The organism is Stenotrophomonas sp., assembly GCF_032099025.1.
In the GTDB taxonomy this organism is placed as follows: Bacteria; Pseudomonadota; Gammaproteobacteria; order Xanthomonadales; family Xanthomonadaceae; genus Stenotrophomonas.
The window spans coordinates 71675-129014 of sequence record NZ_DAMCID010000002.1 but is presented as its reverse complement, the minus strand read 5'-3'; the positions used below and the strand labels follow the sequence as shown (position 1 = coordinate 129014).

Here is a 57340-nt window from a genome sequence, read left to right as displayed (position 1 = left end):
CGGCGAACAGGTAGTAATCGCCGTAGCTGCTGCCGGTGTCACGCCAGTAGAAACGGTCGAACACGTTGTCCACCGACAGGGTCCAGGTGACCGGATGCGTGCGCAGCGCGTGCTGGAAACGCACGCCGGCATCGAACACCGAGTAGGACGGTGCCTTTACGCTGCCATCCACGGTGGCGGCATTGGAGGAGGCGTAACGCCAGCCGCCGCTCACGTCCAGGCCCGGCGCGAAGGGCAGGGCGTAGTCCACATGCGCGGCGGCCCGCACCTTGGGCACGTTGACCAGCTGCTGGCCGTCGTAGAACGCGGTGCCGGCATCGCGGGCGCGCGCCTGCAGCACGCTGGTGCTGGCGGTGAGCGCCAGGCGTTCGGTGAGCTGGCCGTTGGCGGTGAGTTCCAGCCCGGTGTGGGTCTGCTTGCCCTCCTGCACGAAGGTGTAGCCCGCGTCGCTGTCATCCGGCTTGGCGTACTGGAACGGCTGGGTGGTGCGGAACAGCGCCGCGCCCAGCGTGAGCGCATCGGCGGCGGCGTACTTCACGCCCACTTCGAGCTGGCGCGAGCGCATCGCCGGCAGGAAGGTGCTGCCGTTGCTGGTCCAGAACGGCGCTTCCTGGCCCAGCGACAGGCCCTCCACGTAGCTGGCGTAGACGTTGAGCTGGCCGGTGGCCGACCACACCAGCGCGGTCTGCGGCAGGAACCGGGACATGCGGCTGTGCCGTTCGGGCGTGCCGCGCTTGTCGTAGGCGCGTTCGTCCAGGCGCACGTAGCGGCCGCCGGCCAGCCACTGCCAGTCATCGCCAAACTGCATGCGGTCCAGCGCGAACAGCGCGCGCTGCCAGCTGTCCAGGCGGCGCGCGGACGGGCCCGGCTGCAGCGGCGAGGGGTCGAACACCGGTACCTGCGCATCGCCGATGTTGGCCGTGCCCACGTATTCGTTGACGTTCTGGCGCTTGTCTACGGTGCGGTGGAACGCGCTCAGCCCGACAGAGAGTTGGTGCGTGACCGCGCCGGTGGCGAAGCGTCCGCGCAGCTCCGCGCGCAGCTCGTCGTTGCGGCGGGTGTCGTCGGGGCTGCGGTAGTCGTAGATGTCGTAATCGCCATTGGGCGCGAAGTAGTTGCCCGGCACGCTGCCATCGGCGCATTCGGCGGCGTAGTAGCAGCCGTAGGCGAACGCGACGTTGTCGTCGATCACCGAACGGCTGTGGCCGAGCGACACGCGCGACTGCCAGTCCGGGCTGAAATCGTAGGTGTGCAGTGCCGTGGCGTTGGTGCTGTCGATGCCCACCGGCTGCTGCCATGGCTGGTGGCCGAGCATGCGGCTGCGGTCCACCCCGCGCGGCAGTGCGCTGCCGCCCAGCAGCTGGTAGCCGGACGCCGAGCGCTGCGCGCTGGTCTGGTAGTTGGCGTCCACTTCCAGCTTGCCGTGTTCGCCGATCAGCCAGTCAGCCGCCAGCGAATAGAAGTTGCGGCGGCCGTCGGCGTGGTCGATGTAGGACGCGCTGTCATCCCAGGCGGCATTGAAGCGCACGCCGAACCGCGGCGTCAGCCAGCGGCCCACGTCCACCGCCGCATAGCGAGACCCTTCCGAGTCGGTGCCCAGGGTGACGGTGGTGACCTCCGCCGGGCGCTTGCCGACATAGTTGATGATCCCGCCGGGCGCCATTACGCCGGCGGCCAGGCCGGCTTCGCCCTTGAGGATTTCCACCTGCTGCACGTTCTCCAGCGCCAGCCGCTGTTCACCGGCGATGGACAGCCCGTTGAAACGGTAGCCGGTGGCCGGGTCCAGCGCGAAGCCGCGGATGGCGATGTTCTGGTAGTAGCCGACCGGCGCGTAGCTGTCGCCCAGCGACGCATCGTAGCGCGCCAGCTCCGACAGCGTGCGCACCTGCAGGCGGTCCAGGAAGGCGCTGTCCAGTACGTTCACCGAGGCCGGCGTGCTCTTCCAGTCACCGCTGCCGAAGCTGCTCGACGGCGGGATCGCGGCGGCGGGCTTGCGCGCCTGCACACGGACACCGGCCAGGTCGGTGGGCGAACGGTCGCCCGTGCCGGGGTCGGCTTCACTGGCATGCAGCGGCAGCGCGGCGCAGAGGGCGGCGGTCAACAGCGAGAGGCGGTAGCAGCGGTTCATTCGATTCGTCATCAGCCAAAGGAGACGAAGCGAAGGCGCACGCGCGCACCAGGCCGGACGGGCGGTGCGTGCGCTGCTCAAAGCTCCCTACGCCGGTGCAAACCGGATCAGGTTCCAAGGGACTCTCTCAGCCTGGTCATCCAGGCACCCCCGCTTCAGCGCTCATGTTCCCACCAAACGGCCGCCGTTGCGAGCCTGGACCTCAAGCGGCGGCGTGCAGGGTGTCCAGCAGGGCCCGGCCAGGAGCGGTGCCGAACCAGTCGGCATGGCCGAGCAGGAAGGTGTGGTAGGCCACGTCGGCGTTGGCACTTGAGCCGGTAACGCCCTGGAAATACTCCACTTCGGACAGGGCGAAATCCAGGTGGACCACCGGCAGCAGGTCCGCCAGCAGGTGCACCTGGGCCGCCGACAATGCCCGCTCCTGCCGGTAACCGGCGAGCAGGGCCAGGGCGATGTCCGGGTGCGCGGCCGGGCCACCCGGGTCTGTTGCCAGCCAGGCGATGGCGTTGCGCTCGATGGCGGTGGCCAGGTCGAACAGTGCGCTGGCCGGCGAGGCCAGGCCGAAGTCGAAGATGGTGCCGATCGTGGCGTGCGGGTCCTGGCCGGTCCAGAGCAGGTTCGAGGCATGCCAGTCGTTGTGGCCCCACAGCACCGGTTCGGCCTGCAGGCGTCCCGCCAGTGCGTCATGCCACGGCAGGACCGCGCGCTGCAGGTCCTGTTCCCAGTGCTGGCGCGACAGGTAGGCGGCCAGCCCGGGGCGGGTGGCCAGATCGCGGCGCAGCGCGTCCACGGGATCGGCGGCGCGGATCAGATCGTCGCGTGCCACCAGCAGGTGGGTGCCGCGCTGCGGTGCGTGATAGCTGGCGGACGCGTGGTGCAGGCGACCGAGCATCGCGCCGGCCGCGTGCGCCTGCGCGAGGTTGGCAAGCGGTGTCCACGACGGCAGGTCGCGGTACAGATCCTGGCCGTCGCCCTCGGCATGCAGCTCGTAGGTCCAGCCGTCGTGTTCAAGCGCCGTGGCGCCGTCATGCGCGTGCAGTACCTGCACCACCGGCAGGCCGGCACCGGCCAGGTGCGCGATGAAGCGATGCTCCTCCTCCAGCACGCCCGGCGTGCGCACGCGAACGCCATGACGCTTGACGAAGCAGCGTTGCGACCCACATTCCACCAGCGCCGCGGCGGAGAAGGGCCGCGGGCTGTGCCACAGCACCCGGCAGTCGCCGTCCAGCGCCGCGTAGCGTCCGCGCAGCCAGGCCAGCGCAGCGTCGCCGATGGCGGGCCAGTCGGCAGCCACCTCGTCGTTGTCGAGGCCCTGTACGCGGTGATCGTTCAAAGATGATCGTCGCGCAGGTAGTCGAACAGCTCGGCATCGCCCTTGAGGCCGAGCTTGAGCATGGCATCGCCCTTCTGCCGGCTGATGGTGCTGACGCTTTTGTGCAGCTGCTGGGCAATCTGCTTGACGGTCAGCCCACGGCCGAGCAGGCGCAGCACTTCCACTTCCTTCGGCGACAGTTGCCGGGTGCGGTCGTCGTCCACCCCTTGTGTGCCGATTGCGTCAATGCGGTCCTTCAACGTGCGGCTCACATACGGCTGCCCGCGATGCACAGCCTGGATCGCCTGGGGCAGCTCATCCATCGACGATGCCTTGTCGACCAGCCCCAGCACGCCGGTGGACACCACCATGCGCAGGATGGCCAGATTGTTGGAGACGCTGAGCATCACCACCGGAAGGTCGGGGAAACGGCGCCGGATCATCCCGACCATGGCGAAACCGTCAGCCTGCTGGCTGCCCGGCATCGAGTAATCCGTCACCAGCACATCACACTCGTGCGCGGCCAATGCCTGGAAAAGCGCATCGGCGCTGCTGGCTTGGGCCACCACCTCGCCCACGCCACTGGCTTCGATCACGGCCTTGGTGCCGATCAGGACCACCGGGTGGTCGTCGGCGATGATTATGCGCAGTTTCATGGACTAGTATTGCCTGTGAGGCAGCGGCCCTTGCAGGCACGTTGCGGTGGGCGGTTCATTCCAGGGAGATCAGACAGCATGCGTACCTCCGTTGTCCGCTGGCTGGTCGTGCTGGGGCTGGCGATCATGCTGGTCACCTCGGCCAACGCGTCTCCTGCACCTGCGCCGTCGTTGTCACCGCGCCAGTCCGAGTGGATCGAGCGGAACCCTACCATCTTACTGGGCCTGTACGACAGCGGCTGGCCACCCTTCGAATTCATGCAGAACGGTCGGCCGGATGGGCTCGGATACGACTATCTGACGCTGCTTACGCGGCAACTGGGCGTGCAGGTCAAGGTTCGCATCTATCGCGATTGGGCCGACGTGCTCGATGCGGCCTGCCGTGGCGAGGTCGATGTGGTGATGAACATCACGCTCACTCCCGACCGCACGCGCTGCATGGTGTACACCGGCGCTTATGCCGATGCGCCGCTGGCCCTGGTCGGACGCGTCGGCGACAGCCGCACCTCGGCCGACCCCGAGCTTGTCGGATTGCGCGTGGTCACCGAGCGGGAATTCCTCACCAGCGGCCAGGTGCGCGCGCGGTACCCGGCCGCGCGCCAGGTGATGGCGGCCGACACCCGTGCGGCGCTGGCGATGGTGGCCGAGGACAAGGCCGACGTTTACATCGGCAACGCGCATGTGGCGAGTACGCTGATCCGCCAGCAGGACATGGACGGCCTTGCCCTGCTGCGTCCCAGCGACCTGCCGCCGGAGCGGCTGCACTTCGGCGTGCCCAATGCCCGCCAGCCGCTGGCCGAGGCGCTGGACAGCGCGCTGTCCACGCTGACTACGGCGCAGCGCGAGGCCGTGTCCAAACGCTGGCTGCCGCCGCTGAAGTGGTCGGCGCAGTCGCGCCTGATCCTGGGGGAAGCCGAACGCCGCATCCTGGCCACGCCACTGCGCATGGGCTATGCGCCCAATGGGGCGCCGCTGTCGTTCATCGATGCGGCCGGCGAGCCCAGCGGCGTGGCCGGCGACTACCTGCGCCAGCTGCGCATGGTCGGCGCGCAGCTCACGCGCGTGCCGGCGCATGACTGGTTCGAGGTGCGCGAGCAGATGCGCCGCGGTGACGTGGACGTGGTGATGGGCATACCCAACGACGCCCACTATCTTGGCGACGAATGGGTCTTCAGCCAGCCCTTCATCAGCGTGCCCAATGTCATCGTCACCCCCAACAACAGTCGTTCGGTACTGGGCCTGGGCGACCTGGACGGGCGCAGCATCCTGCTCTCCGATCCCGAGCGCCTGCGCGGCTATGTGCTGCAGTACGCGCCGCGTGCGCGCATCGTGCCCGCGCGTGGCGTGGAACAGGCGTTGGCACGCTTGGCCAACGGCGACGCCGACGCCTATGTCGGCAACCTCGCGATGGTCGACCGGGTCGTGCGCGAGCTGTACCCGGCCAAGCTGCATGTGGCGGCACCGGCCGGGTTCAACGACCAGCTGTCGCTTGCCGTGAAGCGCCAGTACGCACCGCTGGCGACCACCTTCGACCGGGTGCTGGCCAACCTCACCCCGCGCGAACATACGGCGATCCGCGGCGACTGGCTGCTGGCCGAATACCGCAGCGGGCTGGACTGGCGGTCGGTTGCGCGCTGGGCCGTGCCGCTGTCGCTGGTGCTGCTCACCGGCATCGTGGTGCACGGCTGGGGGTATTGGCGCCTGCGCCGCGAGGTGGGCATGCGCCGGCGCCTGGAGCAGCGCCTGGTGGAAGTCACCGACAACCTGCCGGCGATCGTCTACCAGGCCCGGCGTGACAGCGATGGGCGGGTGACCTTCCCGTACATCACCGGCGACCTGCAGGCCATGTTCGGGGTGAGTGCGGTCGAAGTGATGGCCGACCAGACCCGGCTGGCCGCACAGCTCGACCCGCGCGACCGCGACGCGGTGAGCCGCGCGATGGCCCAGGCGGCACGCGACTTCTCCGCGCTGGACATGGAATTCCGTACCAGCCCGCATGGCGTGGTGCGCTGGGTGCGGTCGCGCGCGCTGCCGTATGCCGCCGCCGATGGTGCCGTGATGTGGAGCGGGTACTGGGTCGATGTGACCGAGGCGCGCGCGCAGGCTGATGCGCTGGCCGCCGCCAAATCCGATGCCGAACGCGCCACCGCCGCGAAGTCCAATTTCCTGGCCACCATGAGCCACGAGATCCGCACGCCGATGAGCGGCGTATTGGGCATGGTGGAGGCGTTGTCGCATACGGGCCTCGACGGCGAGCAGCGGCGCATCATCGGGGTCATCGAGGACTCGGCACAGATGCTGCGCCAGATCCTCGATGACATCCTGGACTACTCACGCATCGAAGCGGGCGCGCTGCCGCTGGAACCGCAGCCGGTCGCGCTGCGCAGCCTGCTCGACAACGTGCAGCAGCTGCTCTCGCCACAGGCGTCAAGCAAGGGCCTGGCACTCAGCCTGGACGTGGATGCGGCGGTGGCACCGCAGCACCTGGTGGACGGCATGCGCCTGCGCCAGATCGTGTTCAACCTGCTCAGCAACGCCATCAAGTTCACCAACAGCGGCGCGGTCGGCATCACCCTGGCGGTGGACCGCGACGACGAGGCGGCACAGACCCTGCGCCTGACCGTCACCGATACCGGCATCGGCATTTCGCCCGAGCAGCGCGAACGCCTGTTCAAGCCGTTCGCGCAGGCCGATGTGGCCATCACCCGCCACTACGGTGGCACCGGGCTGGGCCTGAGCATCTGCCAGCGTCTGGTGGGGCTGATGCGCGGTCGGCTGGACATGCACAGCGTGCCGGGCGAAGGCACGCGCGTGGCGGTGGTGCTGACGCTGCCCCTGGTGCCGGGCGAAGAGGCCATCAGCGACGAACAGCGCCCTGGCACGGAGGTGGCACCGCTGCCACCCGGGCAGGCGCGGCGCCGCGTGCTCGTGGTCGAGGACCACCCCACCAACCAGGCGCTGATGCGCTGGCGGTTGCAGCAGCTGGGCCTGCAGCACGAGCTGGCGGTGGATGGCGAGGCGGCACTGGAACTGCTGAAGGCCCAGGCGTTCGACCTGGTCATCACCGATTGCCGCATGCCGGTGATGGATGGCTACACCTTGACGCGGCACATCCGCGAGGGCGAACGCGGCAGTGGAAAGCGACTCCCGGTGCTTGCATTGACCGCCAGCGCGCTGGCCGAAGACCGGCAACGCTGCCGCGAGGCCGGCATGGACGATCTGCTGGCCAAGCCGGTGGCGCTGGCCACCCTGCGCCAGGCGCTGCGGCGCTGGCTGCCGTCGGACGACGCGGACGACGAGCCGTTCGTCGCCGCCGCGGCACCGACGGATGCCAACGTGCCGGTGGCCGCGCCGACGCGCGCGGCAATCGTGCGTCGCTTCGGTTCCGAACACGTGGCCGCGGTGCTCATCGACAGCATGCGCCAGACCACCGCGGATGACCTGCAACGCGGCCTGGAAGCACGCGAGCAGGGCGACAGCAACACGGCGGTGGAGGTCCTGCACCGCATCGTGGGCGGGCTGGGCACGCTGGGTGCCGAAGCCCTGGCCGCGCAGGCGCGCGAGGTGATGCAGCAGATCCAGACCCAGGGCACCGCGGCCAGCGCGGCCGACATCACCGCGTTCGAGCATGCATTGCAGACCTACCTGGATACGCTGGACGCGTGACCGTCGTAGAGCGACGCCATGCGTCGCTGCACGTCGATCGGCGCCACGGCTTACATCGCCGGGTAGTTGGGACCGCCGCCGCCCTGCGGGGTGACCCACACGATGTTCTGGGTGGGATCCTTGATGTCGCAGGTCTTGCAGTGCACGCAGTTCTGCGCGTTGATCTGCAGCTGCTCGTGCCCTTCGGTGCCGACGAACTCGTACACGCCGGCCGGGCAGTAGCGCGCCTCCGGCCCGGCGTATTCGGCCAGGTTGACCCGCACCGGGATGCTGGCGTCCTTGAGCGTCAGGTGGCTGGGCTGGTCTTCTTCATGGTTGGTGCTGCTCAGGAACACCGAGCTGAGGCGGTCGAAGGTGAGCACGTTGTCCGGCTTGGGGTACACGATCTTCGTGTGCTGCGACGCCGGTTCCAGGCACTCGTGGTCGGCCTTGCTGTGGCGCAGCGTCCACGGCGGGTTGCGGATGCCCAGCTTGGGCAGCAGCCACTGCTCGATGCCGGTCATCAGCGTGGCGATGCTGCGGCCCTTCTTGAACCACTGCTTGAAATTCTTGGACTGCTTCAGCTCGTCGTGCAGCCAGCTGCTGTCGAAGGCGGCCGGATAGGCACTGAGCTCGTCGCGCTGGCGGTCCGCAGCCAGCGCATCGAACGCGGCGTCGGCGGCCAGCATGCCGGTCTTGATCGCCGCGTGGCTGCCCTTGATGCGGCTTGCGTTGAGGTAGCCGGCTTCGCAGCCGACCAGCGCGCCGCCCGGGAACACGGTCTTGGGCAGCGACAGCAGGCCGCCGGCGGTGATCGCGCGGGCGCCATAGGCGATGCGCTTGCCGCCTTCGATATGCTTGCGGATCGACGGATGCGTCTTGAAGCGCTGGAACTCCTCGAACGGGCTCATCCACGGGTTGCGGTAATCGAGCCCGACCACGAAGCCCACCGCGACCTTGCCGCCGTCGGCGTGGTACAGGAACGAACCGCCGTAGGTGTCGCTGTCCAGCGGCCAGCCGGCGGTGTGTACCACCAGCCCCGGCTCATGCTTGGCCGGATCGATCTGCCACAGCTCCTTGATGCCGATGCCGTAGGCCTGCGGGTCCTTGCCCGCGTCCAGCTGGTAACGCGCGATCAACTGGCGGCCGAGGTGGCCGCGCGAGCCTTCGGCGAAGATCGTGTACTTGGCATGCAGTTCCATGCCGCGTTCGAAGTTGGGGCCGTGCGAGCCATCCTTGCGGATGCCCATGTCGCCGGTGGCCACGCCCATCACCGCGCCGTTCTCGTCGTAGAGCACTTCGGCGGCGGCAAAGCCGGGGAAGATCGACACTTCCAGCGCCTCGGCCTGCTGCGCCAGCCAGCGGGTGACCTCGCCCAGGCTGATGATGTAGTTGCCTTCGTTGTGGAAGCACTCCGGCAGCAGCGCATGCGGCGTGCTGCGCGCGCCATCGGGGCTGAGGAACAGGAATTCGTCGCGGGTGACCTTCTGCTTCAGCGGCGCGCCACGCTCGGCCCAGTCCGGGAACAGTTCGGTCAGCGCGCGGGTGTCCATGATCGCGCCGGAGAGGATATGGGCGCCGGGCTCGGAACCCTTCTCCAGCACGCACACCGACAGTTCGCGGCCCGCCTCGATGGCGCGCTGGCGCAGGCGGATCGCGGTGGCCAGGCCGGCGGGGCCGGCGCCGACGATCACCACGTCGAACTCCATGGCTTCACGCGGGGGCAGGGCAGTGGTCTCTTCGCTCATGGGGATGCGTAACTCGTGGGTAGTGCCGTCCCGGTCGAAGGGGGCGGCGGTTGCCTGGGAATCGCGCGCGACGGGGCACTGCGCAACGGCTGGATCAGTGCATCAGGGTACCGGCACCCGGCGTTTACGCCTAGTTCGCCGACGTTGGGCACCGGATGGTGCGGTGCATCAATCCAGCGCGGGCGGCCATGGTACGGGCATCCCCGAGAACACGGGGGCGCGCCGGCGCCGGCCATGCGGAACCTCAAACGGTAGTGCCGGCCGCTGGCCGGCTCCCCATGTTGCCGGCAGCATGCGCAGCCGGCCAGCGGCCGGCATTACCCGGATGCATCACAATGGGGGCTCCTGTTCCCGCCCGCGATGTCGCCGCCCATGGCCCTCAATCCCTACGATCTGTTCGATGTCCGCTCCCTGCTCAGCGAGGAGGAGCGTGCGGTGCAGGCCACCGTGGCGCGCTTCACCGACGAACGGGTGCTGCCGATCATCGGCGATGCATTCGACCAGGGCCGCTTCCCGGATGAACTGATCCCGGAAATCGCCTCGCTCGGCCTGCTCGGCTCCAGCCTGCCCGAGCAGTACGGCGGCGGCGGCCTCAACGCGGTCAGCTATGGGTTGATCTGCCAGGAGCTGGAACGCGGCGACTCCGGCCTGCGCAGCTTCGTTTCGGTGCAGAGTTCGCTGTGCATGTACCCGATCTTTGCCTACGGCAGCGAAGAGCAGCGCCAGCGCTGGCTGCCCGACATGGCGGCCGGGCGCGTGATCGGCTGTTTCGGCCTGACCGAAGCGCACGGCGGCTCGGACCCGGCGGCAATGAAGACACGTGCGGTACGCGACGGAACCGACTGGGTCATCAACGGCAGCAAGATGTGGATCACCAGCGGACCAGTCGCCGACATCGCGATCATCTGGGCGCACACCGACGATGGCATCCAGGGCTTCGTGCTCGAGAAGGGCATGGCCGGCTACACCACCCAGGAAATCAAGCACAAGATGAGCCTGCGCGCCTCGCTGACCGGCGCGCTGTTCTTCGACAACGTGCGCGTGCCCGACCGCAACCGCCTGCCCAACGTGCAGGGCCTGAAGGGTCCGCTGGGCTGCCTCAACCAGGCGCGCTACGGGATCAGCTGGGGCCCGATCGGCGCGGCGGTGGCCTGCCTGGACGAGGCACTGGGCTACACCAAGGAACGCGTGCTGTTCGGGCGGCCGGTGGCGGCCACGCAGAGCGCGCAGATCAAGCTGGCCGACATGGCCCGGCGCATCACCACCGCGCAGCTGCTGTCGCTGCAGCTGGGGCGCCTGAAGGATGCCGGCCAGCTGCAGCCCCAGCAGGTGAGCCTGGCCAAGTGGAACAACTGCCGCATGGCCATCGACATCGCGCGCGAATGCCGCGACCTGCTCGGCGGCGCCGGCATCACCACCGAACACGTGGCGATCCGGCATGCGCTGAACCTGGAATCAGTGATTACCTACGAGGGAACCGAAACCGTGCACCAGCTGGTGATCGGTCGTGAGCTGACGGGCATCAACGCGTTCTAACGTCAGGCGCCGCCGGCAAAACCGGATTGGCGCCAGGCCTCGTACATCACCACGGCCACCGTGTTGGACAGGTTGAGGCTGCGGTTGTCGGGCTGCATCGGCAGGCGCAGGCGGCGGCCGTGCGGCAGTGAATCGAGCACGTCCTGGGGCAGGCCGCGGGTTTCCGGGCCGAACAGGAACGCATCGCCGTCTTCGAACTGCTGGGTGTCGTAGCGCACGCTGCCGCGGGTACTCAAGGCGAACAGGCGGTTGGGTGCAATGGCCTGCAGGGCGGTGTCCAGGTCTGGATGCACCTGCAGTCGAGCGTATTCGTGGTAATCCAGGCCGGCGCGCTTGAGCTGCTTGTCGCTCAGGTCAAAACCGAGCGGCTCGATCAGGTGCAGTCGCGCGCCGGTATTGGCGCAGAGCCGGATCACATTGCCGGTATTCGGGGGAATCTCCGGCTGGAACAACACAACATGGAACGTGGGCGTGGCGGTCATTCACGCAGTGTAACTGCGCCGGATGACGGTAGGTAACGCCCGCTGGTCGTTACGCCTCGATCAACGCGCTTACGGACGAACCAACACCGACGCGGTTTCCAGCGCCAGCGCCTGCAGGTCGTTCGGCGACGGGCGCACCTGCAGGGTCGGCAGGTTGATGATCACGTCGCGCGCCACGGCGGTAGCGGCCGCAGCCAGCGCACCAACGTAGTCGCGGTGATCGGCCTGCTCGGCGGCCAGCGCTTCACGCTGTTCGGCGGTCGGGCGGACTTCGACGGCGGCCAGCGTGGTCACGCGGCGGCTGTCGGACAGTTCGTTGCGGTACTCGGCGATCTGGCCGGCACCCGGACGGACTTCAACCAGGGCCAGGGTGGGGATGGCGCTGCTGCGCTCGACGTCGGCCTGGGCGATCTGGTCGGCTGACGGGCGGACCTGCACGGTGTCCAGGGTGGTGATGGCGGAAGCGGCATGCACGTTCGAAACAAACGCGGAGCCGGCGACGAGGGCGATGGCGATGGCGAGGGTCTTGGTGTTCATGACGTGGCCTGTTTAGTGTGGGTGAGCAGTGGTGTGGTAGTAAGGTAGTACACCAAATCTGGGGATGCAAGAAAAATGTGCAGATTTCGGTTGTTGTTCAGCGATCAGTCATATTTGGTTTGATCGCCTTCCTTTCGCACCCAATACCAAGCAGGTCCCGTGCCAACTTTTTGTTGTTGATTTACAAGGCTTTTATGGTCGACCCACCGTGTCCGCTGTCCGGACACCTGTCCGATTCGCCGGCGTAACACTGTCCGCAAGGCGATTCAGCCCGCGGCCATGCCGTTCGCGACAGGTGGCGTCATGCCCGGAAAGTTCCCCTACCTGCGCAGTGACTGTTGGCGGATGCCTTTTGCCGAGGTCCCGGGCTAGCATCTGTCTTCACTTTCATGACCAAGGAACCGGAATGACCGTCCAACTTCGACCGCGTGCCGCGCTGCTGGCTGTAGCGCTCTCCGCCGCGCTGGGCACTCTTGCCCCGGCACCGGTCATGGCCAAGCCGGCCCAGGTGGCCAAGGTCGACATTCCCTTCGAAGAGTTCACCCTGCCCAACGGCCTGCGCGTGGTGGTGCACACCGACCGCAAGGCGCCGATCGTGGCGGTGAACGTCTGGTACCACGTGGGCAGCAAGGACGAGCCGGCCGGCCGCACGGGCTTCGCCCACCTGTTTGAACACCTGATGTTCCAGGGCAGCGAGAACCACGCCGGCGAGTACTTCGAACCCTTCAAGCAGGTGGGTGTCACCGGCCAGAACGGCACCACCAACACCGACCGCACCAATTACTTCGAGAACGTACCCACCACCGCGCTGGACATGGCGCTGTGGATGGAATCGGACCGCATGGGCCACCTGCTCGGCGCGATCGACCAGGCCGCGCTCGATGAGCAGCGCGGCGTGGTGCAGAACGAGAAGCGCCAGGGCGAGAACCAGCCCTATGGCCAGGTGTGGGACAAGCTCACCCGCTCCATGTATCCGGAAGGGCACCCGTACCACCACGGCGTCATCGGCTCGATGAATGACCTCAACGCCGCCTCGCTGGACGACGTCAAGAACTGGTTCCGCACCTGGTACGGTCCCAACAACGCGGTGCTGGTGCTGGCTGGCGACATCGACGTGGCCACCGCCAAGGAAAAGGTCGCCCGTTACTTCGGCGACATCCCGGCGGGCCCGAGCATGGCCCAGCCCAAGGTCAACGTGGCCAAGCGCGACAAATCCACCCGCGAGACCATGACCGACAAGGTGCCGCAGGCGCGCATCTACCGGGTCTGGAACGTTGCCCAGACCGGCACCACCGATATCGACCAGCTGCAGTTGTTCGCCCAGGTCCTGGGCGGCGCCAAGTCGTCGCGCCTGGACCAGCGCCTGCTGCACCAGGACAAGCTGGTGGACAACATCAGCGCCGGTGCCTACACCTCGCAGCTGGGCTCGAACTTCGTGATCATGGCCACCGTGAAGCAGGGCGTGGACCCGTCCAGGGTGGAAGCGATCATCGACGAGGAAGTGCGCCGCCTGGTCAAGGATGGCCCCACCGCCGATGAGCTGAGCCGTGGCAAGACCGCCTTCCGTGCCGGCTTCATCCGTGGCATCGAGCGCATCGGCGGGTTTGGCGGCAAGGCCGACGCACTGGCCGAATGCACCGTGTTCGAAGGCGACCCGGGCTGCTTCCGCCGTTCGCTGGCCACCATCGATGCGGCCAGCGCTGCCGATGTGCGCGCCGCCGGCGCCAAGTGGCTTGGCCCGGGCGACCACACCCTGGTGGTGGAGCCGGGCGCCCGCGTGGCGCTGCCGGAACTGCCGTCGGCCACGCCCAAGCCGTTCACCGTGCCCGCCGTGGACCCCACCTTCACCGCAACGGCGACCCAGGTGGACCGCAGCAGCGGTGTGCCGCAGACCAAGACCTTCCCCGAGCTGAAATTCCCGCAGCTGCACCGGGCCACGCTGAAGAACGGCACCCAGGTGATCCTCGCCGAGCGCCACGACATTCCGGTGGTGCAGTTCAGCTATGAATTCCCGGGCGGCTTCACCGCCGACCAGGGCCGCAAGTCGGGCACCGCCAACTTCACCATGGACCTGATGGGCGAGGGCGCCGGCAAGCTCGGCGCGCTGCCCTTCGCCGACGCGGCCGACGCGCTCGGTGCCAACCTCGGGGCCTCGGCATCGCTGGACAGCGCCAGCGTGTACCTGTCCGCCCTGAAGGAAAACCTCGCCCCGTCGCTGGCCTTGTATGCGGACATGCTGCGCCAGCCGCGTTTCGACCAGGCCGAGATCGACCGGGTCAAGGCGAGCTGGATCGCCGGCATCCAGCAGGAGAAGGTCAACCCGAACGCCTCGGCGATGCGCGTGCTGCCCACCCTGCTGTACGGCGCGGGCCACCCCTATGCCATTCCTTTCACCGGCAGTGGCAATGAAGCCGACATCCAGTCGCTCACCCGCCAGGATCTGGTGGACTTCCACCGCGACTGGCTGCGTCCGGAGCAGGGCACCCTGATCGTGGTGGGTGACACCACCCTGAAGGAGATCGTGCCGCTGCTGGAGCGCCAGCTCGGCGACTGGAAGAGCAGCACCGCCGCACCGCAGGCCAAGGCCCCGGTCGACGTGGCCCGCCCGGCCAAGGCCCGCGTGTACCTCATCGACCAGCCGGGTGCCGTGCAGGCCAACCTGTTTGCCGGTCAGGTAGTGCCCTCCACCATGGATACGGGCGCCACCCGCTTCGACATCGCCAACGGCGTGCTGGGCGGCGACTTCACCTCGCGCCTCAACATGAACCTGCGCGAGGAAAAGCACTGGTCCTACGGTGCCCGCACCATGGCCAGCAGCACCCTGGGCCAGCGTCCCTGGATGGCCGTCGCACCGGTGCAGATCGACAAGACCGCCGAGGCGATGAAGGAGATGCAGAAGGAAATCGCCGACTTCGCTTCCGGCGCCGAAACGATCACCCCGGCCGAAGTCACGCGTATCCGCAACATCCAGAACCTGAGCCTGCCCGGCGCCTATGAGACCGCCAGCGCGGTCCTCGGCACCATCAGCGGCATCGTCCGCTACCAGCGTCCCGACGACTATGTGTTCAAGCGCAAGGACGAAATCGAGGCGATGACGCCGGCCCAGGTCCAGCAGGCGGCGGCCACCCTCGATCCCAATACCCTCACCTGGGTCGTGGTGGGCGACCTCAAGCAGACCGAGGCCCCGGTGCGCGCGCTGAACCTGGGCGAGGTGATCGTGATCGACGCCGATGGGAAGCCGGTCAAATGATCGGGCGGGTCGCCGGCCCATGGCCGGCGACCCATCCCTGTGCACCCGCGATTCAGCCTGTTCAGGCAGAATCGGATCCATGACCTTCACGAGCGTCCCCGCCATGCGCCTTCTGCTGCTTTCCGTTCTGACCCTCAGCGCCACCGCCTGCACCTGGGTGCCGATCGAGCCGGTGGGCAAGACCGTGCGGGTATTGCCGGGCGGGGCCGTGCCAGCCGCCTGCCAGAACAAGGGCGAGGTGGTGGTCACGGTCAAGAGCAAGGTGGCCTTCTACAACCGCAACCCCCTGCGCGTGCAGGAAGAACTGGAGACCCTGGCGCGCAACGAGGCCCCCAGCGCCGGTGCCAATGCGGTGCAGGCCGTGGGCCAGCCGGCCGACGGCAGCCAGCGTTTCCTGGCCTTCCAGTGCCCGCCGCGCTGAACCCTTCACGCCCCGGGGCGACCATACGCCCGAAGCTGAATCCGTAAAGGTGCGGTGAACGGCCGTGGGGCTTACAATAGCGCCCCCTTTGCCTGAGCCTTGGCGCTAACTGATGCTCTTCAAGAATGTATCGATCGCCGGCCTGGCGCATATCGACGCGCCGCATACGCTGACGTCCAAGGAAATCAACGAACGTCTGCAGCCGACGCTGGATCGCCTGGGCATTCGCACCGACGTGCTCGGCGACATCGCGGGCATTCACGCCCGCCGCCTGTGGGACGCGGACATGCTCGCCTCCGACGCCGCTACCCTCGCCGCCCGCAAGGCGCTCGAAGATGCCGGCATCGGGGCCGACAAGATCGGCCTGCTCGTCAACACCTCGGTCAGCCGCGACTACCTGGAGCCATCCACGGCCAGCATCGTCTCGGGCAACCTGGGCGTCGGCGACCAGTGCATGACCTTCGACGTCGCCAACGCGTGCCTGGCCTTCATCAATGGCATGGACATCGCCGCACGCATGCTTGAGCGTGGCGAGATCGACTACGCGTTGATCGTCGACGGTGAAACCGCCAACCTGGTGTACGAGAAGACCCTGGAGCGCATGGCCCTGCCGGGCGTGACCGCCGATGACTTCCGCAACGAGATGGCGGCCCTGACCCTGGGCTGCGGCGCTGCGGCGATGGTCATGGCGCGCACCGAACTGGTGCCCGACGCGCCGCGTTACCGCGGTGGCGTCACCCGCTCGGCAACCGAGTGGAACCAGCTGTGCCGCGGCAACCTGGACCGCATGGTCACCGACACCCGCATGCTGCTGATCGAAGGCATCAAGCTGGCCCAGAAGACCTTCGTGGCCGCCCGCGAAGCGCTGGGCTGGGCGGTGGAGGAGCTGGACCAGTTCGTGATCCACCAGGTCAGCCAACCGCACACCGCCGCCTTCATCAAGAACTTCGGCATCGACCCGAAGAAGGTGATGACCATCTTCGGCGAGCACGGCAACATCGGTCCGGCCTCGGTGCCGATCGTGCTGAGCAAGCTCAAGGAACTGGGCAGGCTGAAGAAGGGCGACCGCATCGCACTGCTCGGCATCGGCTCGGGCCTGAACTGCTCGATGGCCGAAGTGGTCTGGTAAGCAGACCTTCTGCGTTGATTCCAGGGGCCGGTTCTGCCGGCCCTTTTCACAGGTGCGATTCGATGCCCCAGCTTCCCGGTTACCCCGCCCATCCCCAGCGTTTCGAGGTCCGCCCCGGCCTGTCGATGAGCTACCTCGACGAAGGCCCGCGCGATGGCGAGGTGGTGGTGATGGTCCACGGCAATCCGTCGTGGAGCTATTACTGGCGCACCCTGGTGGCCGGTTTGTCTGACCGTTACCGCTGCATCGTGCCGGACCATGTCGGCATGGGGCTGTCGGACAAGCCCGACGATGCGCACTACGAATACACCCTGCAATCGCGCGTGGACGACCTGGATGCGCTGCTGGCGCACCTGGGCATCACCGGCCCGGTGACCCTGGCCGTGCACGACTGGGGCGGCATGATCGGTTTTGGCTGGGCGCTGTCGCACCACGCGCAGGTCAAGCGGCTGGTGGTGCTCAACACCGCCGCCTTCCCGATGCCGGCCGCCAAGCAGATGCCGTGGCAGATCGCGCTGGGCCGCCATTGGAAGATCGGCGAGTGGATCATCCGCACCTTCAACGCGTTCTCCGCCGGTGCCTCGTGGCTGGGCGTCGAGCGGAAGATGCCGGCCGACGTGCGCCGCGCGTACGTGTCGCCGTACAACAGCTACGCCAACCGGATCAGCACCATCCGTTTCATGCAGGACATCCCGCTGAGCCCGGCCGACAAGGCCTGGTCGCTGCTGGAACGCGCCGGCCAGGCGCTGCCGTCGTTCGCCGACCGCCCGGCCTTCATCGGCTGGGGCCTGCGCGACTTCGTGTTCGACCACCACTTCCTGAAGGGCTTCCAGGCGGCGCTGCCGCAGGCGCAGGTGCATGCCTTCGAGGACGCCGGGCACTACGTGCTGGAAGACAAGCACGAGGTGCTGGTACCGGAAATCCGCGCGTTCCTGGACGCCAATCCGCTGTAACGGGTGTGACGACCAACGGTCGTCACGCGCCCGCTCACGCGGCGCGATTGCCGCCGTCACCCTCACCATCCCGCCAGGTCCAGCTTTCCAGGCTCAACGCCGGCAGCCCGTGGATCGCCCGCGCCTTGTCGCACTGCGGGCTGGCCTTGCCGTACTCCCACGACGCATCCACCTCGCGGCACACGCTGGGGCGGTTGGGGTGGATGCTGCAGCGCGAATACACGCCGATCTCCGCATCCAGCGCCACGCAGCGCACCGGCGCCGAATGGGTGCCGCGCATGCACAGGCGGTGCGGGTCGAGCGGTTCGGTCAGCGGGTGCGGGACCCCGCCGGGGGTGACCTCGTCCGATTCCATCCAGTGGAAGGCCACACGGTACTGGGTGCAGCAGGCGCCACACGTCATGCAGGGATGGGACATGGGTACCGGCCGGAGGGGGGTGATCCACGCCAGGCGCGGATACAGGAAGGGGGCGAATTTTCCACGCCAGCGGCCGCCGCGCAAGATTTTTCTGCAGCGGCGACAATGAACGGATGAACAGCCCGATCAACATCGCCGCGCGCCTGCCCGAACTGGCCCGCGAACGCCCCGACCAGATCGCCATCCGCTGCCCCGGACGGCCCGGTCCGGATGGCATGGCCCGCTATGACGTGACCCTGGATTACCGCACCCTGGACGCCCGCAGCGATGCGATGGCCGCCGGCCTGGCCGCGCACGGCATCGGCCGCGGGGTGCGTGCGGTGGTGATGGTGCGGCCCTCGCCCGAGTTCTTCCTGCTGATGTTCGCGTTGTTCAAGAACGGCGCGGTGCCGGTGCTGGTCGACCCCGGCATCGACAAGCGCGCGCTGAAGCAGTGCCTGGACGAGGCCCAGCCGCAGGCCTTCATCGGCATCGGCCTGGCCCACGTGGCGCGGCTGGCGCTGCGCTGGTGCCCGGGCGCGAAGACCCTGGTCACCGTCGGGCGTCGCTGGGGCTGGGGCGGCACCACCCTGGCCCGGCTGGAAGCCGACGGCGCCCGCCAGCCGCAGCCGATGGCCGCCACCGACGGTGACGACGTGGCCGCCCTGCTGTTCACCAGCGGCTCCACCGGCGTGCCCAAGGGCGTGGTCTACCGCCACCGCCATTTCGTCGGCCAGGTGGACCTGCTGCGCGCGGCCTTCGGCATGGAGGCCGGCGGCATCGACCTGCCCACCTTCCCGCCGTTCGCCCTGTTCGATCCGGCGCTGGGGTTGACCTCGGTGATCCCGGACATGGACCCCACCCGCCCGGCCAAGGCCGACCCGCGCAAGCTGCACGACGCCATCGCGCGCTTCGGGGTCACCCAGTTGTTCGGCTCGCCCGCACTGATGCGGGTGCTGGCCGACCACGGCCAACCGTTGACCGGCGTGCGCCGGGTGACCTCGGCCGGCGCCCCGGTGCCGCCGGACGTGGTGGCACGCATCCGCCGCCTGCTGCCCGATGACGCGCAGTTCTGGACGCCCTACGGCGCCACCGAATGCCTGCCGGTCGCCGTCATCGAAGGCCGCGAACTGGAAAGCACGCGCGATGCGACCGAGGGCGGCGCGGGCACCTGCGTGGGCCGGGTGGTGCCGCCCAACGACGTGCGCATCATCGCCATCGACGACGCACCGCTGCCTGCGTGGTCGCAGGTGCGCGAGGTCGCGCCCGGCGTGGTCGGCGAGATCACCGTGGCCGGCCCGACCGCCACCGACAGCTACTTCAACCGCCCCCAGGCCACCGCCGCGGCCAAGATCCAGGAGACGCTGGCAGACGGCAGCACCCGGGTGGTGCACCGGATGGGCGACGTGGGCTATTTCGATGCGGACGGCCGGCTGTGGTTCTGCGGGCGCAAGACCCAGCGCCTGGAAACCGCGCAGGGCCCGCTGTACACCGAGCAGGTCGAGCCCGTGTTCAATGCGCTGGACGGCATCGCGCGTACCGCACTGGTCGGCGTGGGCCCGATGGGCCTGCAGGTGCCGGTGCTGTGCTACGAACTGCAACCGGGCACGGCCGATTCCCCCGCGCTGCGCGAGCGCCTGCGCCGCGAAGCAGGCGCGCATGCCGGCACCGCCCGCATCGCGCACTTCCTGCCGCACCCGGGCTTCCCCGTCGACATCCGCCACAACGCCAAGATCGGCCGCGAGAAACTCGCACTCTGGGCCGCAACCCGAATGGAACAACACGCATGAAGATCCTCGTCACCGGTGGCGGCGGTTTCCTCGGCCAGGCGCTGTGCCGCGGCCTGGTCGAACGCGGCCATGACGTACTGAGTTTCAACCGCGGCGATTACCCGCCGCTGGCCGCGCTGGGCGTGGGCCAGATCCGCGGTGACCTCGCCGACGCCGACGCGGTGCGCCATGCGGTGGCCGGGGTGGATGCGGTCTTCCACAACGGCGCCAAGGCCGGCGCCTGGGGCAGCTACGACAGCTATCACCAGGCCAACGTGGTGGGCACGGACAACGTCATTGCCGCCTGCCGCCAGCATGGCGTGCGCACGCTGGTGTACACCTCCACCCCCAGCGTCACCCACCGGGCCACGGATCCGGTGGAAGGCCTGGGCGCGGACGAGGTGCCGTACGGCGAGAATTTCCAGGCACCGTATGCGGCCACCAAGACCATCGCCGAGCAGCGCGTGCTGGCCGCCAACGGGCCCGACCTGGCCACCGTGGCGCTGCGCCCGCGCCTGATCTGGGGGCCAGGCGACCAGCAGCTGGTGCCACGCCTGGCCGAACGCGCGCGCGCCGGCCGCCTGCGTTTCGTCGGCGACGGCAACAACCTGGTCGACACCACCTACATCGACAACGCCGCGCTGGCGCATTTCCTGGCGCTTGAACACCTGGCACCGGGCGCGGCCTGCGCCGGCAAGGCGTACTTCATCTCCAACGGCGAACCGCTGCCGATGCGCGAGCTGCTCAACAAACTGATGGCGGCGGTGGGCGCGCCGGCGGTGGAGAAGTCGATCAGCTTCAAGACCGCGTATCGCATCGGTGCGGTGGCCGAACGCGTGTGGCCGCTGCTGCGCCTGCGCGGCGAGCCGCCGATGACCCGCTTCCTGGCCGAGCAGCTGTGCACGCCGCACTGGTACAGCATGGAACCGGCGCGGCGCGACTTCGGCTACGTGCCGCAGGTGAGCATTGACGAAGGGCTCACGAGGCTGAAGGCTTCATCGCGCGTCGAGAAATCCATCACTTCCTGAACACCGGGCGTTGGTGAAGATGGCAGCACGCCAATCCGGCACGCACTACGCGAGGATCGACATGCTGCACTACGCCGTAATCTTTTTCGTTATCGCCATCATTGCGGCGGTGCTCGGCTTCTCCGGCATCGCCGGTGCCGCCAGCAACATTGCCTGGATCCTGTTCGTGGTGTTCCTGATCCTGGCTGTGGTGTCGATGTTCCGTAAGCGAGGGTAGTGCGCGGGGTCATGCGCGCCCCCCTCTCTCCGGGAACGCATGACCCAGCGCAGTCTCCGACGGCCTGACGCTCGAAAGAGCGCCAGGCCGTCGTTGCATCTGGCACCCGCGCAATTCCCCGCGTAGAGCCACGCCCTGCGTGGCTGGAACTGCCGACGGTGCGTCAGCCACGCAGGGCGTGGCTCTACCGGTCAGGACGGGGTCAACTCACGGCGGTGATCGAGCTGCGCAGCGCGCGATCGCTGGCATGCCGCTCCAGCGCCAGTTCCAGCAGCCGGGTGATCAGGGCCGTGTAATCCAGCCCGCTTGCTGCCCACAGCTTGGGGTACATGCTGATCCGGGTGAAGCCGGGCAGCGTGTTGATCTCGTTGATGACCACGCCACCGTCTGCGGCAAGGAACACGTCCACGCGTGCCAGTCCGGCGCAGTCCAGTGCCTGGTAGGCACGTACGGCAATCCCGCGGATACGCTGCTGGTCGGCGTCGCTGATGTCCGCCGGCACCACCACGTCCGCGCCGCTCTCGCTGATGTACTTGGTGTCGTACGAATAGAACTCGTCGTGCACCACCACCTCGCCGCAGACGCTGGCCTCGGGCACGTCGTTGCCCAGCACCGCACACTCGATCTCGCGTCCGTCGATGGCCGACTCCACCAGCGCCTTGTGGTCGTAATCCAGCGCCAGTGCCAGCGCCTCCTGGAACGCCTGTGCGTTGCGCACCTTGCTCACGCCCACCGATGAGCCCTGGTTGGCCGGCTTGACGAACAACGGCGTACCCAGCTGCGCGACCAGCGTGGCGTAGTCGGCCGATCCGGCCGTGGCCCGGCTGAAGCACGCGTACGGCGCAACGGCGAGACCGGCATCGCGCAGCAGGCGCTTGGCCACGTCCTTGTCCATCGCCACCGCCGAACCCAGTACGCCGGAGCCGACGAAGGGCAGGTTGGCCATGCGCAGCAGGCCCTGGAGCGAGCCGTCCTCGCCCAGCGTGCCGTGCACGATCGGGAACACCACGTCGATCTGCGCCAGCGCCGCGTCCGGTGTGGCCGGCACCAGTTGCCGCCGCTCGGCGCCGGGCAACACCGCCACGCCTTGGCCGGAACGGTTCAGCGCGATGCGCGACGGGTCGTCGGCGTGCAGCAGGAACCGCTCCGGGTCGCTCACATGCCACTGGCCCTGCTTGTCGATCCCGATCAGGGTGGCCTCGAATCGCGTCTTGTCCAGCGCATCCAGGATGTTCCTGGCCGACTGGAGTGAGACCTCGTGTTCAGCCGAACGGCCACCGAAGATGATGCCTACCCGGATCTTGCCCATGCCTGCTGCCGCTCCTGCCATGCGTGTGAGGATGCCCATCATGAAAGCATTCTCCCCGTAGAGCCACGCCCTGCGTGGCTGGAACCGCCGACGGTGCGTCAGCCACGCAGGGCGTGGCTCTACGGGGTAGCGCTGTAGAATGTCGCCATGGCCCGCTCCCTGCTCTCCTCCCTCAAGCCCCTGGCCGGCAATGCGTTGCAGCTCGCGCTCAACCGTACGCTGGCGCTGGACCCCGATACCCGCCGCGCGCTGGTCGCGCTGGATGGCCGCCACATTGCGCTGACCCTGGAGTCGCCGGCACTGGCCATGCGCATCGGGGTGGACGGTGAACGCTTGACGGTGGGCCCGGTGGACCCCCAGCAGGAGCCGGACCTGGCCGTGCGCAGCACGCTGGGCGGGGTGCTGGCGCAGCTGCCGTTCCTGGCCAACGCGCACCGTGGTGGCGATGCCCCGGCGGGCCGGGTGAAGGTCTCCGGTGATGCCGAACTTGCGCGCCGCCTGCAGCAGCTGGCCAGCCGCTTCGATCCGGACTGGCAGCAGCCCTTCGTGCGCGTGTTCGGCGACGTGCTTGGCGTGCAGATCGCCAATGCACTGCGCTCGGCCCTGCAGCATGCGCGCCGTGGCGCGTCCGACCTGGCGCACAGCGCCGCTGATTTTGTCACCGAGGAGTCGCGCGACGTGGTAGCCCGAGCCGAACTGGATGCCTTCCATGACGACGTGGATGTGATCCGCGACGACGTCGAGCGCATTGCCGCGCGGGTGCAGCGTCTGGCGCAGGTGCGCGCATGAAGGCGGTGTTCCGCGCCAGTCGCATTGGTCGGGTGATCCTGCGTTACCGTCTGGACGATCTGCTCGAGGGCACCCAGGTCGAGCGCTGGCTGCGCGTGGCCAAGCCGTTCGTGCCGCGCGCCTCGGCCGACATCGCGGCGCAGTCGCGCGGTGCCCGTCTGCGCCTGGCGCTGCAGGACCTGGGCCCCATCTTCGTCAAGTTTGGCCAGATCCTCTCCACCCGCCGCGACCTGATTCCGGCCGACATCGCCAACGAACTCACCCTGCTGCAGGACCGGGTCAAGCCATTCGATGGCGCCGCCGCACAGCGCATCGTGGAAGAAGCGCTGGGCCGCCCGGTGAGCGAGGCATTCGCCACCTTCGACCTGCAGCCGCTGGCGTCGGCCTCGATCGCGCAGGTGCATGCCGCCACGCTCGCCGATGGTCGCCAGGTCGTGGTGAAGGTGCTGCGGCCGGACATCGAGAAGCAGATCGATGCAGACATCGCGCTGCTCAAGTCGGCCGCCGCGCTGGTCGAGCGCACCCATCCGCGCGCCGACAGGATCCGCCCGCGCGAAGTCGTGGCTGAAGTTGAAAACACCCTGGCCGCCGAGCTGGACCTGCAACGCGAAGGCGCCAATGCCAGCGTGCTGCGCCGCAACTGGGTGGATTCGGACGACCTGTATGTGCCCGAGGTGATCTGGAGCCACACCGCCGAACGCGCGCTGACGCTGGAGCGGGTGTGGGGCATTCCGTCGGACGACATCGCCGCGCTGGACAAGGCCGGCATCGACCGCAAGGCGCTGGCAGCCAAGGGCGTGCGCGTGTTCTACACGCAGGTGTTCCGCGACAACTTCTTCCATGCCGATGCGCACGCCGGCAACATCTGGGTCGACACCGATCCGATGCGCCGCGACAACCCGCGCTTCATCGCGCTGGACTTCGGCATCATGGGCCAGCTGTCCGAAGAAGATCAGTACTACCTGGCCGAGAATTTCATGGCCATCTTCAACAAGGACTACCGGCGCATGGCCGAGCTCCATGTCGAAGCCGGCTGGATGCCCAACAACGTGCGCATCGATGAGCTGGAAGCTGCCGCGCGTTCGGTGTGCGAACCGTACTTCACCCGCCCGCTGTCGCAGATCTCGCTGGCCGAGGTGCTGATCAAGCTGTTCCGCGTGGCCCAGCGTTACGAGCTCACGCTGCAGCCGCAGCTGATCCTGCTGCAGAAGACGCTGCTCAACATCGAAGGCGTCGGTCGCCAGCTCGACCCCGAGCTGGACATCTGGGCGGTGGCGCGGCCGGTGCTCGAGCGCATCCTGCGCGAGCGTTACAGCCCGCGCCGGGTGCTGAAGGAACTGCGCAAGCGCCTGCCGGAAATCATGACCCACACGCCCGACATGCCGCGCCTGGTGCACGCCTGGCTGCGCCAGCAGGTGGAAGGCGGGCACGAACTGTCGATGCGCTCGCAGGACCTGGTGGCACTCAACACCAACCTTCAGAAGCTGCAGAAGCGCGCCGTGGCGGCCATCGCCGGCGTGGGCCTGCTGATCGTCGCGGCGGTGCTGTACGGCATGCAGCCGGGCGGCTGGTACGTCGGTGATGCGCCGGTATGGAGCTGGGTGAGCGGCGCGGCGGGCCTGTTCTCGCTGGCCAGTGCGTGGTGGCGCCGGTGAGGTGACGCGTCCCCAAGGCGGCCTGTTACCGCCTTGGAGAGCATCGCGTTACCAGTGGTAGCCCAGACCCAGATGGGAGCTGATGCTGTTGAAACGCGCGAAGCGGGTTTCATGCCAGGTCTTGCCAATGCCGGCATTGAGCATCAGGTGTTCGCCCACCGGATGGTTGCGGCGCAGGAAAATACTGGTGGAGCGGGTGTCGCGCAGCAGCAGCGGGTCCATGTCCGAGGCGTAGGCGGACGTGCCGCGCCCCATCCATAGCTGGCTCGAACCACGCCCCTGGGCGTCCTTCAGGCGCAGCATCAGCGTGTTGCCGTTGCCACTGCCACCGGTGGAGAGATGGTTCCGGCTGTAGCGGTAACTCGCGCTGACACGCGGGAAATAATACTCCGCACCCGCCGACCAGCCCGATACGTAAGTGGCGCCGTAGTACTCCGCATAGCGTCCGCTGACGTTAAGGAGGGTGTTGGGCAGCACCTTCAGCTTCACCTCATGGCTGATGTCGCGGTTGGCGAACACAGGGCTGTCATCGGAGAACGTGGCCGACGTCCGCGTGGACACGCGTCGGCTCCAATCGTGATGCAACGATGCACCCAGGCGGGTGCCGCTGTAGGCGGTATCGCCGAAGTCACGTTGTCCATGCGCTGCATTCAGCTGCCAACGGCTACTGGCGGTCCGGCCTGTGATGGCAACGCCGGCGACATCGCGACTGCCACGTGCCTGGTCGTAGTCGTTGTGGTCGACCTGTGCGGTGACGGATTCCACGCCGGCCTGCGCGCAGGGAACAGCGGCCAGCACAAGGGCGCACGTCAGTGCGCTGTGGGTAGGGAAGTGCATGGTTGCGTTTACTCCAGGGGTTGAATGAGGTGCAGCTGCTGTGCGAGCCGGTAGCGGCCCGCCGGCAGATTCTTCTCGACGGTGATCCGCGGACCCAGCTGCGTGTGCGGTGCCACGATGCGTCCGGGCAGGATGATCACGCCCACGCCGAGCGAGGCGTGGGCGCCGATACAGGCACCGAGCTTTGGCAGGCCGGTGTCCAGCAGCACGCCTTGGTGCAGCACCTTGACGGTGCACGCGTCGAGCCGGTGATTGCTGGTGCGGACCAGTGCGCCCAGATAGGCCGAATCATTGACAATGCTGTCGGCCACGAAGCACTGCGGGCCGATGCTGACGTCATGGCCAAGACGTGCCTGCTTCAGTTCGGACGAGAAACCGATGCTGCAGCGGTCGCCTATGACCGTGCTCCCGCGAATCAGCGTGTTGTTACCGATCATGCAGTCGCGACCGATACGTACCGGGCCGCGAATGAGGGCGCCGGCGCAGACGCGGGTGCCTGCCTCGATCACTACGTTGCCGTGGATACGGGCCTCCGGGGAGATGTCCGCATCCGGGGAGATGCGCCGCGACAGTGAGGCCAAGGCGACCTCCTGGTTGCGCAGGTCAGTCCACCACATGGGCAACCCTGCTGGGCTTGTCGCGAGCCGGCTCGCGTCCGGTCACCAGCCCTTTGACACCGTGCAGCAACCAGATCGCATAGGCGAGCAGCACGTAGATCACCGAGAACGCAGCGGCGGGGATCAGCGACGGGCGGCGGTGATGCACGGCGCTGACCGCACCCATCGTCATCACTACACACAGCCAGGTCAGGGGGAGGGCCACCATCACGACGTCGCGCAGCCCGCCGCGCTGTGAGGCGCCATACCAGACGGCGATGGCCGTCACCGCGCCCACCAGTGCGAGCACCACCATCGGCAGGATGCTGAACAGTCCGAAGCGGGTCGGCAGCAGACGCCAGTGCAGGCGCATGCAGACGGAGTAGCCGACGATCCATCGCCGCCAACGGCGCCATTCCTCGGTGAATGTGTTGCATTCCTGCGGGTACACGAAACAGCGGTTGCATTGGCGCAGCCGGTAGCCGCGCGCGACCAGGGACCACGACATATCCAGGTCTTCCACCTTGGTCCGGTCGGAGAAACCTACTGCGCGCAGCACCTCCGTGCGGAACATGCCGCAGGAGCCTGAGATGATGAACGGTGCGCCGCCCAGCAACTGCTGCAGCGTGCGCTTGAGTACGATCATCGGCAGCTTCAGGCTGGCCCGAACGTGCGGCAGGAAGCCGGCGCCCTCCAGCGATGAGGAAGGCACTCCGCCCACGGCGTCGGCACCCGCGCGGATCTCAGCCAGCAGGTAGCCGAGCCCGTCGTCATCGTGAGGCACGCGCGTGTCGGCGTCAGTCAGGAACACCTGCGCGGCGGTGACATGCTCAAGACCGCGCATGAGCGCGCCGCCCTTGCCGGTGTTGTGCTGGTGTACGGCAACCAGGCGACCGTGCCACTGCTTCTGCATATGATCGAGCACAGCGGCGGTGTCGTCGGTGGAGCCGTCGTTGACGCAGATCACTTGGGCGATGTACGGGTTGTGCAGCAGGTCCGTCAGCGCCCGTTGCAGGCACGGGCCTTCGTTGTAGGCCGGCACGATGGCGTCGATGCTGTGATGTTCCCGGCACGGCTGCGTGCGGAAACGCGCGGCGAGGTAGACCAGGACGATCGCACAGAGAGCGAGAAAAAAAGCGATTTCCATTACAGGACCATCCGGTGTGGCACGAAGCCTTCGCATGGGCCAAGGCCTACCTGCTGTCCCCGGAACTGCGCCAGGCAGCGCACGTGTGCTTCGCCCATGTAGTGGCGGTGCTGCTGGCTGGCATGTGCGCGCAATGCGCGCAGCTTCACCTCCATCTGCGAGGAGATATCCTCGTAGATGTCTGGCATGAAGCGTGGCAGCGAACTGGGTGTTTCATAGCAGAGCACCTGGCGTACGCGTCGGAGGGCAACACGGGACGTCTCGAAAACCGTACGGTGGTCCTGATGGCGGTCGTCAGCGGACATGGTGTAGACACGGTCCGGTTGGAATTCGGCGGCCACCTGCTCCAGCCGTGTGGTCAGCTCGCGGCAGACCTCAGGAAAGCGCGTGTCGGGGAAGTCGAGCTGGGTGATGGTGGTCGTTCCGAGCGCACGCAGTGCAGCGGCGGACTCGTACGCACGGTCTGCACCTGCCTCGGCACCCTGGTGGCCGTGGCTCAGGACCAACGCGTGGACGTGCGCACCTGCGCACGCAAGCTTTGACAGGCTGCCGCCGCAGCCAAGCTCGATGTCGTCCGGATGCGCACCAATAGCCAGGATCCTGGGCAAATTTGACATGGGGGAGGGCCGCCGCTGAACTGCGCGACCGTTCGCCTGTTGGAGGGGAGCGGAATATGACAAGTGCGCGGTGCAGTTGAACTACAACAAATCCGAAGCTGCATTTAGGAGGATGTGTCTGTTCATGCTGCGGAACCCGGGATTCCCGCGCGCTGTGCCGAAGACGCAGCGAGGATGGCGCTCTCGGCAGTTGCCGGGGATAATCAGCCGGTGAACGAACCTGAACTGGAAATTTCCCGCCCTGTCCTGCAGCTGCTGCATGTCGACGACCGCCTGGCGGTGGTGAACAAGCCGGCCGGGCTGATGGTCCACGACAGCAAGCTGGCCCGCGGCGAGGATGACTTCCTCGCCGACCGGCTGCGCGACCAGTTGGGCAAGCCCATTTTCCTTGTGCACCGGTTGGACCGCGCCACCAGCGGCTGCCTCCTGCTAGCGTTCGACCGTGAGAGCGCCAGCGTGCTGGGCAAATCGCTGATGGGCGGCGATGTCACCAAGGACTACCTGGCGATCTGCCGCGGTTGGCCGGCCGAAGAGGCGTTCACGGTGGACCATGACCTGGACGGCGGCCCCGGCAAGCCGGTCAAGAAGCAGGCCATCACCCATTTCCAGCGCGTGGCAGTGGGCGAGATCGCCGTGCCGGTGGGCGAGTTCGAGACCTCGCGCTATGCGCTGCTGCGCTGCCAGCCGCAGACCGGGCGCTTCCGCCAGATCCGCCGTCACCTCAAGCACCTGTCGCATCACCTGATCGGCGACACCAGCCATGGCGATGGCCGCCACAACCGCAGCTTCCGCATGCAGGGCATCCACCGCATGCTGCTGCACGCCGAGCGGCTGCGCTTCCCGCATCCAGACGGCACGCCGATGGATGTCAGCGCCCCGGTGGAAGGCGAGTTCCGCAAGGCGATGGATCTGTTCGGGTGGTGAAGCCGGACCGACTTTGTAGGGCCGACGGGGCACAACCGACGGGGTACAACCGACGGGGCACAACCGACGGGGCACAACCGACTGGGCACAACCGACTGGGTAGAGCTGACTGTTAGTCAGCTGCCTTTGCCGTAGAGCCGTCTGTCAGACGGCTGCGAAGAGCGAAGCCGACTAACAGTCGGCTCTACCCAGTCGGTTGTACCCAGGCGGCTCTACGCAGTCGGCTCTACCCCGTCGGGCTTATTTTTTCGCAGGAGCCGGAGCGCTCGCCGGCGCTGCCTGTTCTTCATTCACGATCGCCTCCAGGTCCTTCTGCAGGTCCACGAACAGCGGCTGCATCTTGTCCTGGATGGCCACCATCACGTTCTGCATCAGCGCCGGGGTCTTGTCGAGCAGGCTCTGCCCGGCCGAGCTCTCGTAGAACTCGGCCATCGCCAGCACGTCTTCCTTGCTGAAGGTCTTCTTGTAGAGGTCCACGTACATCGGCCGCAGCTGCTGCCACGACAGCGCCTGGCGGATGGTCTGGTTGGTGCGCTGCTCGATCCGCTGCAGCTGCGCCTTCTGGGTGTCATCCAGCTTGCGCTGCTGGGCCACCTGCTGGAACTGCTGGCGCTGCATCGCCTCGATCTGCGGCAGCATGGTGTCCAGCATGCTCTGCGCGCGCGAGGCGGCCAGCAGGCGGTTGATGTCCGCGTCCGACGGCGGCGCGGCCAGGGCGGGGGCGATGGCCGCCAGTCCCAGCGCGAGGGTCAGGGCCAGGCGGGTCAGGCCACGGCGGGCCGGCGAAGGGGTCAACATCATCGGGCAGCATCCTGCGTTGCGTGAAAGCCAGAGCATACCTGCGATGCGGTGATGGGTCAGTGCCCGCACCTCCTGCTTTTATGCGCCTTATCGGCGCCATTGGCGTACGTTGTGGTCACCAATGGCGGCGTTACTGCCTTTACAATGCGCCCCATGGCAAACGGTCCTGTCACCATCACGGCACACCTGGCGATTCCGGACACGGAGATCGTCGAGCGTTTCGTGCGCGCCAGCGGCGCCGGCGGGCAGAACGTGAACAAGGTGTCCACCGCCGTTGAACTGCGCTTCGACGTGGCCGGCTCGCCGTCCCTGCCCGAGCCCCTGCGCGAGCGCCTGCTGGCGCGGCGCGACCGGCGCATGACCGGCGAAGGCGTGCTGGTCATCGATGCGCAGCGTTTCCGCACCCAGGACCGCAACCGCGAGGACGCACGCGATCGCCTGGCCGAATTCATCCAGGCCAGCCTCAGCGTGCCCAAGCCGCGTGTGGCCACCAAGCCATCGTACGGGGCCAAGCTGCGCCGGCTGGATGAAAAGAAAGGTCGCGCGCAGATCAAGCGCGGCCGCACCACACGCAATTGGGAGTGATTGCTTGAACAACCGAAGTCCGCTGTTGCCGCCTGTGCCGCCCAACATGCCGCAGGTCAAACCGAACCGCTTCCTCCGCTGGCTGGCCCGGTGCACGTTGCGTCTGGGCGGCTGGAAAGTGACCGGCACCTTCCCGGACGTGCCCAAGCTGGTCTTCATCGTCGCCCCGCACTCGTCCAACTGGGACGGCTTCTGGGGCATGGCGGCCAAGATCGCACTGGGCATGCAGGTGAAGGTGCTGGGCAAGGCCTCGCTGTTCTGGTGGCCGCTGTCGCCACTGCTGCGCGCCCTGGGTGTGATCCCGCTGGACCGCAGCTCGCCGCAGGGCACGGTGGAGCAGGCGGTCAGCCTGCTCCGTGGTTCGGAGCGCATGTGGTATGCCATCACGCCCGAGGGAACCCGCAAGGCGGTGACCCACTGGAAGGCCGGGTTCCTGAAGATCGCGCGCATGGCCGACGTGCCGGTGCTGGCCTGCTACTTCCATTACCCGGAAAAGACCATCGGCATTGGTCCGCTGTTCTATTCCACCGGCGACGACGTGGCCGACATGGCCACCATCCGCGAGTATTACCGGCCGTGGCACGGCAAGAACCGCGGCACGGTCTGAACGCCCGCGGGCGCGGCGCTGCCCCTGGCCGGCAAGGCCAGGCGCCACGTCCGGCACATGCCGGGCGGGGCCAATGGGAGTAGGGTTATCGGCTGCGGTTCTGAGCCGCTTTACCTCATTCCAGGAGCCCGTTTCATGTCGCGTACCGTAATCTTGGCCGCTGCCATCAGCCTGGCGCTGGCGGCCTGTTCCGGCAAGGAGTCCACCCCCGTGTCCGACACCCAGACCCCCGCCGCGCAGCAGCCGGCCGATGCCTCCACCAATCCCCTGTTGAGCGCCAGCACGCTGCCGTTCCAGGCGCCGCCGTTCGACCGCATCAAGGACAGTGACTACCTGCCGGCCTTCAACGAAGGCATGAAGCAGCACCTGGCCGAAGTGCGCAAGATCGCCGACAACGCCGAACCGGCGACGTTCGACAACACCATCGAAGCGCTCGAGCGCAGCGGCGAGACCCTGACCCGCGTCTCGCGCGTGTTCTTCGGCCTGGTCCAGGCCGACACCAACGACGCGCGCCAGAAGATCCAGGAAGAAGTCGCCCCGAAGCTGGCCGAGCACCAGGACGAGATCAACCTCGACCCGAAGCTGTTCGCCCGCGTGAAGAGCGTCTATGACCAGCGCGATGCGCTTGGCCTGGACCCGGTGCAGAAGCGCCTGGTCGAACGTGATTACCAGGAATTCGTGCGCGCCGGCGCGCAGCTGTCCGACGCTGACAAGGCCAGCCTGCGCAAGCTCAACGTGGAAGAAACCACGCTGGCCACGCAGTTCCACACCCGCCTGGTGGCTGCCACCGCCGCCGCCGCCGTGGTGGTGGACGACAAGGCCAACCTGGCCGGTCTGAGCGAGGAGGAGATCAACACGGCCGCGTCCGATGCCAAGGCGCGCAACCTGGAAGGCAAGTTCCTGCTGCCGCTGCAGAACACCACCCAGCAGCCGGTGCTGGCCTCGCTGAGCAACCGTGAGCAGCGTGCCGCCGTGCTCAAGGCCTCGGAAACCCGCGCCGAGCGCGGCGATGCCAACGACACCCGGCAGACCGTGCAGCGCCTGGCCCAGCTGCGTGCGCAGAAGGCCAAGCTGCTCGGCTTCGAGAACTACGCCGCGTACAGCCTGGCCGACCAGATGGCCAAGACCCCGGCCGCCGCGCTCAAGCTGCTCACCGACACCGTGCCGGCGGCCACCGCCAAGGCGCGTGGCGAGATCGGCGAAATGCAGAAGGTCATCGACGCCCAGAAGGGTGGCTTCCCGCTGGCCGCATCGGACTGGGACTTCTACGCCGAACAGGTGCGCAAGGCCCAGTACGACCTGGACGAGTCCCAGATCAAGCCGTACTTCGAGCTGGACAACGTGCTGCAGAACGGCGTCTTCTACGCCGCCACGCAGCTGTACGGCGTGACCTTCAAGCAGCGCACCGACATTCCGACCTACCACGCGGACATGAAGGTGTATGAAGTGTTCGACAAGGACGGCACCTCGCTGGCGCTGTTCTACACCGACTACTTCAAGCGCGACAGCAAGTCCGGCGGCGCGTGGATGGACGTGTTCGTCGAGCAGAACGGCCTCACTGGCGACAAGCCGGTGGTCTACAACGTCTGCAACTTCACCAAGCCCGCCGCCGGCCAGCCGGCGCTGCTGAGCTTCGATGACGTCACCACGATGTTCCATGAGTTCGGCCATGCGCTGCACGGCATGTTCTCGAACGTGAAGTACCCGTCCATCGCCGGCACCAGCACCTCGCGCGACTTCGTCGAGTTCCCGTCGCAGTTCAACGAGCATTGGGCGCTGGACCCGAAGGTCTTCGCCAACTACGCCAAGAACTACAAGACCGGCGAACCGATGCCGCAGGCGCTGGTGGACAAGATCCTCAAGGCGCGCACCTTCAACCAGGGCTACGCGACCACCGAGTATCTGTCGGCCGCACTGCTCGACCTGGCCTGGCACACCCAGCCGGCCGACGCCAAGCTGCAGGACGTGGCGCCGTTTGAAGCGGCCGCGCTGAAGAAGTTCAAGGTCGACCTGCCGCAGGTGCCGCCGCGCTACCGCACCACCTACTTCGACCACATCTGGGGTGGCGGTTATTCGTCCGGTTACTACGCCTACTTCTGGGCGGAGGTGCTCGACCATGACGCCTTCGAGTGGTTCAAGGAGCATGGTGGCCTGACCGCCGCGAACGGCCAGGAATTCCGCGACAAGATCCTCTCGCGCGGCAACAGCGTGGAGCTGGCCGATCTGTACCGCGAGTTCCGCGGCAAGGATCCGTCGGTGGAACCGCTGCTGGTGAATCGTGGGTTGAAGTGATGCCGCAGGCATCACGGTAGGTACCAACTTTTAGTTGGTACGTGACCGGGTTGAAGACGAACGGCAGGGGAAACCCTGCCGTTCGTGCGTCTACGTCCCCACGCGGCACCCCACCTCGCTGCATCCCAGGTGATCCAGCGCGATCTCCAATGCATGCATGTAACTCTGCGCGCAGTACCCATGCGCCACGCCGATGCGCTGGCCGACGTTGGCCGGCAGGCACGCTTCCGGTGCGCTGCTGTCATCGTCATGCACCTCCACGTACGCGTTGTGCAGGTGCGGCAGCAGGCGCTGCAGGCGCGGGCTGTCCACGCAGGCGCCGGGGTCGAGCAGGGTGATCTCGCCACGGCTGTGATCGGCCACGCGCAGCGCATCCAGCAGCTCCTGTTCCGAGCCGCAGGCGCGGATCGCCACCGTGGTGCCCGCGTCGATCGCGCGGTGCACCAGCGCCTTCAGCACCGGCGCCGGCAACGGCTGCGCGGTGCGGATCAACAGGCCGCTCGCTTCGGGGCCACGAATGATGAAGATCGACATGGCTCAGGCGCTCCCGGCAGGCGTCTGCAGGCGGTGTGCGGCAATGGCCAATGACAGCCGGCAGGCGTCATCGCGCCCGCTGCTGCACACCACCCGCGCCGCCGGCGCGTGCAGCGGGTGCAGGTGCGCGTCCAGGCCGTCGTCATCGTTGGCGGCCATCTCGATGTACGGCGCCGGCAAGGCCTCCAGCGCCGCGCACAGGTCGCGGCCATGGGCGGCCCACTGCGCAGGGTCGGCGGCGGCCGTTTCGATCAGCACCCACGCCGGCTGGCTTTCCCGGGCCTGGCGCAGGCACTGCAGCAGCGCCGGCAGGCTGGCGCAGTCCTGGCAGTGCACGGCGTGGCCGGCCAGCTGGGCCGGCACCGGCAGCGGGTCCGGCGATGCCTGCCGGATCAACAGGATGGTCATGGAACACCTCGACAAAACGCCCGGGGGCGCGGTGTCGACACGATGCGCGCGGGGGGCATAAAGCAGCGATGACCCGCATACCGGAGACGCGTAAACAATGCGTAGCTTTTCCGTTGGTCGTCACTATGGGAACTCGGGGCGCACATCACCGGTCCGACCCAACTCATACCCGCAAGGATCGCCCACATGACCGCTGCCGCCGCCGAACCCCGCTCACAAGGCGTGTTCCACTGGCTGAAGAAGGAGGCCCTGCCACTGCTGGTCATGCTCGGCCTGCTGGCCGCCGCGCGCGACAGCCTGGCCAACCACTACCAGGTGCCCAGCGGCTCCATGCAGCACACCCTGGAACCGGGCGACCGCGTGGTGGTGGACATGCGCGCCTATGGTCTGCGCCTGCCGTTCACCTCGGTGGAACTGCTGCACACCGGCGTGCCGCAGCGTGGCGAGGTGGCCGTGTTTGATTCCCCGCAGGACGGCACCCGCCTGATCAAGCGCATCGCCGCCGTGGGCGGGGACCGCGTGGAACTGCATGCGGGCCACCTCAGCATCAACGGCCAGCCGCTGGCGCGGGCCGGCACCGATGAGGTGGAAGACTTCGGGCGCACCCTGGCCCAGCTCGACCTGGGGCAGGGCGGCGGCCCGGACATCACCGGGCTGCGCGTGCCGGCCGGCAAGGTGCTGATGCTCGGCGACCACCGCGGCAACAGCGCCGATGGCCGCTATTTCGGCCTGGTGGAGGCGAGCGCGCTGTATGGCAAAGCGGCGCGCGTGTACTACCGTCGCGGCGAAGGGTTCACCTGGCAGGCGCTGTGACGTTACCGGGAGCCGGCCAGCGGCCGGCACTACGTAGAGCCCGACCGGCAGGACCGGCCGTCCGTAGAGCCCGACCGGCAGGACCGGCCGTTCGTAGAGCGCGGTCGGCAGGACCGGCCGTTCGTAGAGCCCGGCCGGTAGGACCGGTCGTTCGTAGAGTCCGGCCGGCAGGACCGGCCGTTCGTAGAGCGCGGTCGGCAGGACCGGCGTTGGCCGGCCCCCGCAGTCCTTGATTGATATATGAAACATCTCAATCCAGACCGCTCAGGTTATGGATCGACCTGTACCCGCTGCCTATCCTGAGCGCTGACTCCTACGCACCGGCCCACCCCCACGGGCCCTGACGCAATGAACGGCGATACCGCAGCGCTGCCCGAGCGCAGTTCCACCAACAATCCGCCCACGCGTTCGCAGCACATCGAACAGGGCACGCCGGCCTTTCGGCGCACCGCCGTGGCGCTGTTCCTGGCCGGGTTCTCCACCTTCGGCCTGCTCTACACCGTGCAGCCGCTGCTGCCGGAATTCAGCCGTCACTTCGGGGTCTCGGCGGCCAACAGCGCGCTGGCGCTGTCGCTGAGCACGGGCCTGCTTGCCGTGTCCATGCTGGTGGCCGGGCTGATCTCCGACCGGGTCGGCCGCCGCGGCGTCATGATCACCGCGTTGCTGGCGTCCACGGTGTTGTCTGCCGCCAGCGCCATGGTCGATGACTGGACCACGCTGCTGGTGCTGCGCACCCTGCTGGGCATCGCATTGAGCGGCGTGCCGGCGGTGGCGATGACCTACCTGGTGGAAGAGATGGACAGCCGCGCGCTGGGCCTGGCCATGGGCCTGTACATCGGCGGCAACGCGGTCGGTGGCATGAGCGGGCGGCTGATCGCCGGCATCGTGGCCGACCACTGGGGCTGGCGCTGGGGCATCGGCGCCGTGTCGGCCATCGCGGTGCTGAGCACCGCGCTGCTGTGGGTGCAGCTGCCGCCGTCGCGGCACTTCCAGAGCCGCCGTGGCGGCCTGCGCGAACTGCCCGCGCGCTGGCGCCAACTCTTCGCCGACCCGGGCCTGCCGTCGTTGTTCGCCACCGCCTTCGTGCTGATGGGCGTGTTCGTCACGCTCTACAACTACCTCGGCTACCACCTGCTGGCCCCGCCGTACCGGCTCAGCCAGACCGTGGTCGGGTTGATCTTCAGCGTGTACCTGGTGGGCACCTTCAGCTCGGCCTGGATGGGCCAGCAGGCCAGCCGGCATGGACGCAGCCGCGTGCTGGGCATCTGCTACGGGTTGATCGGGCTGGGCATCGTGCTGCTCGCGCTGCCCTGGCTGGGCTGCATGGCGGTGGGTATCGCGCTGGTGACCTTCGGCTTCTTCGGCGGCCACTCGGTGGCCAGCAGCTGGGTCGGCAGCCGCGCCGGGGTGATGCGCGCGGAGGCGTCGGCGCTGTACCTGTTCGCCTACTACCTGGGTTCCAGCCTGGCCGGCGTAGCCGGCGGCATGTTCTACACCCGCTGGGACTGGTGGGGCGTGTGTGCATTCACCGCCGTGCTGACCCTGATCGGCGCCACCATCGCCTGGCGCCTGGGCCGCCGCGCGCAACCGGCGCCGGTCGCACTTGCGCTTACCCGCTGACGCCCCCCTGCAGCAGGCGGGTAAAGTGCGTGATCAGCGGTGACGGGCCGCCACGCCGGTAGGCCACATGCACTTCCGAGCTGGCGGCGCGATCGCTCAACGCAACGAAGCGCGCCCCTTCCACATGGATATGGCTGCACGACGCAGGTAGCACCGTCACACCCAGTCCAGAAGCGGCCAGGCTGATCAGCGTCGAGGCCTCGCCGGCTTCCTGGATGATGCGCGGAGTGAAGCCGGCGCTGCGGCACAGCGCGATGAAATGATCGTGGATGCCCGCGCCCACCTCGCGCAGGAACCCCACGAACGGCTCGTGCGCGAACATGCGCAGTGCCACTGCTGCATCGGCCGGCAGGGAACGGATCAGCGGATGCTGGTCATGCACCACCAGCGCCAGCGGATCGCTGAACAGCTTGCGCGACATCAGCGGTGCCGGCAGCGCACGCTTGCGGATCAGGCCCACGTCCAGTTCGTTGGCCACCAGCGCATCGATCTGCTGCAGGGTGTTCATCTCGCGCAGCTTCAACTGCACCTGCGGGAACTGCTGGCGGTACGCGAAGATCGCGCGCGGAATCTGCGTGGACAGCGGCGTCGCGCGGGTCAGCCCGATGCGCAGCTCGCCGGTTTCGCCGCGCTGCGCACGCTGGGTGAGGTCGATGGCCCGCTCCACCCGCGCCAGCGCCTCGGTGGCCTGCGCCTGCAGCACGCGCCCGGCTTCGGTGAGTTCCACGCGGCGGTTGCTGCGCAGGAACAGCCGCGCGCCCAGCAGTGTTTCCAGTTGGCGGATCTGCTGGCTGAGCGGCGGCTGCGACATGCCCAGGCGTTCGGCGGCGCGCCCGAAGTGCAGGGTGTCGGCCACCGCTAAAAAGTACCGCAGGTGGCGCAGTTCGATCGACATGGCAGCGCGTCAGCGTTCGGAATGACCGCTTTCATCATAGCTGCGCGGACTGAACAGGTCCGGCTGGATCAGCTCGATGAAGGCGCGCGCCTGCGGCGACAGGAACCGCCCGCGGCGCACGATCACCCCGTAGCTGCGCTCGGGGAACCACGCGCTCATCGACCGCGTCACCAGCCGGTCGCGGTCGGCGTCGTTGAGGCACAGCGCCGGCACGATGGAAATACCCATGCCCATCGCCACGTACTGCTTGATCACCTCCCAGCCGCCCACTTCCAGTGCCACCGTGTACGGCACGCGCTGGCGCTGGAACACCTGGTCCACCAGCCGGTAAGTGATCTGGCGCTTGGGGGGCAGCACCAGCGGGTAGGCCGAAATCGCCTGCAGGGTCAGCTCCGGCAGGGTGGCCAGCGGGTGGTCGGGCGGGGCGATCAGCACCTGCTCGAAGCGGTAGGCCGGCGCGTAGCTCAGGTCGGCCGGCACCTCGGTCATCGAGCCCACCGCCAGGTCGGCGGCATCGCTGCGCAGCAGGTCGGTGCCATCGGCGCTGATCGCGTTGTGCAGGGTCAGGCGTACGTCCGGGTGGCGCTGGCGGAAGCGCTCCACGATCCGCGGCAGCAGGTACAGGATGGTGGAGCTGTTGGCCGCGATGTTCAGCTCGCCCGCATCCAGCCCTTTGACCTTGTCGCGGAAGCGCGCCTCCAGCCCATCCAGATTCTCCACCAGCGGCTGCGCCATTTCATACAGGAGCTGGCCCTCCCGGCTGGGCACCAGGCGCCGCCCACTGCGCTCGAACAAGCCCACCCCCAACTCGCGCTCCAGCGCCTGCAGCTGCTGGCTGATCGCCGGCTGGCTGACGAACAGCGCCTCAGCCGCCCGTGAGACTGAGCCCAGACGGACCGTCTGGCAGAACGCCCGCAGCGGCTTGAGCCGGTCGGACTTGTAGGAAAAACGCGGACTTGGCGGTCGCGGTGTGGGCATGGCGTAACGAGTATAAGCACATCTTATGTAATGCATTGCGATAACTGTTTTGCCAAATACCACACCCCGGCGCACGGTGGAGTCCACCCGCACCGCAGGAGTTGGACATGTCCGCTGTCGCCGCTTTCGCCACCGCCCAGCCCACCCCGGCCGATGCCCCGGCCACGCCGGGGATCGCCCTGACCACCCAGCTCGCCGGGCAGTCGGCGCTGCTGCCGGCCGGGGTACTGGCGCTGCTGGTGTCGCTGCACCGCGCGGTGGAGCCCGAGCGCCAGCGTCGCCTGCAGGCCCGCCGTGAGCGCCAGGCGTTCTTCGACGGCGGCGGCCTGCCGGACTTCCGTGCAGACACCGCCACGATCCGCAGCGAGGACTGGCGCGTGGCGCCGATCCCGGAGGCGCTGCAGGACCGCCGTGTGGAGATCACCGGCCCGACCGATCCGAAGATGGTCATCAACGCGCTGAACTCCGGCGCCAAGGTGTTCATGGCCGACTTCGAGGATTCCACCGCGCCGGCCTGGCGCAACCTGCTGGCCGGCCAGCAGGCGCTGATCGGTGCGGTGCGCGGCGACCTGACCCACACCGCCCCGGACGTGGATGGCAAGCCGGGCAAGCAGTACGCGCTGCGCCCGTTGAACGAGCAGGCGGTGCTGATCGTGCGCCCGCGCGGCTGGCACCTGGACGAGAAGCACGTGCGCATCGACGGCCAGCCGCTGGCCGGCGGCCTGTTCGATGCGGCGGTGTTCGCCTTCCATAACGCCCGCACCCTGATGTGCCGCCAGCGCGGCCCGTACTTCTACCTGCCCAAACTGCAGTCGATGGAAGAGGCGGCGCTGTGGGAAACCGCGCTGTCGCACATCGAGGGCATGCTCGGCCTGCCGCACGGCCAGATCAAGGTCACCGTGCTGATCGAGACGCTGCCGGCGGTGTTCGAGATGGATGAGATCCTGCACGCGCTGCGCGACCGCATCGTCGGCCTGAACTGCGGCCGCTGGGACTACATCTTTTCGTACATCAAGACCTTCCGTGCGCATGCGGACAAGGTGCTGCCCGAGCGGGGCCAGGTCACCATGACCCAGCCGTTCCTGAAGGCGTATTCCGAACTGCTGATCCAGACCTGTCACCGCCGCGGTGCGCATGCGATGGGCGGCATGGCCGCGCAGATTCCGATCAACCACGACCCGGCCGCGAACGAGCAGGCCATGGCCCGCGTGCGCGCGGACAAGCTGCGCGAAGTCACCGCCGGCCACGACGGCACCTGGGTCGCGCACCCGGCGCTGATCCCGGTGGCGCAGGCGATCTTCGACGAACACATGCCCGGCCCGAACCAGCACGGCGTACTGCGCCGCGATGTGCAGGCCGACCGTGATGCGCTCATCGCCGCCCCGACCGGCACCATCACCCGCGCCGGCTTCGAGGGCAACGTGGAGGTGTGCGTGCGCTACCTGGCCGCGTGGCTGGACGGCAACGGCTGCGTCCCCATCCATCACCTGATGGAAGACGCGGCCACTGCCGAGATCAGCCGCAGCCAGCTGTGGCAGTGGCTGCATGTTCCCGGCCAGCACCTGGACGACGGCACCGCGATCGACCTGCCGCTGCTCGACGCCACCCTGGCACGACTGCCGGCGCGGCTCGGCGACCGCGGCACGCTGCCGGGTGGGGCGCGCATCGACGAGGCGATCGCGCTGCTGGGTGAGCTGAGCCGTCGCGACGCACTGACCGATTTCCTGACCCTGCCGGCCTACGACCGGATCGATTGACCCATCCTGGAGAAACGACATGACCAAGCTGCCGACCGCCGAACAGATCCAGCACGAATGGAACACCGACCCGCGCTGGGCCGGCATCGAGCGCAACTACAGCGCCGACGACGTGGTGCGCCTGCGCGGCACCGTGCACGTGGAGCATTCGCTGGCCCGGCTGGGCGCGGAGAAGCTGTGGACGTACCTGCATGAAAAGGACTTCGTCAACGCGCTGGGCGCGCTGACCGGCAACCAGGCCATGCAGCAGGTCAAGGCCGGCCTCAACGCCATCTACCTGTCCGGCTGGCAGGTCGCCGCCGACGCCAACCTGGCCGGCCAGATGTACCCCGACCAGTCGCTGTACCCGGCCGACTCGGTCCCCGCAGTGGTCAAGCGCATCAACAACACCCTGCTGCGCGCCGACCAGCTGCATCACGCCGAAGGCAAGGACGATATCGATTTCCTGCAGCCGATCGTGGCCGATGCCGAAGCCGGCTTCGGCGGCGTGCTCAATGCCTTCGAGCTGATGAAGGCGATGATCGAGGCCGGCGCCGCCGGCGTGCACTTCGAAGACCAGCTGGCCTCGGTGAAGAAGTGCGGCCACATGGGCGGCAAGGTGCTGGTGCCCACCCGCGAGGCGATCGAGAAGTTGAACGCCGCGCGCCTGGCCGCTGACGTGCTGGGCGTGCCGACCCTGCTGGTGGCGCGCACCGACGCCGAGGCCGCCGATCTGCTCACCAGCGACATCGACGCCAACGACCAGCCGTTCGCCACCGGCGAGCGCACCGTGGAAGGCTTCTACAAGACCCGCAACGGCCTGGACCAGGCGATCAGCCGCGGCCTGGCCTATGCGCCGTATGCCGACCTGATCTGGTGCGAGACCGGCAAGCCGGACCTGGAGTTCGCGCGTAAATTTGCCGAAGCGATCCACGCGAAGTTCCCGGGCAAGCTGCTGGCCTACAACTGCTCGCCCAGCTTCAACTGGAAGAAGAACCTGGACGACGCCACCATCGCCACGTTCCAGAAGGAGATCGCGAAGTACGGCTACAAGTTCCAGTTCATCACCCTGGCTGGCTTCCATGCCCTGAACTACTCCATGTTCAACCTGGCCCACGGCTATGCCCGCCGCCAGATGAGTGCCTTCGTCGAGCTGCAGGAAGCCGAGTTCGCCGCCGCCGACCGTGGCTTCACGGCGGTCAAGCACCAGCGCGAGGTCGGCACCGGCTACTTCGACGCGGTCACCCAGGCCATCCAGCAGGGCCAGTCTTCGACCACCGCCCTGACCGGCTCGACCGAGGAAGAGCAATTCCGGGCCGCGTAATGCCGGCCGCGGGCCGGCTCCCCGGACATCCACCCCACGCACAAGGCCGCCCTGTAGGGGCGGCCCTTATTTTCTATGCCACCGCCAGGTGCTACGTTCCGCACCAAGGCACCATGCGGTAGGGAATGGCCGGTTCAACCCGGTTGCCGCGTAAGGGAGGAATGGGCCGGAGCGCCGGGCAATTTTTGGGCGCCTGGGAATGGAATTGTGATGAGGCGCACACTTTAAAGGAGTGCTATCCTCATCTGCTCACCGGGGGACGCTGGGAAGCGGGTGTTGTGATGACCGGCAAGTTTGCGACGAATGTGTGCGAACCAGAACCAGGCATCGCCCAGACCGCGATGGCTGACATTGTGCATGCCGTACTGAGCGCGGGTGAGTTCGCCCTGTTCGCCGAGTTCGGCCAGCAACGCCATCTGCATGCGGGGGAACACCTGTTCCTGCGCAACCAGGGTGGCGACACCATGTATGTCATCGTCAGTGGCGGCATCGAGCTCGACTTCGGCGAGGACCTGGTGGTCAAGTCGCTGGGGCCGCATGAATTCTTCGGTGAACTCGGCCTGCTGATCGGCGACCATCCGCGCAGCGCCGACGCACAGGCCACCACCGACAGCGTGGTGCTCGAGCTCAGCCATGGCGACTTCCAGCGCCTGGTCGATCGTGACCCGGGCCTGGTGGCCTACTTCCTGCGGCGCACGATCATGCGCGTGGTCAGCAACGAACAGGTCCTGATCCGCCAGCTGCGCCGGCGCAACCATGACCTGGAAGCGGCGCTGGACAACCTTTACGTCACCACCCACCAGCTCACCCACACCCGCGAGCTGGTCGGTACCGACGAACTGACCGGCCTGCACAACCGGCGGGGTCTCGCGCTGTACCTGCAGGAATGCCGCAGCCACCACGCCGCGGCACCGCAGGGCCTGCTGCTGATCGACTGCGACCAGTTCAAGCAGGTCAACGACGAATACGGCCACCAGGCCGGCGACCGCGTGCTGCAGAGCGTGGCCAACATCCTGCGTTCGCTGGCCACCGAGCAGGACCGCGCCTGCCGGCTGGGCGGGGACGAGTTCTGCCTGCTGCTGCGTGGCGCCGACCCGGACACCCTGCAGCATGCCGCCGAGTTCATCCTCAGTGCCGTGCATGGTTTGATGGGGCGTGCCACCGGCCAGCCCCACGTGTGCCCGGTCAGTATCGGCGTGTGCCTGCTGGACCCCCAAAGCGACTGGAGCGAGTGGTACGCTCGCGCCGACAATGCGCTGTACCAGGCCAAGCGCCTGGGCGGCAACCGGCTGCACTGGTCGCGTGCCGCGACCGCCAAGCCCTGACGGAACTCCCGCATGAATGGCGACATCGGAACGTCGACCCAGGCCCCCCAGCTGCGCGCGCTGCTGTTCACCGACCTGTGCGATTCGGTAGTGCTGGTCGAGCGCATCGGCGACACCGCCGCCGCCGAGCTGTTCCAGCAGCACGACCGGTTGGTGCTGACACTTCAGCAGCAGTGGAACGGTCACCAGATCGATCGCTCGGACGGGTTGTTCCTGTTGTTCGAACGCACCATCGACGGGCTGGGTTTCGCCCTGGACTACCAGCGCGGCCTGCAGCAGCTCGGGCGGGAGCGCGGCGTTGAACTGCGCGCCCGCGCGGGCCTGCATGTGGGCGAAGTGCTGACCTGGGAAAACAGTGCCGAGGCCATCAAGGCCGGCGCCAAGTCGCTGGAGGTCGAGGGCCTGGCCAAGCCGATGGCCGCGCGCCTGATGACCCTGGCGCGGCCCGGGCAGATCCTGCTGTCGGCGGTGGCCGAATCGCTGACCCGGCGCGCCACCTCTGAACTGGGCGAGCGTGCCGACCGTCTTGTATGGAAGTCGCACGGCCGCTGGCGCTTCAAGGGGATTCCCACCACGCAGGAAGTGATCGAGGTCGGCGAGGTCGGTTTCACGCCCCTGCGCATGCCGCGCGCCACCGCCAAGGCTCGCCGCGACATTCCCCTGTGGCGACAGCCCGCAGCACTGGCCGCCGAGGTGGCCGTAGCGGCGATGCTCGCCGTGGGCGGATGGGTGCTGCTGCGCCCGGAACCGGCCATCGCCTTCGCCGAGCGTGACTGGGTGGTAATGGCCGACATGCAGAACCTGACGGGCAATGCGCTTCTCGACGATTCGCTGCAGCAGGCCTTCCGCATCAGCCTGGAGCAGTCGCGCTACGTCAACGTGATCAGCGAGATGAAAGCCCGTGAGACCCTGTCGCGCATGCGGGTGGCGGCACGCGCGCGCATCGATCGCAATCTTGCTAGTGAAGTGGCACTGCGTGATGGTGCGCGAGCCGTGATCCTGCCCAGCGTCGCCGAGATCGGTGGCCGTTTGCGGATCAGCATCGAAGTGATCGATCCGTCGAATCAGAGCACCATCTATGTGCTGGCGCGTGATGCGCGTAGCCTCGATGGGCTGCTGGCGTCGGTGGACAACGTCACCGTCGGACTGCGTGATCGCCTCGGTGAATCGGAAGATGCCATTCGCCAAGCCTCTGAGGCGCTGCCGGACGTCACCACCGACAACCTCGATGCGCTGAAAATCTATGCGATCGGCATCAAGGCTTACAGTGAGCGACGATTGGATGACGCGCGCGCGTTGTTCCAGAAGGCGGTGGAGGTCGACCCTGAGTTCGCACTGGCCTACGCAGGCATCATGCGTACCTACGTCAGCCAGGCCGAAGCCGATCGCGGTGAGCCGTACCTGCGCAAGGCCGCCTCGCTCCGCTCGCACCTGCCAACCCGCGACCGGCTCTACATCGATGCGTGGACGGCCGAATTCGAGCCGCATCCTTCGCGAAACGCACCAGAGAAATGGCGGGTGCTGGCGCAGATATATCCCGACGTAATCGGTGCGCAACACAACTACGCGTGGGCCGAATACCTTATCGGCAACTTGGATGCATCCTTCCTCGCAGCGGGCAGAGTGGCTGCATCCAAGGAACCGCTGCGCTACGTAGGCCGCGATCTGGTCGGCCGCATCCACCTCACCCGTGGTGAGTTCGGGCACGCAAAGGCCGCATTCACCGACGCCGAGCGGATAAGCGGTTCACTGCCCGGCAGGCGTCATGCCGCGGCACTGGCCGCGCAGGGCGAAACCGAGGCGGCACTGGCGATATTGCAGAAGCGGGGCAGGGAAGAACCTGGCGATCCGTTGCTGCACATCGAATGGACGGCGGCATTGATGGATGCACGGCGCGCCGAGGCCGCAGTCAAAGTCGCCCGGGACGGACTGGCCCTGACCGGGACAACTCCCAACGTGGTTATCAGTGGCCCGCTACGCATCGGTGAGCTGGCGGCACGGTTCGGTACCGCTGCCCCCCCTTCACGCAGGGAACTGCAGGTGCTGACCGAAGAGATGCTGCATGCGGCCGAGCACGCCGGTGCCGGTGAACGCGATGACCTGGTGGGGATAGCGCTGGCGTCTGCGCGCCTAAGCCAACGTTTCGCCCAGCAGCCAGTACTCCCGGAAACGATGAAGCGCCTGGAGCAGGTGGTCGTCCTGTCCGGCCATTCGCGCAGCATGGCGATGATGGCGGTAGTGCATGCCGACCAGTGGCGTCTTGCGGGGCAGCCTGCGCGGGCCATAGAGCAGTTGCGACCACTCGACAAGGCGACCGACATAGTGCAATGGCACGTGGCCATGCGCGACGCCATGACCGCCGCCGGCGACAGTCAGGGAGCGGCCGCGCAGACCCGTTGGCTGTCGCGGCATCGGGGGAAGGCATATGCCGACCCGGTGGGCGCCCAGGCGTTCGTGGTGATGAACGTGGTGGACGTTCCGCTGGCCGAAGCTTCTGCTGCGACCAGCGGATGACGGCATCAGGCCTTGTCGTCGAAGCAGAACACCACGGTGTGGGCTCCTTCCGAGGTCAGGCTGTGCTTGAGCCGGTCGCGTGCATCAGCGATGGCTTCCTTGCTCGCCAGCGAGCTTACCCGCAGGCAAGAAGGCCCAAGCAGCGCCGCGTCGGCCTGCTTGTCGGTCAGTCCGGCGGCGATCAAGGCCGCATGCGGATCTGCGGCGAACACGGCGCGGAACGCGTCGTCGTTCGCCAGCAGGTCCAGCAAGTGGTTGGCGATGGTATCCGGCAGCGGCGGGTGCGCAACTTTCTCTTCGTTTGAACTGTTCATTGGGATCCCCTGTTATCCACACTTTTGCGGGACGATCCCGCATAAGCGGCGCCAAGCATAGCGCTGCGGAACTTGCTTCGTCATCGCGTTCCGCACGTATCCTCCACTTACCGAAACCGCATGAACGTCAGACGCTGCAGCACCCTGTTCCTCGAGCCTTGTGAGATTCCCCGTTTTGACCTTGCCAGCCTGTTCCAAGGCGGCGACGGCATGGTGCTGCGTACGGAGATTCGAGCCTGGACCGGCCATCTCGATGGCCACAGGGTGGTCAGCCCGGCACAGGCAGCGTGGCTTCTGCAATGCAGTGCCGAGCGCTGGCAGCCACTGCCGGACGAGCCGGGGGAGGCGGCGATCGTGTGTGAACTGCTGGCCAAAGGCCTGCTGCTCAGCGATGCGCCGGAGGCGGCTGGCGCTACCGTTGCGCGCGAAGACCAGACCCTGCGACGCAGCTACTGGTGGCCACTGGCCGCCGTGCACCATCGGCAGTCGCGCTGGCAGGGCGTGGACAGCGTGGCCGACATGCAGCGCAACCAGATGGTGACGCCCGCCGATCTGCAGCGCACCCTGGGATCGGCACCCCCCGCCACCCTGGATGCGGTGGGGCTGGCTCCCGCCGTGCCGTTGCCGCCCGTGCCGGCCGACGAACTGCAGCAGCTGCTGGCGCGTCGCGTCACCTGCCGCAACTTCGACCGACAGCGCGCGCTGCCGCTGGCAGTCCTCTCCAGCGTGCTGCAACAGACCCTGCAGGCGCAGGGAAGCGTCGAGCCCGTGCCGGGCCTCACGTTCCTGAAGAAGCATGTGCCCTCTGCAGGCAGCCTGCACCCGACCGAAGCGTACCTGCTGCTGCGCAACGTGGAGGGCGTGGCGCCGGGTCTCTACCACTATCACCCCGTGCGCCACGAGCTTCGCTGGATCGAGCCCCCCGGAGGCACACTGCCGCACGCCCAGGACCTGCTGGCCGGGCAACACTGGTTTGCCGACGCGCCGGCACTGGTGCTGCTGGTGTGCAGGTTCGAGCGCAGCCTGTGGAAGTACCGCAACCACAGCAAGGTGCACCGTGCCATGGTGCTTGATGCCGGGCACGTATCGCAGGCGCTGTACACCGCTGCGACCGCGCAGGGGCTGGGGGCTTTCGTCACCTCTGCGATCAATGAGCGCGACATCGAAGCGCTGCTGTCGCTGGACCCGATGCGCCAGGGACCCTTGGCGATCTGTGGGCTGGGCTGGCGCGACGCACGGAAGACGACGGCCGAACTCGACCCCAATGCCGCCGTCTGGCCCGTCGACGGATGAGCGCGAGGCCGGTGGGTCGGGTCCGGCGGGGGCGGGGATGGTGATACGCTCGGCGCGGCCACCGGCAGCAAGGGTCGCATGGCGCGACCGCCGGGCCCTGATGGAACTGCACGCATGAACGGCGACACCGTACCCTCAACCCGGCCTGCAGCGCACAGGCGACCTTTCTGGCGCCGGCCGGCGACGTTGGCTGCCGAGCTGGTCCTGCTCGCGGTGGTCGGCGTGGGCGCCTGGGTCCTGCTGCGGCCCGCACCGGCGATCGCCTTTGCCGAACGGGACTGGGTGGTGCTGGCCGACGTGGACAATGCAAGCGGCCAGCCGCTGTTCGACGAATCGCTGCAACGTGCGTTGTTGATGAGCCTGGAGCAGTCGACGTACGTCAATGTGCTGTCCGACAGCAAAGTGACCGAATCGCGCGAGCTGTTGCGCGTGTCACCCGAGCGGCCGCTGGATGTCGCGTTGGCGAGCGACGTCGCCGCGCGTGAAGGCGCGCGGATGGTGCTGGCCCCGAGCATTCGCCGTATGAGCGGACACTACGTCATCAGCGTGGACCTGTTCGACCCGGCAAGTCGCGCGGTGGTGGAAAGCTACCGGGCGGAGGCGGCCAGCGACAAGGGCGTCATGACGGCCGTGGATGACGTGGTGGGCCGGCTGCGGGCCGGGCTGGGTGAGTCGGTGGCGTCGGTACGGCAATCGGTACCGCTGCCACAGGCCTCCACCGCCAACCTGCAGGCGCTGAAATCCTTCGCACTTGCGGAAAGCGCGCTCGGCCGCCGGCGTTTCACCGAATCAGCCAAGCTCTACGAAGCGGCGCTGGATGCCGATCCCGACTTTGCCCTGGCGCACATGGGGCTGGCAAAACTGCTGGTGCGGGTGGAAAAGCGTGCCGAAGCCCAGCCGCACCTGGCGCGTGCGCTGGCGGTGCATCAACGTCTACCGCACCGCGAACGGCTGTACCTCAAGGCCTGGACCAACGAGCTGAGTGCCGACGCCTGGCCCCTGGACGATTGGCGGGTGCTGGCCGACATCTATCCGGACTCCTACGCCGGGCTGTCCAACACCTCCTGGTACCTGCTGCTGGACAACCGCTATGACGAGTCGGAGCGTTACGCGCGCGCCGCCGCCGTACCGCAGGACCCGATGCGTGCCTATCCGATCGCGCACCTGGGTTGGATCCAGTTGGCCACCAACCGTTACGACGAAGCGCTGCGCAGCTTCCAGCTGTCCGAGCAGTTGACCGGGCGGCAGGCCAGTGACCCCCAGGCGGACGTCCTGATCGCCATGCGTCGCTACAAGGACGCACAGCTGCTGCTGACGAAGCTGGCAAAGCCCCGCGATGAACTGCAGGCCCTGATGAATGTCCGGGTCCGGGTCCTGCTGGCCGCCGACCAGGATGACTGCACGGGCATGGTGGACGCGCTGTCGTCGGAACCGGCGCCCAGCTCGCCCGATTTCCGCGTGCATGCCGCGCTGATGCGGGCCGTGGTGGACACCGCGTGCCAGCAGGGCGAGGCCAGGGCGCTGGCCGACATCGCCATGCAGTTGCGGCCGCTGCTGGCCGAAACGACCCACCCGAGCATGCCCGACCGCGTGTTGCGGCTGCTGTCGCTGGTCTACCTCGCGCAGCGAGCGGGCGACCATCCGCTGGCTGACCGGCTGCTGGCCGAGTTCGACGCGCAGGTGGTGACGCAGAAGAATCCAATGATCGGCAAGTGGCGCGCGGTGGTGCTGGCCATGCAGCAGATTGGCCGTGACGCGCCGGCGCAGTCGGTGGCGCTGCTGCAGCCGCTGCTGGACGGCAGCGAACCGGTGCAGGCGCATGTCGCGCTGCGCGAGGCCTACCGCCGGCTTGGCGATGCCGCCGCGTTCCAGAAGCAGAACGAGTGGCTGTTCGAGAACCGGGGCAGGGCGATCGCCGAGATCGCCAATACGCAGCTCATGCAGCCGTTGAACGTGCATGACACGGTGTCGGACGCTACGTTGCGGCAGTGAGCGCACGTCGTGATCCGGCGCTGCGATGACACCCATGGGGTGTCACTACGTTGATGCGTAGGGACACGCCATGCGTGTCCGCTCTTCGTTCCGGCAACGCGATTACGTGGCCTCGAAATCCACCAGCACCGCGCCGTCGCCCACCTGGTCGCCGGCTTTGACCCGGTAACCCTGCACCGTGCCGTCGGCCGGGGCCTGCAGGGTGTGCTCCATCTTCATCGCCTCCAGCACCAGCAGCGGCGTACCGCGTACCACCCGGGTGCCCGGCGCCAGCAGCGTGGCGACGATGCGACCCGGCATCGGCGCCACCAGGCTGCCGGCGTCGGCCACGGCCTGGTCGGCTTCGCTGACCGGGTCATGCAGGGTGAAGCGCTGCACGCCGTCGCTGCCGAACAGGTACAGCTCGCTGCCATCGCGGACCACGCGGGCGCGGTGCAGGGTCTCTCCTGCCTGCAACGCCAGCCGGTCGCCGGTCATCCGGCCCTGGGCTGCGACCGTGGTGCCGCCCACCTCGATCGACCAGGCCTCGCCGTGCCCTTCAATCGCCACGTCCTGCTGGCCGCCGCGATGCTCCAGCGTCAGCCGGCGCGCCGCGCGCTGGCCCAGCCGCCAGCCATCGCGTGCCTGCCACGGGGAGTGCGGGTCGCGCGCATCCACCGCCGCCGCTGCATCCGTGGCTACCGCCGCCACCGCCGCCAGCGCCCACAGGCCCGCGTCGGTCTCACCGTGATGCGGCGCCAGCGCGGCCTGCTCGCGTTCGATCAGCGCGGTATCCAGCTTTGCCTGCGCGAACGAATCGGTCATCACCAGCCGGCGCAGGAAGGCCGCGTTGGTGGTGACGCCCACCACCTCGCACTCGGCCAGCGCCTGCTGCATGCGGCGCAGCGCCGCATCGCGGTCCACGTCCCAGACGATCAGCTTGGCAATCATCGGGTCGTAGAACGGGGTGATCGCATCGCCCTCCTCGACACCCGCATCCACGCGCACGTGCGCGCTGGCGGCGGGCATGCGCAGGTGGCGCAGCGTGCCGGTGGAGGGCAGGAAGCCGCGGTCGGCGTCCTCGGCATACAGGCGTGCTTCCAGCGCGTGCCCGTTGATCTGCAGCTGCTCCTGCCGCAGCGGCAGCGGCTCGCCGCTGGCCACGCGCAGCTGCCACTCCACCAGGTCGGTGCCGGTGATGCATTCGGTCACCGGGTGCTCCACCTGCAGGCGGGTGTTCATTTCCATGAAGTAGAAATCGCCTTCGGGGCCGGCGATGAACTCCACCGTGCCGGCGCCCACATAGTTCACCGCGCGCGCCGCATCCACCGCCGCCTTGCCCATCGCGGCACGACGCTCGGGTGTCATGCCCGGGGCGGGCGCTTCTTCCAGCACCTTCTGGTGGCGGCGCTGCACCGAGCAGTCGCGCTCGAACAGGTACACCACGTTGCCGTGGCTGTCGCCGAACACCTGGATCTCGATATGCCGCGGCCGCTCCACGTACTTTTCCACCAGCACGTGCGCATTGCCGAATGCCGACTGCGCCTCGCGCTGGCAGCTGGCCAGCGCTTCGGTGAACGCCGCGCTGTCCTCCACTTTGCGCATGCCCTTGCCGCCGCCGCCCGCGCTGGCCTTGATCAGCACCGGGTAGCCGATGCCATCGGCCTGGCCGCGCAGGAACGCCGGGTCCTGTGCATCGCCGTGGTAGCCCGGCGTCAACGGCACGCCGGCCTGCGCCATCAGCGCCTTGGCCGCGCTCTTGTCGCCCATCGCGCGGATCGCCGCAGCGGAGGGACCGATGAAGACAATGCCGGCCTCGGCGCAGGCCTGCGCGAAGCCGGCGTTCTCGGACAGGAACCCGTAGCCCGGGTGGATCGCCTGCGCGCCGGTACGGCGTGCCGCGTCCAGGATGGCCTCCGCGCGCAGGTAGCTCTCGCGTGCCGGCGCCGGGCCGATGCCCACGGCTTCGTCGGCCAGCCGCACATGGCGCGCGTTGCGGTCCGCGTCGGAGTACACCGCCACGGTGGCAATGCCCAGCCGGCGGCAGGTGGCGATGATGCGGCAGGCGATTTCGCCACGGTTGGCGATCAGGATCTTGGTGAACATGGAAGTCTCGTTGCGCAGGCCAGGGGCGGCGGTGCCCTGCGGCACCGCCCGTGCGTTACATGCGGAACACGCCGAATCCGGTCTTCCGCGCCGGTGCGTTGAGGCTGGCCGACAACGCCAGGCCCAGCACGCGGCGCGTATCGGCCGGATCGATCACGCCGTCGTCCCACAGCCGCGCGCTGGCGTAATAGGGGTGGCCCTGCTGCTCGAACTGTTCGCGGATCGGCGCCTTGAAGCCGTCCTCCTCGTCCGCAGACCACTGACCACCCTTGGCCTCGATACCATCGCGCTTGACCGTGGCCAAAACGCTGGCGGCCTGTTCGCCGCCCATCACGCCGATGCGCGCGTTCGGCCACATCCACAGGAAGTTGGGCGAGTAGGCGCGGCCGCACATGCCGTAGTTGCCGGCCCCGAACGAACCGCCGATCACCACGGTGAACTTGGGCACCTTCGCGCAGGCCACCGCCATCACCAGCTTGGCACCGTCCTTGGCGATGCCGCCGTGTTCGTACTTGCGGCCCACCATGAACCCGGTGATGTTCTGCAGGAACACCAGCGGAATGCCGCGCTGCGTGCACAGTTCGATGAAATGCGCACCCTTCAGCGCCGACTCCGAGAACAGGATGCCGTTGTTGGCGATGATGCCCACCGGGTAGCCGTGCAGGTGTGCGAAGCCGGTGACCAGCGTGTTGCCGTAGCGCGGCTTGAATTCGTCGAAGCGCGAGTCGTCCACCACGCGCATGATCACTTCGCGCACGTCGTAGGGCTTGCGCGTATCGGCGGGAATCACGCCATACAGCTCGTCAGCGCTGTAGCGCGGCTCGACCGGTGCCTGCATCGCCAGGGTGGGCTCCGGCTTGCGCCAGTTGAGCTGGGCGATGATCGCGCGGACCCGCGCCAAGGCCTGCAGGTCGTTGTCGGCCATGTGGTCGGCCACGCCGGAAATGCGCGTATGCACGTCCGCGCCACCGAGTTCTTCGGCGGTGACCACTTCACCGGTGGCGGCCTTCACCAGCGGCGGGCCGCCGAGGAAGATGGTGCCCTGTTCGCGCACGATCACCGTCTCATCGCTCATCGCCGGCACGTAGGCGCCGCCGGCGGTGCACGAGCCCATCACGCAGGCGATCTGCGGAATGCCCTGCGCGGAGAGATTGGCCTGGTTGTAGAAGATCCGGCCGAAATGGTCGCGGTCCGGGAACACCTCATCCTGCAGCGGCAGGAACGCGCCGCCGGAGTCGACCAGGTAGATGCACGGCAGCCGGTTCTGTTCGGCCACTTCCTGCGCACGCAGGTGCTTCTTCACCGTCATCGGGTAATAGGTGCCGCCCTTGACCGTGGCATCGTTGGCCACGATCACGCATTCCACGCCCGACACGCGGCCGATCCCGGCCACCACGCCGGCGCTGGGAATCGGATCGCCATACATGCCGTGTGCGGCCAGCGGCGCGATCTCCAGGAACGCGCTGCCGGGGTCGAGCAGGGCATCGATGCGGTCACGCACCAGCAGCTTGCCGCGCGCCGTGTGTTTCTGCCGCGCCGCCTCGCTGCCGCCCAGCGCGGTCTGCGCCAGGGTGGCGCGCAGGTCGTCCACCACGGCCTGCAGCGCGGCGCGGTTGGCTTCAAAGGTCTCGCTGCCCGGTTGCAGCTGCGTGCTCAATACCGTCATGGGGGTGGGCCCTTACTTGGTGCGCTGGAACAGTTCGCGACCGATCAGCATGCGGCGGATTTCCGAGGTGCCGGCGCCGATCTCATACAGCTTGGCGTCGCGCCACAGGCGTCCGGTCGGGTACTCGTTGATGTAGCCGTTGCCGCCCAGGATCTGGATGGCCTGGCCGGTGAGCCAGGTCGCTTTCTCGGCCGAATACAGGATCGCACCGGCCGCGTCCTGGCGGGTGGTACGGCCCTGGTCGCAGGCGCGTGCCACCGCGTAGACATACGCGCGGCACGCATTGAGGCCCACGTACATGTCGGCCAGCTTGGCCTGGATCAGCTGGAACGTACCGATCGCCTCGCCGAACTGCTTGCGCTCGTGCACGTAGGGCATCACCACGTCCATGCCCGCCGCCATCAGGCCCAGCGGACCGCCGGACAGCACCACGCGCTCGTAGTCCAGCCCGGACATCAGCACCTTCACCCCGCCACCCACCGTGCCCAGCACGTTGGCCTCGGGCACTTCGCAGTCTTCGAACACCAGCTCGCAGGTGTTGGAGCCGCGCATGCCCAGCTTGTCCAGCTTCTGCGCGGTGGAGAAGCCCTTCATGCCTTTCTCCACCAGGAACGCGGTGATGCCCTTGGCGCCGGCGTCCGGGTCGGTCTTGGCGTACACCACCAGCACATCGGCGTCGGGGCCGTTGGTGATCCACATCTTGTTGCCGTTGAGCACATAGTGGTCGCCACGCTTGTCCGCGCGCAGCTTCATCGACACCACGTCCGAGCCTGCGCCCGGTTCGCTCATCGCCAGCGCGCCGACCTTTTCGCCGCTGCACAGGCCGGGCAGGAAGCGCTGCTTCTGTTCTTCGGTGCCGTTCTTGCGCAGCTGGTTCACGCACAGGTTCGAGTGTGCGCCGTACGACAGGCCGATGCCGCCCGACGCGCGCGAGATTTCCTCCATCGCCACCACATGGGCCAGGTAACCCATGCCGCTGCCGCCGTATTCTTCTTCCACGGTCAGGCCGAGCAGGCCCTGTTCGCCGAGCTTGCGCCACAGCGGGTGCGGGAACAGGTTCTCCTCGTCGGCCTTGGCGGCCAGCGGCGCGATCTCCACCGAGGCAAAATGGGCCACGCTCTGGCGGAGCATGTCGATCTCTTCGCCGAGGTCGAAGTTCATGGTGGGGACGTGCATGAGGCGGCTCCGCAACGGCTGGATGGGGTCGAATGCGCCCAGCCTAGCCCTCGCCGGGGCAAAAGTGAACACAAATTCAAAAATTGAACATAGAATCAACAAATGGCCTACAAACGCTCGCCCCTGATGGAAGAACGCCTGGCCGGAGCCCGTGAACGGATCCTGCTGGCCACCCGTGCCCTGGTGGCGGCGGGCGGCTACCGCAATGCGCCGGTGACCGCCGTGGCGGCCGAGGCGGGGGTCTCCACCGGGTTGATCTACCGGCACTTCCCGTCCAAGGCCGAGCTGTTCGTGGAGGTGCTGACCGCCGCGGTGGAGCACGAGCTGCGCATCTTCGAGGCCATTGCCGCCGAGCCGCTGCCCGCGCCCGAGCGCCTGCGCCGGGCCATCACCGCCTTCGTGCGCCGCGCCCTGGCCGGCCCCGGCCTGGCGTATGCCTTCATCGCCGAACCGGTGGACCCGGAAGTGGAAGCCGAGCGCATCCGCTGCCGCCGTCTGTTCGGTGAGGTGTTCCGGCGCATCGTCGCCGATGGCGTCGAGGCGGGCACCTTCCCGGCGCAGGACACCCATGTCGCTGCCGCCTGCATCGTTGGTGCGTTCACCGAGGCGCTGGTGGGGCCGACCGCCCCCAGCCGCGACGCGCACGGGGACGAAGATGCACTGGTTGAATCCATCTGCGTGTTCTGCCTGCGCGCCGCCGGCGGCTGACCGGCGACCGATGCTGCATTGCGGCAGCCGGCGGCGGCTTGCAGAGCGCCGCCGCCGCTGGTCATACTCGACCGACAAGCCGTGGTCCAACGACTACCAGCCAGGGGTATAGAGAGTGCGGAATTACGACCTCGAGTTCCTGAAACGCTTCTCCATGGTCATCGCGCTGTTGATGGCCATAACGCTCGGATTGATCCTGTTCGCCGCGTACCTGCACACCCGCATTCCCCCTGAAATCTCGCCCCAGGCGGCCAAGCGCACCGAACTGCGCATTGCCCCCGCCGGCGCGGTCTATGCCGGCAGCACCGGTGCCGCCGACCAGGCGGCAGCCAAGGCGGCCGCCCTGGCCAAGGCCGCCTCGCAGGTGGCCTACGGTGGCACCACCGACGGCAAGGTGATCTTCGACAACCTGTGCACGGCCTGCCACACCACCGGTGTGGGCCAGGCGCCCACGCTGGACCACGCCCACTGGGATGAGCGCCTCGCCCAGGGCAAGGACACCCTCTACAAGCACGCCACCGAGGGTTACACCGGCCCCGATGGCGGGATCATGCCGCCCAAGGGCGGCAACCCGGCGCTGACCGAAGAGCAGATCCACGCCACCGTGGATTGGATGTTGGCGAACCTGAAATAACCCACGTAGAGCCACGCCCTGCGTGGCTGCGGCGAACCCCGCCACGCCCAGATTCCACGTAGAGCCACGCCCTGCGTGGCTGCGCGAACCCCGCCACGCCCAACATTCCACGTAGAGCCGCGCCCTGCGTGGCTGCGTGAACCCCGCCACGCCCGACATCTGCCACGCAGGGCGTGGCACTACGGGTCCGGGATCGCCCGATTTGCCGGGTCAGGCCAACCGCTCCGCCCACCACGCCACCGCCACAATTCCGCATTACCCTGTGCACCCGTTTCCGGAATCGCCGTCGATGCGCCGTCGCTCCCTCGCTCTTGCCCTGTCGCTGATGCTGCCCGCCACCGCGTTCGCCCAGGCCCAGCCGCAGCCACACCCGACCGCATCGACCCCGGCGACCTCCGCCACCGTCACCCTCACCGCCGCGCCCGCCGACTGGCGCGCGCTGGACGGCCAGCACGTGCGCATCGCCGCGCCGCTCACCCTGGCCGGTACCGACGGCCTGACCCGCTTCGGCGAACTCACCGTGGCCTTCGAGGGTCGCCTCTGGCAGCCCAGCGAAGTGGCCGCCCCCGGCACTGACGCGCACGCCAAGGTCATTGCCGAGAACCAGCGCCGCCGCCTGCTGCTCGATGACGGCAGCACCGCGCGCGATCCCGGCCCGGTGGCGTACCTGCCGGCCGGCGCCACCCTGCGTACCGGCACCGTGCTGCGCAATGTGGAAGGCATCGTGCACGTGGATGCCAAGGGCACCCCGCGCCTGCAGGTCACCACGCCGTTGACGCTGCCGGCGCTGGCACGCCCGGCCGCCCCGGCTGTACCGGGCGCGCTCAAGGTGGCGGCCTTCAACCTGGAAAACTTCTTCAACGGCGACGGCCAGGGCGGCGGTTACCCGACCCTGCGCGGCGCCCGCACCCAGGCCGAACACCAGGCGCAGACCGCCAAGCTGGTGGCCACCATCAACGCCCTCGGCGCGGACGTGGCGGCGCTGATGGAGCTGGAGAACGACGGCTACGGCCCGCAGTCGGCCATCGCCGAATTCGTCGGCGCGCTCAACGCCAACCGGGGCAAGGACGCGGACTGGCGCTTCATCGACGCCGGCAAGGGCCCGGGCGAGAATCCGATCCGGGTCGGCATCATCTACCGCGCCTCGCGCGTCACCCCGGTCGGCGCGCCGGCCGTGCTGGACACCGCGCCGTTCGGTCCGCACAGCCGCGTGCCGCTGGCGCAGGCGTTCCGGGCGGGCAAGGGCGCCCCGTTCGTGGTGGTCGCCAACCACTTCAAGTCCAAGGGCTGCTCCGAGGCCAGCGCTGCCGACGCCGACCAGAACGACGGCCAGGCCTGCTGGAACGCCACCCGCGTCGAATCGGCCCGCCTGCTCAACCAGTGGCTGGCCACCGACCCGACCCATGCCGGCACCGCGGACGCGATCCTGCTGGGCGACTTCAACGCCTATGCGATGGAAGCGCCGGTCCGCACCCTGCACGACGCCGGCTGGCGCGATGCCTTCGCCGTGGCCAAGGTCGAGCGTCCCTACAGTTATGTCTACAACGGCATGACCGGCCGCCTCGACCATGCGCTGCTCAGCCCGGGCATGGCCAAGCGCCTGCGCGGCGCGGCCGAGTGGCATATCAATGCCGACGAAGCCGACGACGTGGGCTACCGCGACCGCAACGTGGCAGGCCCGTGGCGCAGTTCGGACCACGATCCGTTGATCCTGGGTTTCGACAAATAGCCGACCGGTGCCGCAGCCACGCAGGGCGTGGCTCTACGGCCCATGTTCGATACGAACGCCGGTAGAGCCACGCCCTGCGTGGCTGCGCTCTACGCGGCCCATGTGCGATACGAACGCCGGTAGAGCCACGCCCTGCGTGGCTGCGCTCTACGCGCCCCATGTGCGATACGAACACCGGTAGAGCCACGCCCTGCGTGGCTGCGCTCTACGCGGCCCATGTGCGATACGA

47 protein-coding genes and 1 riboswitch (1 of these 48 only partly in view) are annotated in these 57340 nt (G+C 67.9%); of the genes, 26 read left to right on the top strand and 21 right to left on the bottom strand.

Annotated features, from left to right (window positions below; all coding sequences use genetic code 11):
- The 3 genes from RT456_RS02785 to RT456_RS02775 all read right to left on the bottom strand — a co-directional run.
- Positions 1-2128, bottom strand: the 5' portion of a protein-coding gene (locus RT456_RS02785; RefSeq protein ID WP_313342188.1) for a TonB-dependent siderophore receptor. Its footprint begins 44 nt before the window's first position; 2128 of the gene's 2172 nt are visible here — the first part of the coding sequence; the start codon lies at positions 2126-2128; the stop codon falls past the left edge of the window.
- A gap of 67 nt (positions 2129-2195) precedes the next feature.
- Positions 2196-2290, bottom strand: a riboswitch (TPP riboswitch).
- Between the two features lie 40 nt (positions 2291-2330).
- The gene (locus tag RT456_RS02780; protein ID WP_313342185.1) at positions 2331-3461 is read right to left on the bottom strand and encodes a phosphotransferase; all 1131 of its coding nucleotides are present in this window, start codon (positions 3459-3461) and stop codon (positions 2331-2333) included.
- Positions 3458-4096 carry a response regulator transcription factor gene (locus tag RT456_RS02775; protein WP_313342183.1) on the bottom strand — a complete coding sequence of 213 codons (639 nt, stop codon included), beginning with the start codon at positions 4094-4096 and terminating at the stop codon, positions 3458-3460. Before RT456_RS02775 ends, RT456_RS02780 begins: the two co-directional genes overlap by 4 nt.
- 78 nt (positions 4097-4174) lie before the next feature.
- Here RT456_RS02775 and RT456_RS02770 point away from each other — a divergent pair, with 78 nt between their 5' ends.
- Positions 4175-7762 (top strand): transporter substrate-binding domain-containing protein, encoded by a 3588-nt coding sequence (locus tag RT456_RS02770; RefSeq protein ID WP_313342180.1) that lies wholly within the window; start codon positions 4175-4177, stop codon positions 7760-7762.
- Positions 7763-7812: 50 nt separating this feature from the next.
- On the opposite strand, the gene RT456_RS02765 is transcribed toward RT456_RS02770, so the two are convergent.
- The gene (locus RT456_RS02765) at positions 7813-9489 is read right to left on the bottom strand and encodes an electron transfer flavoprotein-ubiquinone oxidoreductase (RefSeq protein ID WP_313342178.1); all 1677 of its coding nucleotides are present in this window, start codon (positions 9487-9489) and stop codon (positions 7813-7815) included.
- Positions 9490-9861: 372 nt separating this feature from the next.
- On the opposite strand from RT456_RS02765, the gene RT456_RS02760 reads away from it, so the two are divergent.
- Entirely contained in the window at positions 9862-11025 is a 1164-nt protein-coding gene (locus RT456_RS02760) for an acyl-CoA dehydrogenase family protein (protein WP_313342175.1), read from the top strand.
- A gap of 2 nt (positions 11026-11027) precedes the next feature.
- Here the strand turns inward: RT456_RS02760 and trmL are convergent, their stop codons facing one another.
- Positions 11028-11507 carry a tRNA (uridine(34)/cytosine(34)/5-carboxymethylaminomethyluridine(34)-2'-O)-methyltransferase TrmL gene (gene trmL / locus RT456_RS02755; RefSeq protein WP_313342172.1) on the bottom strand — a complete coding sequence of 160 codons (480 nt, stop codon included), beginning with the start codon at positions 11505-11507 and terminating at the stop codon, positions 11028-11030.
- A gap of 69 nt (positions 11508-11576) precedes the next feature.
- Positions 11577-12044 (bottom strand): hypothetical protein, encoded by a 468-nt coding sequence (locus tag RT456_RS02750; protein WP_313342168.1) that lies wholly within the window; start codon positions 12042-12044, stop codon positions 11577-11579.
- A gap of 406 nt (positions 12045-12450) precedes the next feature.
- Between RT456_RS02750 and RT456_RS02745 the strand changes: the two genes are divergently transcribed.
- The 4 genes from RT456_RS02745 (at position 12451) to RT456_RS02730 (ending at position 17797) form a co-directional block, all read left to right on the top strand.
- Entirely contained in the window at positions 12451-15294 is a 2844-nt protein-coding gene (locus RT456_RS02745; protein WP_313342165.1) for a pitrilysin family protein, read from the top strand.
- 103 nt (positions 15295-15397) lie between these two features.
- On the top strand, positions 15398-15715 hold the full coding sequence (locus tag RT456_RS02740) for a DUF4156 domain-containing protein (RefSeq protein ID WP_313342162.1): 318 nt from the start codon (positions 15398-15400) through the stop codon (positions 15713-15715).
- A gap of 112 nt (positions 15716-15827) precedes the next feature.
- On the top strand, positions 15828-16844 hold the full coding sequence (locus RT456_RS02735) for a 3-oxoacyl-ACP synthase III (protein ID WP_313342159.1): 1017 nt from the start codon (positions 15828-15830) through the stop codon (positions 16842-16844).
- 62 nt (positions 16845-16906) lie between these two features.
- Positions 16907-17797 carry an alpha/beta fold hydrolase gene (locus RT456_RS02730; protein ID WP_313342156.1) on the top strand — a complete coding sequence of 297 codons (891 nt, stop codon included), beginning with the start codon at positions 16907-16909 and terminating at the stop codon, positions 17795-17797.
- Between the two features lie 34 nt (positions 17798-17831).
- On the opposite strand, the gene RT456_RS02725 is transcribed toward RT456_RS02730, so the two are convergent.
- Positions 17832-18215 (bottom strand): YkgJ family cysteine cluster protein, encoded by a 384-nt coding sequence (locus RT456_RS02725; protein WP_313342153.1) that lies wholly within the window; start codon positions 18213-18215, stop codon positions 17832-17834.
- Between the two features lie 113 nt (positions 18216-18328).
- Here RT456_RS02725 and oleC point away from each other — a divergent pair, with 113 nt between their 5' ends.
- The 3 genes from oleC (at position 18329) to RT456_RS02710 (ending at position 21208) form a co-directional block, all read left to right on the top strand.
- Entirely contained in the window at positions 18329-19984 is a 1656-nt protein-coding gene (oleC, locus tag RT456_RS02720) for an olefin beta-lactone synthetase (protein ID WP_313342150.1), read from the top strand.
- The gene (gene oleD / locus RT456_RS02715) at positions 19981-20991 is read left to right on the top strand and encodes a 2-alkyl-3-oxoalkanoate reductase (protein WP_313342147.1); all 1011 of its coding nucleotides are present in this window, start codon (positions 19981-19983) and stop codon (positions 20989-20991) included. Before oleC ends, oleD begins: the two co-directional genes overlap by 4 nt.
- 61 nt (positions 20992-21052) lie before the next feature.
- Entirely contained in the window at positions 21053-21208 is a 156-nt protein-coding gene (locus RT456_RS02710) for a DUF1328 domain-containing protein (RefSeq protein WP_038691201.1), read from the top strand.
- A 202-nt stretch (positions 21209-21410) separates the two neighbouring features.
- Here RT456_RS02710 and ddlA read toward each other — a convergent pair whose 3' ends face one another.
- Entirely contained in the window at positions 21411-22517 is a 1107-nt protein-coding gene (gene ddlA / locus RT456_RS02705; protein WP_313342451.1) for a D-alanine--D-alanine ligase, read from the bottom strand.
- 147 nt (positions 22518-22664) lie between these two features.
- Between ddlA and RT456_RS02700 the strand changes: the two genes are divergently transcribed.
- On the top strand, positions 22665-23306 hold the full coding sequence (locus RT456_RS02700; RefSeq protein ID WP_313342144.1) for an SCP2 sterol-binding domain-containing protein: 642 nt from the start codon (positions 22665-22667) through the stop codon (positions 23304-23306).
- Positions 23303-24961: a ubiquinone biosynthesis regulatory protein kinase UbiB gene (gene ubiB, locus RT456_RS02695; protein WP_313342142.1), complete on the top strand. Its 1659-nt coding sequence runs from the start codon at positions 23303-23305 to the stop codon at positions 24959-24961. Before RT456_RS02700 ends, ubiB begins: the two co-directional genes overlap by 4 nt.
- Before the next feature lie 48 nt (positions 24962-25009).
- Here the strand turns inward: ubiB and RT456_RS02690 are convergent, their stop codons facing one another.
- Genes RT456_RS02690 through RT456_RS02675 form a run of 4 tightly spaced genes read right to left on the bottom strand, consistent with a single transcriptional unit; the run spans position 25010 to position 28158 of the window.
- The gene (locus RT456_RS02690) at positions 25010-25798 is read right to left on the bottom strand and encodes a YaiO family outer membrane beta-barrel protein (RefSeq protein WP_313342140.1); all 789 of its coding nucleotides are present in this window, start codon (positions 25796-25798) and stop codon (positions 25010-25012) included.
- An 8-nt stretch (positions 25799-25806) separates the two neighbouring features.
- Positions 25807-26415, bottom strand: a complete 609-nt coding sequence (locus RT456_RS02685; protein WP_313342138.1) for an acetyltransferase — start codon at positions 26413-26415, stop codon at positions 25807-25809.
- The gene (locus RT456_RS02680) at positions 26402-27541 is read right to left on the bottom strand and encodes a glycosyltransferase family 2 protein (RefSeq protein WP_313342135.1); all 1140 of its coding nucleotides are present in this window, start codon (positions 27539-27541) and stop codon (positions 26402-26404) included. Before RT456_RS02680 ends, RT456_RS02685 begins: the two co-directional genes overlap by 14 nt.
- Positions 27541-28158 carry a PIG-L deacetylase family protein gene (locus RT456_RS02675; protein ID WP_313342132.1) on the bottom strand — a complete coding sequence of 206 codons (618 nt, stop codon included), beginning with the start codon at positions 28156-28158 and terminating at the stop codon, positions 27541-27543. Before RT456_RS02675 ends, RT456_RS02680 begins: the two co-directional genes overlap by 1 nt.
- 210 nt (positions 28159-28368) lie before the next feature.
- On the opposite strand from RT456_RS02675, the gene RT456_RS02670 reads away from it, so the two are divergent.
- A complete protein-coding gene (locus RT456_RS02670; RefSeq protein WP_313342129.1) occupies positions 28369-29082 on the top strand; it encodes a pseudouridine synthase in 714 nt (237 codons plus the stop codon).
- A gap of 240 nt (positions 29083-29322) precedes the next feature.
- Here RT456_RS02670 and RT456_RS02665 read toward each other — a convergent pair whose 3' ends face one another.
- Positions 29323-29883 (bottom strand): DUF2059 domain-containing protein, encoded by a 561-nt coding sequence (locus RT456_RS02665; protein WP_313342126.1) that lies wholly within the window; start codon positions 29881-29883, stop codon positions 29323-29325.
- Positions 29884-30036: 153 nt separating this feature from the next.
- On the opposite strand from RT456_RS02665, the gene arfB reads away from it, so the two are divergent.
- The 3 genes from arfB (at position 30037) to dcp (ending at position 33367) form a co-directional block, all read left to right on the top strand.
- Positions 30037-30468 (top strand): alternative ribosome rescue aminoacyl-tRNA hydrolase ArfB, encoded by a 432-nt coding sequence (gene arfB / locus RT456_RS02660; protein WP_313342123.1) that lies wholly within the window; start codon positions 30037-30039, stop codon positions 30466-30468.
- A 46-nt stretch (positions 30469-30514) separates the two neighbouring features.
- Positions 30515-31075: a lysophospholipid acyltransferase family protein gene (locus tag RT456_RS02655; RefSeq protein ID WP_313342449.1), complete on the top strand. Its 561-nt coding sequence runs from the start codon at positions 30515-30517 to the stop codon at positions 31073-31075.
- 135 nt (positions 31076-31210) lie between these two features.
- Complete coding sequence (gene dcp / locus RT456_RS02650; protein WP_313342121.1) at positions 31211-33367, top strand: peptidyl-dipeptidase Dcp; 2157 nt, start codon at positions 31211-31213, stop codon at positions 33365-33367.
- 90 nt (positions 33368-33457) lie between these two features.
- Here dcp and RT456_RS02645 read toward each other — a convergent pair whose 3' ends face one another.
- Both RT456_RS02645 and RT456_RS02640 read right to left on the bottom strand, forming a co-directional pair.
- Positions 33458-33901, bottom strand: coding sequence for a 3-dehydroquinate dehydratase (locus RT456_RS02645; protein WP_313342118.1), 444 nt, complete (start codon positions 33899-33901; stop codon positions 33458-33460).
- Between the two features lie 3 nt (positions 33902-33904).
- Complete coding sequence (locus tag RT456_RS02640; protein ID WP_313342115.1) at positions 33905-34309, bottom strand: hypothetical protein; 405 nt, start codon at positions 34307-34309, stop codon at positions 33905-33907.
- 186 nt (positions 34310-34495) lie between these two features.
- Here RT456_RS02640 and lepB point away from each other — a divergent pair, with 186 nt between their 5' ends.
- Together lepB and RT456_RS02630 are read left to right on the top strand one after the other, a co-directional pair.
- On the top strand, positions 34496-35122 hold the full coding sequence (gene lepB / locus RT456_RS02635) for a signal peptidase I (RefSeq protein WP_313342113.1): 627 nt from the start codon (positions 34496-34498) through the stop codon (positions 35120-35122).
- 348 nt (positions 35123-35470) lie between these two features.
- Positions 35471-36742, top strand: a complete 1272-nt coding sequence (locus RT456_RS02630; RefSeq protein WP_313342110.1) for an MFS transporter — start codon at positions 35471-35473, stop codon at positions 36740-36742.
- Here RT456_RS02630 and RT456_RS02625 read toward each other — a convergent pair.
- A complete protein-coding gene (locus RT456_RS02625) occupies positions 36732-37637 on the bottom strand; it encodes a LysR substrate-binding domain-containing protein (RefSeq protein ID WP_313342108.1) in 906 nt (301 codons plus the stop codon). The two genes, RT456_RS02630 and RT456_RS02625, sit on opposite strands and share 11 nt — an antisense overlap.
- 9 nt (positions 37638-37646) lie before the next feature.
- The gene (locus tag RT456_RS02620; RefSeq protein ID WP_313342105.1) at positions 37647-38615 is read right to left on the bottom strand and encodes a LysR substrate-binding domain-containing protein; all 969 of its coding nucleotides are present in this window, start codon (positions 38613-38615) and stop codon (positions 37647-37649) included.
- A gap of 107 nt (positions 38616-38722) precedes the next feature.
- On the opposite strand from RT456_RS02620, the gene aceB reads away from it, so the two are divergent.
- The 4 genes from aceB to RT456_RS02600 all read left to right on the top strand — a co-directional run bounded on the left by aceB (position 38723) and on the right by RT456_RS02600 (position 45514).
- Positions 38723-40372: a malate synthase A gene (gene aceB, locus RT456_RS02615; protein WP_313342102.1), complete on the top strand. Its 1650-nt coding sequence runs from the start codon at positions 38723-38725 to the stop codon at positions 40370-40372.
- A 19-nt stretch (positions 40373-40391) separates the two neighbouring features.
- Complete coding sequence (gene aceA / locus RT456_RS02610; protein ID WP_313342100.1) at positions 40392-41675, top strand: isocitrate lyase; 1284 nt, start codon at positions 40392-40394, stop codon at positions 41673-41675.
- A gap of 281 nt (positions 41676-41956) precedes the next feature.
- Positions 41957-43000, top strand: coding sequence for a GGDEF domain-containing protein (locus RT456_RS02605; RefSeq protein WP_313342098.1), 1044 nt, complete (start codon positions 41957-41959; stop codon positions 42998-43000).
- A 12-nt stretch (positions 43001-43012) separates the two neighbouring features.
- On the top strand, positions 43013-45514 hold the full coding sequence (locus RT456_RS02600; RefSeq protein WP_313342096.1) for a putative peptide modification system cyclase: 2502 nt from the start codon (positions 43013-43015) through the stop codon (positions 45512-45514).
- 5 nt (positions 45515-45519) lie between these two features.
- On the opposite strand, the gene RT456_RS02595 is transcribed toward RT456_RS02600, so the two are convergent.
- Positions 45520-45828: an NHLP-related RiPP peptide gene (locus RT456_RS02595; protein WP_313342093.1), complete on the bottom strand. Its 309-nt coding sequence runs from the start codon at positions 45826-45828 to the stop codon at positions 45520-45522.
- Between the two features lie 120 nt (positions 45829-45948).
- Here RT456_RS02595 and RT456_RS02590 point away from each other — a divergent pair, with 120 nt between their 5' ends.
- Positions 45949-47121 (top strand): putative peptide maturation dehydrogenase, encoded by a 1173-nt coding sequence (locus RT456_RS02590; RefSeq protein WP_313342090.1) that lies wholly within the window; start codon positions 45949-45951, stop codon positions 47119-47121.
- A 78-nt stretch (positions 47122-47199) separates the two neighbouring features.
- Positions 47200-49113 (top strand): putative peptide modification system cyclase, encoded by a 1914-nt coding sequence (locus tag RT456_RS02585; RefSeq protein WP_313342087.1) that lies wholly within the window; start codon positions 47200-47202, stop codon positions 49111-49113.
- Positions 49114-49215: 102 nt separating this feature from the next.
- On the opposite strand, the gene RT456_RS02580 is transcribed toward RT456_RS02585, so the two are convergent.
- From RT456_RS02580 to RT456_RS02570, 3 genes are read right to left on the bottom strand one after another with little or no spacing between them, the layout of a single operon-like run.
- On the bottom strand, positions 49216-51198 hold the full coding sequence (locus RT456_RS02580; RefSeq protein WP_313342084.1) for an acetyl/propionyl/methylcrotonyl-CoA carboxylase subunit alpha: 1983 nt from the start codon (positions 51196-51198) through the stop codon (positions 49216-49218).
- A 55-nt stretch (positions 51199-51253) separates the two neighbouring features.
- Positions 51254-52864 carry a carboxyl transferase domain-containing protein gene (locus tag RT456_RS02575; protein WP_313342081.1) on the bottom strand — a complete coding sequence of 537 codons (1611 nt, stop codon included), beginning with the start codon at positions 52862-52864 and terminating at the stop codon, positions 51254-51256.
- A gap of 12 nt (positions 52865-52876) precedes the next feature.
- Positions 52877-54040 (bottom strand): isovaleryl-CoA dehydrogenase, encoded by a 1164-nt coding sequence (locus RT456_RS02570; RefSeq protein WP_313342078.1) that lies wholly within the window; start codon positions 54038-54040, stop codon positions 52877-52879.
- Between the two features lie 102 nt (positions 54041-54142).
- Here RT456_RS02570 and RT456_RS02565 point away from each other — a divergent pair, with 102 nt between their 5' ends.
- The 3 genes from RT456_RS02565 to RT456_RS02555 all read left to right on the top strand — a co-directional run bounded on the left by RT456_RS02565 (position 54143) and on the right by RT456_RS02555 (position 57111).
- Positions 54143-54748 carry a TetR/AcrR family transcriptional regulator gene (locus RT456_RS02565; protein WP_313342075.1) on the top strand — a complete coding sequence of 202 codons (606 nt, stop codon included), beginning with the start codon at positions 54143-54145 and terminating at the stop codon, positions 54746-54748.
- Between the two features lie 115 nt (positions 54749-54863).
- Positions 54864-55382 (top strand): c-type cytochrome, encoded by a 519-nt coding sequence (locus tag RT456_RS02560; RefSeq protein ID WP_313342072.1) that lies wholly within the window; start codon positions 54864-54866, stop codon positions 55380-55382.
- 289 nt (positions 55383-55671) lie between these two features.
- A complete protein-coding gene (locus tag RT456_RS02555) occupies positions 55672-57111 on the top strand; it encodes an ExeM/NucH family extracellular endonuclease (RefSeq protein ID WP_313342070.1) in 1440 nt (479 codons plus the stop codon).
- Positions 57112-57340: the final 229 nt, after the last annotated feature.

What these genes read in the sequence shown, in the direction of transcription:
- RT456_RS02600 (WP_313342096.1), top strand. Translation starts at nt 43,013, where the DNA reads ATGAATGGCGACATCGGAACGTCGACCCAGGCCCCCCAGCTGCGCGCG.
- RT456_RS02570 (WP_313342078.1), bottom strand. Translation starts at nt 54,040, where the DNA reads ATGCACGTCCCCACCATGAACTTCGACCTCGGCGAAGAGATCGACATG.
- RT456_RS02665 (WP_313342126.1), bottom strand. Translation starts at nt 29,883, where the DNA reads ATGATGTTGACCCCTTCGCCGGCCCGCCGTGGCCTGACCCGCCTGGCC.
- lepB (WP_313342113.1), top strand. Translation starts at nt 34,496, where the DNA reads ATGACCGCTGCCGCCGCCGAACCCCGCTCACAAGGCGTGTTCCACTGG.
- RT456_RS02765 (WP_313342178.1), bottom strand. Translation starts at nt 9,489, where the DNA reads ATGAGCGAAGAGACCACTGCCCTGCCCCCGCGTGAAGCCATGGAGTTC.
- RT456_RS02565 (WP_313342075.1), top strand. Translation starts at nt 54,143, where the DNA reads ATGGCCTACAAACGCTCGCCCCTGATGGAAGAACGCCTGGCCGGAGCC.
- RT456_RS02655 (WP_313342449.1), top strand. Translation starts at nt 30,515, where the DNA reads ATGCCGCAGGTCAAACCGAACCGCTTCCTCCGCTGGCTGGCCCGGTGC.
- aceA (WP_313342100.1), top strand. Translation starts at nt 40,392, where the DNA reads ATGACCAAGCTGCCGACCGCCGAACAGATCCAGCACGAATGGAACACC.
- trmL (WP_313342172.1), bottom strand. Translation starts at nt 11,507, where the DNA reads ATGACCGCCACGCCCACGTTCCATGTTGTGTTGTTCCAGCCGGAGATT.
- RT456_RS02595 (WP_313342093.1), bottom strand. Translation starts at nt 45,828, where the DNA reads ATGAACAGTTCAAACGAAGAGAAAGTTGCGCACCCGCCGCTGCCGGAT.
- RT456_RS02690 (WP_313342140.1), bottom strand. Translation starts at nt 25,798, where the DNA reads ATGCACTTCCCTACCCACAGCGCACTGACGTGCGCCCTTGTGCTGGCC.
- RT456_RS02555 (WP_313342070.1), top strand. Translation starts at nt 55,672, where the DNA reads ATGCGCCGTCGCTCCCTCGCTCTTGCCCTGTCGCTGATGCTGCCCGCC.
- RT456_RS02750 (WP_313342168.1), bottom strand. Translation starts at nt 12,044, where the DNA reads ATGAACACCAAGACCCTCGCCATCGCCATCGCCCTCGTCGCCGGCTCC.
- RT456_RS02740 (WP_313342162.1), top strand. Translation starts at nt 15,398, where the DNA reads ATGCGCCTTCTGCTGCTTTCCGTTCTGACCCTCAGCGCCACCGCCTGC.
- arfB (WP_313342123.1), top strand. Translation starts at nt 30,037, where the DNA reads ATGGCAAACGGTCCTGTCACCATCACGGCACACCTGGCGATTCCGGAC.
- RT456_RS02640 (WP_313342115.1), bottom strand. Translation starts at nt 34,309, where the DNA reads ATGACCATCCTGTTGATCCGGCAGGCATCGCCGGACCCGCTGCCGGTG.
- RT456_RS02745 (WP_313342165.1), top strand. Translation starts at nt 12,451, where the DNA reads ATGACCGTCCAACTTCGACCGCGTGCCGCGCTGCTGGCTGTAGCGCTC.
- aceB (WP_313342102.1), top strand. Translation starts at nt 38,723, where the DNA reads ATGTCCGCTGTCGCCGCTTTCGCCACCGCCCAGCCCACCCCGGCCGAT.
- RT456_RS02775 (WP_313342183.1), bottom strand. Translation starts at nt 4,096, where the DNA reads ATGAAACTGCGCATAATCATCGCCGACGACCACCCGGTGGTCCTGATC.
- ubiB (WP_313342142.1), top strand. Translation starts at nt 23,303, where the DNA reads ATGAAGGCGGTGTTCCGCGCCAGTCGCATTGGTCGGGTGATCCTGCGT.
- RT456_RS02625 (WP_313342108.1), bottom strand. Translation starts at nt 37,637, where the DNA reads ATGTCGATCGAACTGCGCCACCTGCGGTACTTTTTAGCGGTGGCCGAC.
- oleC (WP_313342150.1), top strand. Translation starts at nt 18,329, where the DNA reads ATGAACAGCCCGATCAACATCGCCGCGCGCCTGCCCGAACTGGCCCGC.
- RT456_RS02630 (WP_313342110.1), top strand. Translation starts at nt 35,471, where the DNA reads ATGAACGGCGATACCGCAGCGCTGCCCGAGCGCAGTTCCACCAACAAT.
- RT456_RS02590 (WP_313342090.1), top strand. Translation starts at nt 45,949, where the DNA reads ATGAACGTCAGACGCTGCAGCACCCTGTTCCTCGAGCCTTGTGAGATT.
- ddlA (WP_313342451.1), bottom strand. Translation starts at nt 22,517, where the DNA reads ATGGGCAAGATCCGGGTAGGCATCATCTTCGGTGGCCGTTCGGCTGAA.
- RT456_RS02735 (WP_313342159.1), top strand. Translation starts at nt 15,828, where the DNA reads ATGCTCTTCAAGAATGTATCGATCGCCGGCCTGGCGCATATCGACGCG.
- RT456_RS02580 (WP_313342084.1), bottom strand. Translation starts at nt 51,198, where the DNA reads ATGTTCACCAAGATCCTGATCGCCAACCGTGGCGAAATCGCCTGCCGC.
- RT456_RS02710 (WP_038691201.1), top strand. Translation starts at nt 21,053, where the DNA reads ATGCTGCACTACGCCGTAATCTTTTTCGTTATCGCCATCATTGCGGCG.
- RT456_RS02760 (WP_313342175.1), top strand. Translation starts at nt 9,862, where the DNA reads ATGGCCCTCAATCCCTACGATCTGTTCGATGTCCGCTCCCTGCTCAGC.
- RT456_RS02725 (WP_313342153.1), bottom strand. Translation starts at nt 18,215, where the DNA reads ATGTCCCATCCCTGCATGACGTGTGGCGCCTGCTGCACCCAGTACCGT.
- oleD (WP_313342147.1), top strand. Translation starts at nt 19,981, where the DNA reads ATGAAGATCCTCGTCACCGGTGGCGGCGGTTTCCTCGGCCAGGCGCTG.
- RT456_RS02675 (WP_313342132.1), bottom strand. Translation starts at nt 28,158, where the DNA reads ATGTCAAATTTGCCCAGGATCCTGGCTATTGGTGCGCATCCGGACGAC.
- RT456_RS02620 (WP_313342105.1), bottom strand. Translation starts at nt 38,615, where the DNA reads ATGCCCACACCGCGACCGCCAAGTCCGCGTTTTTCCTACAAGTCCGAC.
- RT456_RS02770 (WP_313342180.1), top strand. Translation starts at nt 4,175, where the DNA reads ATGCGTACCTCCGTTGTCCGCTGGCTGGTCGTGCTGGGGCTGGCGATC.
- RT456_RS02685 (WP_313342138.1), bottom strand. Translation starts at nt 26,415, where the DNA reads ATGTGGTGGACTGACCTGCGCAACCAGGAGGTCGCCTTGGCCTCACTG.
- RT456_RS02700 (WP_313342144.1), top strand. Translation starts at nt 22,665, where the DNA reads ATGGCCCGCTCCCTGCTCTCCTCCCTCAAGCCCCTGGCCGGCAATGCG.
- RT456_RS02730 (WP_313342156.1), top strand. Translation starts at nt 16,907, where the DNA reads ATGCCCCAGCTTCCCGGTTACCCCGCCCATCCCCAGCGTTTCGAGGTC.
- RT456_RS02645 (WP_313342118.1), bottom strand. Translation starts at nt 33,901, where the DNA reads ATGTCGATCTTCATCATTCGTGGCCCCGAAGCGAGCGGCCTGTTGATC.
- RT456_RS02575 (WP_313342081.1), bottom strand. Translation starts at nt 52,864, where the DNA reads ATGACGGTATTGAGCACGCAGCTGCAACCGGGCAGCGAGACCTTTGAA.
- dcp (WP_313342121.1), top strand. Translation starts at nt 31,211, where the DNA reads ATGTCGCGTACCGTAATCTTGGCCGCTGCCATCAGCCTGGCGCTGGCG.
- RT456_RS02680 (WP_313342135.1), bottom strand. Translation starts at nt 27,541, where the DNA reads ATGGAAATCGCTTTTTTTCTCGCTCTCTGTGCGATCGTCCTGGTCTAC.
- RT456_RS02585 (WP_313342087.1), top strand. Translation starts at nt 47,200, where the DNA reads ATGGCGCGACCGCCGGGCCCTGATGGAACTGCACGCATGAACGGCGAC.
- RT456_RS02605 (WP_313342098.1), top strand. Translation starts at nt 41,957, where the DNA reads ATGACCGGCAAGTTTGCGACGAATGTGTGCGAACCAGAACCAGGCATC.